At 44.2% G+C, this 57,671-nt stretch carries 44 protein-coding genes (2 of these 44 cut by a window edge); 13 read left to right on the top strand and 31 right to left on the bottom strand.

The window, feature by feature from the left end; all coding sequences use genetic code 11:
• Nucleotides 1-849: the 3' portion of a universal stress protein gene (locus tag LX99_RS08325; RefSeq protein WP_109607429.1), read on the top strand. 27 nt of this gene lie to the left of the window's left edge; the window shows 849 of its 876 coding nt (coding positions 28-876); its start codon lies beyond the left edge, outside the window; the stop codon is at nucleotides 847-849.
• A gap of 60 nt (nucleotides 850-909) precedes the next feature.
• On the opposite strand, the gene mgtA is transcribed toward LX99_RS08325, so the two are convergent.
• Nucleotides 910-3,447, bottom strand: a complete 2,538-nt coding sequence (gene mgtA, locus LX99_RS08320) for a magnesium-translocating P-type ATPase (RefSeq protein WP_109607428.1) — start codon at nucleotides 3,445-3,447, stop codon at nucleotides 910-912.
• Between the two features lie 161 nt (nucleotides 3,448-3,608).
• Entirely contained in the window at nucleotides 3,609-4,367 is a 759-nt protein-coding gene (locus tag LX99_RS08315) for a hypothetical protein (protein ID WP_109607427.1), read from the bottom strand.
• A gap of 154 nt (nucleotides 4,368-4,521) precedes the next feature.
• Between LX99_RS08315 and LX99_RS08310 the strand changes: the two genes are divergently transcribed.
• A complete protein-coding gene (locus tag LX99_RS08310; RefSeq protein WP_109607426.1) occupies nucleotides 4,522-6,510 on the top strand; it encodes an HRDC domain-containing protein in 1,989 nt (662 codons plus the stop codon).
• A gap of 6 nt (nucleotides 6,511-6,516) precedes the next feature.
• Here LX99_RS08310 and LX99_RS08305 read toward each other — a convergent pair whose 3' ends face one another.
• Nucleotides 6,517-7,176 (bottom strand): YceH family protein, encoded by a 660-nt coding sequence (locus LX99_RS08305; RefSeq protein ID WP_109607425.1) that lies wholly within the window; start codon nucleotides 7,174-7,176, stop codon nucleotides 6,517-6,519.
• A 99-nt stretch (nucleotides 7,177-7,275) separates the two neighbouring features.
• Here LX99_RS08305 and LX99_RS08300 point away from each other — a divergent pair, with 99 nt between their 5' ends.
• Complete coding sequence (locus tag LX99_RS08300; RefSeq protein WP_109607424.1) at nucleotides 7,276-8,085, top strand: MBL fold metallo-hydrolase; 810 nt, start codon at nucleotides 7,276-7,278, stop codon at nucleotides 8,083-8,085.
• 18 nt (nucleotides 8,086-8,103) lie between these two features.
• Here the strand turns inward: LX99_RS08300 and LX99_RS08295 are convergent, their stop codons facing one another.
• Nucleotides 8,104-8,877 (bottom strand): M90 family metallopeptidase, encoded by a 774-nt coding sequence (locus tag LX99_RS08295; protein WP_109607423.1) that lies wholly within the window; start codon nucleotides 8,875-8,877, stop codon nucleotides 8,104-8,106.
• 4 nt (nucleotides 8,878-8,881) lie between these two features.
• Nucleotides 8,882-9,589 carry a DUF92 domain-containing protein gene (locus LX99_RS08290; protein ID WP_022833014.1) on the bottom strand — a complete coding sequence of 236 codons (708 nt, stop codon included), beginning with the start codon at nucleotides 9,587-9,589 and terminating at the stop codon, nucleotides 8,882-8,884.
• Nucleotides 9,590-9,783: 194 nt separating this feature from the next.
• Here LX99_RS08290 and LX99_RS08285 point away from each other — a divergent pair, with 194 nt between their 5' ends.
• The 4 genes from LX99_RS08285 (at nucleotide 9,784) to LX99_RS08265 (ending at nucleotide 15,661) form a co-directional block, all read left to right on the top strand.
• Nucleotides 9,784-10,476 (top strand): class I SAM-dependent methyltransferase, encoded by a 693-nt coding sequence (locus LX99_RS08285; RefSeq protein ID WP_109607422.1) that lies wholly within the window; start codon nucleotides 9,784-9,786, stop codon nucleotides 10,474-10,476.
• 69 nt (nucleotides 10,477-10,545) lie between these two features.
• Complete coding sequence (locus LX99_RS08280) at nucleotides 10,546-11,400, top strand: pirin family protein (RefSeq protein WP_109607421.1); 855 nt, start codon at nucleotides 10,546-10,548, stop codon at nucleotides 11,398-11,400.
• Nucleotides 11,401-11,495: 95 nt separating this feature from the next.
• Nucleotides 11,496-12,467 carry a YeiH family protein gene (locus LX99_RS08275; protein ID WP_109607420.1) on the top strand — a complete coding sequence of 324 codons (972 nt, stop codon included), beginning with the start codon at nucleotides 11,496-11,498 and terminating at the stop codon, nucleotides 12,465-12,467.
• Nucleotides 12,468-12,748: 281 nt separating this feature from the next.
• Complete coding sequence (locus tag LX99_RS08265) at nucleotides 12,749-15,661, top strand: ligand-binding sensor domain-containing protein (protein WP_109607418.1); 2,913 nt, start codon at nucleotides 12,749-12,751, stop codon at nucleotides 15,659-15,661.
• Between the two features lie 11 nt (nucleotides 15,662-15,672).
• Here the strand turns inward: LX99_RS08265 and LX99_RS08260 are convergent, their stop codons facing one another.
• From LX99_RS08260 to ppk1, 9 genes are all read right to left on the bottom strand, one after another.
• Nucleotides 15,673-18,321 carry a glycoside hydrolase family 78 protein gene (locus LX99_RS08260; protein WP_109607417.1) on the bottom strand — a complete coding sequence of 883 codons (2,649 nt, stop codon included), beginning with the start codon at nucleotides 18,319-18,321 and terminating at the stop codon, nucleotides 15,673-15,675.
• A 104-nt stretch (nucleotides 18,322-18,425) separates the two neighbouring features.
• Nucleotides 18,426-19,271, bottom strand: coding sequence for an N-acyl homoserine lactonase family protein (locus LX99_RS08255; RefSeq protein WP_109607416.1), 846 nt, complete (start codon nucleotides 19,269-19,271; stop codon nucleotides 18,426-18,428).
• Nucleotides 19,272-19,384: 113 nt separating this feature from the next.
• On the bottom strand, nucleotides 19,385-21,592 hold the full coding sequence (locus LX99_RS08250) for a bifunctional alpha,alpha-trehalose-phosphate synthase (UDP-forming)/trehalose-phosphatase (protein ID WP_109607415.1): 2,208 nt from the start codon (nucleotides 21,590-21,592) through the stop codon (nucleotides 19,385-19,387).
• A gap of 155 nt (nucleotides 21,593-21,747) precedes the next feature.
• Nucleotides 21,748-22,224 carry a hypothetical protein gene (locus LX99_RS08245; protein ID WP_022833004.1) on the bottom strand — a complete coding sequence of 159 codons (477 nt, stop codon included), beginning with the start codon at nucleotides 22,222-22,224 and terminating at the stop codon, nucleotides 21,748-21,750.
• A gap of 224 nt (nucleotides 22,225-22,448) precedes the next feature.
• Complete coding sequence (locus LX99_RS08240) at nucleotides 22,449-23,261, bottom strand: SDR family oxidoreductase (protein ID WP_109607414.1); 813 nt, start codon at nucleotides 23,259-23,261, stop codon at nucleotides 22,449-22,451.
• 114 nt (nucleotides 23,262-23,375) lie between these two features.
• Nucleotides 23,376-23,873 (bottom strand): DUF6265 family protein, encoded by a 498-nt coding sequence (locus tag LX99_RS08235; protein WP_022833002.1) that lies wholly within the window; start codon nucleotides 23,871-23,873, stop codon nucleotides 23,376-23,378.
• A gap of 25 nt (nucleotides 23,874-23,898) precedes the next feature.
• A complete protein-coding gene (locus LX99_RS08230; RefSeq protein ID WP_109607413.1) occupies nucleotides 23,899-24,462 on the bottom strand; it encodes a UbiX family flavin prenyltransferase in 564 nt (187 codons plus the stop codon).
• Nucleotides 24,463-24,636: 174 nt separating this feature from the next.
• On the bottom strand, nucleotides 24,637-25,515 hold the full coding sequence (locus LX99_RS08225) for a Ppx/GppA phosphatase family protein (RefSeq protein WP_109607412.1): 879 nt from the start codon (nucleotides 25,513-25,515) through the stop codon (nucleotides 24,637-24,639).
• Nucleotides 25,516-25,517: 2 nt separating this feature from the next.
• The gene (gene ppk1 / locus LX99_RS08220; RefSeq protein WP_109607611.1) at nucleotides 25,518-27,563 is read right to left on the bottom strand and encodes a polyphosphate kinase 1; all 2,046 of its coding nucleotides are present in this window, start codon (nucleotides 27,561-27,563) and stop codon (nucleotides 25,518-25,520) included.
• 192 nt (nucleotides 27,564-27,755) lie between these two features.
• On the opposite strand from ppk1, the gene LX99_RS08215 reads away from it, so the two are divergent.
• Both LX99_RS08215 and LX99_RS08210 read left to right on the top strand, forming a co-directional pair.
• Nucleotides 27,756-28,247, top strand: a complete 492-nt coding sequence (locus tag LX99_RS08215; RefSeq protein ID WP_022832998.1) for a YajQ family cyclic di-GMP-binding protein — start codon at nucleotides 27,756-27,758, stop codon at nucleotides 28,245-28,247.
• A gap of 177 nt (nucleotides 28,248-28,424) precedes the next feature.
• On the top strand, nucleotides 28,425-29,201 hold the full coding sequence (locus tag LX99_RS08210; protein ID WP_109607411.1) for a hypothetical protein: 777 nt from the start codon (nucleotides 28,425-28,427) through the stop codon (nucleotides 29,199-29,201).
• Between the two features lie 74 nt (nucleotides 29,202-29,275).
• On the opposite strand, the gene LX99_RS08205 is transcribed toward LX99_RS08210, so the two are convergent.
• The 15 genes from LX99_RS08205 to LX99_RS08135 all read right to left on the bottom strand — a co-directional run bounded on the left by LX99_RS08205 (nucleotide 29,276) and on the right by LX99_RS08135 (nucleotide 47,494).
• Nucleotides 29,276-30,037, bottom strand: coding sequence for a LytR/AlgR family response regulator transcription factor (locus LX99_RS08205; RefSeq protein WP_109607410.1), 762 nt, complete (start codon nucleotides 30,035-30,037; stop codon nucleotides 29,276-29,278).
• The gene (locus LX99_RS08200; protein ID WP_109607409.1) at nucleotides 30,034-31,038 is read right to left on the bottom strand and encodes a sensor histidine kinase; all 1,005 of its coding nucleotides are present in this window, start codon (nucleotides 31,036-31,038) and stop codon (nucleotides 30,034-30,036) included. The genes LX99_RS08205 and LX99_RS08200 overlap by 4 nt, the downstream gene beginning before the upstream one ends.
• An 18-nt stretch (nucleotides 31,039-31,056) precedes the next feature.
• Entirely contained in the window at nucleotides 31,057-31,737 is a 681-nt protein-coding gene (locus tag LX99_RS08195; protein ID WP_109607408.1) for an ABC transporter ATP-binding protein, read from the bottom strand.
• Between the two features lie 2 nt (nucleotides 31,738-31,739).
• Nucleotides 31,740-32,981, bottom strand: coding sequence for an ABC transporter permease (locus LX99_RS08190; protein WP_109607407.1), 1,242 nt, complete (start codon nucleotides 32,979-32,981; stop codon nucleotides 31,740-31,742).
• Nucleotides 32,982-32,983: 2 nt separating this feature from the next.
• Nucleotides 32,984-34,069 (bottom strand): efflux RND transporter periplasmic adaptor subunit, encoded by a 1,086-nt coding sequence (locus tag LX99_RS08185; RefSeq protein ID WP_109607406.1) that lies wholly within the window; start codon nucleotides 34,067-34,069, stop codon nucleotides 32,984-32,986.
• Complete coding sequence (locus tag LX99_RS08180; protein ID WP_109607405.1) at nucleotides 34,066-35,388, bottom strand: TolC family protein; 1,323 nt, start codon at nucleotides 35,386-35,388, stop codon at nucleotides 34,066-34,068. Before LX99_RS08180 ends, LX99_RS08185 begins: the two co-directional genes overlap by 4 nt.
• 42 nt (nucleotides 35,389-35,430) lie before the next feature.
• Complete coding sequence (locus LX99_RS08175; protein WP_109607404.1) at nucleotides 35,431-35,832, bottom strand: DUF2147 domain-containing protein; 402 nt, start codon at nucleotides 35,830-35,832, stop codon at nucleotides 35,431-35,433.
• A gap of 335 nt (nucleotides 35,833-36,167) precedes the next feature.
• Nucleotides 36,168-39,311, bottom strand: a complete 3,144-nt coding sequence (locus LX99_RS08170; protein ID WP_109607403.1) for an efflux RND transporter permease subunit — start codon at nucleotides 39,309-39,311, stop codon at nucleotides 36,168-36,170.
• Nucleotides 39,312-39,330: 19 nt separating this feature from the next.
• Nucleotides 39,331-40,434, bottom strand: a complete 1,104-nt coding sequence (locus LX99_RS08165; protein WP_109607402.1) for an efflux RND transporter periplasmic adaptor subunit — start codon at nucleotides 40,432-40,434, stop codon at nucleotides 39,331-39,333.
• 1 nt (nucleotide 40,435) lies between these two features.
• On the bottom strand, nucleotides 40,436-41,716 hold the full coding sequence (locus LX99_RS08160; RefSeq protein ID WP_109607401.1) for a TolC family protein: 1,281 nt from the start codon (nucleotides 41,714-41,716) through the stop codon (nucleotides 40,436-40,438).
• 68 nt (nucleotides 41,717-41,784) lie between these two features.
• The gene (locus tag LX99_RS08155) at nucleotides 41,785-43,146 is read right to left on the bottom strand and encodes a sensor histidine kinase (RefSeq protein ID WP_109607400.1); all 1,362 of its coding nucleotides are present in this window, start codon (nucleotides 43,144-43,146) and stop codon (nucleotides 41,785-41,787) included.
• A complete protein-coding gene (locus LX99_RS08150; protein WP_109607399.1) occupies nucleotides 43,146-43,835 on the bottom strand; it encodes a response regulator transcription factor in 690 nt (229 codons plus the stop codon). Before LX99_RS08150 ends, LX99_RS08155 begins: the two co-directional genes overlap by 1 nt.
• 343 nt (nucleotides 43,836-44,178) lie before the next feature.
• Nucleotides 44,179-45,552 (bottom strand): aspartate aminotransferase family protein, encoded by a 1,374-nt coding sequence (locus tag LX99_RS08145; RefSeq protein ID WP_109607610.1) that lies wholly within the window; start codon nucleotides 45,550-45,552, stop codon nucleotides 44,179-44,181.
• A gap of 200 nt (nucleotides 45,553-45,752) precedes the next feature.
• Nucleotides 45,753-46,673 (bottom strand): helix-turn-helix domain-containing protein, encoded by a 921-nt coding sequence (locus LX99_RS08140; protein ID WP_109607398.1) that lies wholly within the window; start codon nucleotides 46,671-46,673, stop codon nucleotides 45,753-45,755.
• 128 nt (nucleotides 46,674-46,801) lie between these two features.
• On the bottom strand, nucleotides 46,802-47,494 hold the full coding sequence (locus tag LX99_RS08135) for an SDR family NAD(P)-dependent oxidoreductase (protein ID WP_109607397.1): 693 nt from the start codon (nucleotides 47,492-47,494) through the stop codon (nucleotides 46,802-46,804).
• Between the two features lie 294 nt (nucleotides 47,495-47,788).
• On the opposite strand from LX99_RS08135, the gene LX99_RS08130 reads away from it, so the two are divergent.
• Genes LX99_RS08130 through LX99_RS08115 form a run of 4 tightly spaced genes read left to right on the top strand, consistent with a single transcriptional unit; the run spans nucleotide 47,789 to nucleotide 54,341 of the window.
• Complete coding sequence (locus LX99_RS08130) at nucleotides 47,789-49,012, top strand: efflux RND transporter periplasmic adaptor subunit (RefSeq protein ID WP_211318976.1); 1,224 nt, start codon at nucleotides 47,789-47,791, stop codon at nucleotides 49,010-49,012.
• Nucleotides 49,013-49,053: 41 nt separating this feature from the next.
• Nucleotides 49,054-52,215: an efflux RND transporter permease subunit gene (locus LX99_RS08125; protein WP_109607396.1), complete on the top strand. Its 3,162-nt coding sequence runs from the start codon at nucleotides 49,054-49,056 to the stop codon at nucleotides 52,213-52,215.
• 28 nt (nucleotides 52,216-52,243) lie between these two features.
• Nucleotides 52,244-53,647: an efflux transporter outer membrane subunit gene (locus LX99_RS08120; RefSeq protein ID WP_245927872.1), complete on the top strand. Its 1,404-nt coding sequence runs from the start codon at nucleotides 52,244-52,246 to the stop codon at nucleotides 53,645-53,647.
• 49 nt (nucleotides 53,648-53,696) lie between these two features.
• Nucleotides 53,697-54,341, top strand: a complete 645-nt coding sequence (locus tag LX99_RS08115; RefSeq protein WP_109607395.1) for a TetR/AcrR family transcriptional regulator — start codon at nucleotides 53,697-53,699, stop codon at nucleotides 54,339-54,341.
• A gap of 227 nt (nucleotides 54,342-54,568) precedes the next feature.
• Here the strand turns inward: LX99_RS08115 and LX99_RS08110 are convergent, their stop codons facing one another.
• Together LX99_RS08110 and LX99_RS08105 are read right to left on the bottom strand one after the other, a co-directional pair.
• Nucleotides 54,569-55,570, bottom strand: coding sequence for a hypothetical protein (locus tag LX99_RS08110; RefSeq protein ID WP_022831769.1), 1,002 nt, complete (start codon nucleotides 55,568-55,570; stop codon nucleotides 54,569-54,571).
• A 137-nt stretch (nucleotides 55,571-55,707) separates the two neighbouring features.
• On the bottom strand, nucleotides 55,708-57,671 hold the 3' portion of the coding sequence (locus LX99_RS08105) for an ATP-binding protein (protein WP_109607394.1). The gene runs 985 nt beyond the window's last position; only the last 1,964 of its 2,949 coding nucleotides appear in the window; its start codon lies off the right edge, out of view — the gene reads right to left on this strand; its stop codon occupies nucleotides 55,708-55,710.

Genomic DNA, 57,671 nt, shown 5'->3' with positions numbered 1-57,671 from the left:
TTCTCGCCAAACGCAACGCACGCCGCACACTTTGCACTAAAACTTGCCATGAGCTTAAAGGCAGATTTGCTATTGTGCAACGCTTATATTATGCCTGCCGAAATACCAAGCCCGTACACCATTGCCTGGCCGTTTGAAGAATATGAAATGCTGAACGAGGAAAGCACCGCCATGCTCACACTTTTGAAAAGCCAATTGGAAACCTGGCAGGAAACTTTAAATACCCACGACGGATTTGATACCCGGATTACTGTTAACAGCTCTTTCGGAGACTTGTGCAGCGTTATAAAATTACTGTCATCTGCAAATGATGTTGCTGTGGTTGTAGCGGGCATGCACGATAAAGACGGATTAACCACGGTTTTGCAAGGCAACCAGATAAAGCGCATGATTGATAACATTAACCTGCCGTTATTACTGATCCCTCCGGCCGCGGTTTTCGATCATATCAAACGGATAGCTTTTGCAACCGACCTGACTTCTGTAAAAGATGACATTGAGGCGCTGTCACTGTTAAATAAACTGATCCGGCCACTTGATGCCGAGATCCTGCTCACAACCATTGACAATAAGGATAATTACCATGTTATTAATGAGCAGTTTATGCAGGAAATACTAAACACCATGGCATTGAAAAACCATAATAACATGCTCAATACAAGGATTTTAAGATGCAAACAAATTGAAGACGGACTTACAAGGCTTTGCGCCGAAGAGCGCCTGGATATGCTGGTGATGGTGCACCACCATTTCGGGTTTATTAAACGCTTATTTAAAGGCAGCCACACCCATCAAATGAGTAAAAACATCAATATCCCCTTATTAATATTTAACACCCATACAAGTTAACCAAAAACTTTGGCTAATAAACTTGTGTGCCGCTCGGAACGGGCCTGTTTGATGATTAATTCATTTTAAAAACCGCTTATAAAACCAATGTTTAACAACTTCTGCTGATAAGATATAAGCGATAACTGTTCCGAGCATTAACAAGTAGTACCTCCACGATAAAGTTGTAAAACCGAAGGTACCGGCAAAAGGCGTGAGTGGAACAGCCAACACAAGCAGCAGGATAATGATAGTTACCAACGACAGGTATTTACCAGGCAGGCTTTTAAAAAATGACAGGCGTGTACGAACTACCAAAACTATTAAAACAGCCGAAATAACCGATTCGGTAAACCAACCTGTTTGAAAAACCTGCTCGTTGGCATGCAATACAAAAATAAGCACCGCGAAAGTGAGATAGTCAAAAACAGAACTCAGTAAACCGAACACGATCATGAAGCGCTGAATAAAGCGGAGGTTCCATCGTTGCGGGGTTTTAAGATTGATGTCATCTACTTTATCTGAGGAAATAGTCATTTCCGGGAAGTCGGTTAGCAGGTTGGTGAGTAATATTTGCTTAGGTAATAAGGGCAAAAACGGCAGAAACAACGATGCACCCGCCATACTGAACATATTGCCGAAATTTGCGCTGGTAGCCATGAAAATATATTTCATGGTATTGGTAAAAGTTTTACGTCCTTCAATAACGCCGTTGATCAAAACATTGAAATCCTGGTTTAACAGTACGATATCGGCAGCCTCCTTGGCCACATCTACGGCCGAGTTCACCGAAATACCCACGTCTGCGGCGTGCAGGGCAGGCGCGTCATTAATGCCGTCGCCCATAAAACCAACAACATTGCCCGCCTTTTTCAAAACGCTGATGATGCGCTCCTTTTGATTGGGTTCAACCTCCGCGAAGATATCCGTAAGCGGAGCGCTATGCCTGAGCGCGGCATTACTCATATTTCGAATTTGCTGCCCCGTAAGGATCCGGGCAGATTGAAAGCAGATTTGCTGCGCAAGGTTCCTGGCTACAGGCGCATTATCCCCGGTGATTATTTTCAACTTGATACCCAGGTTCTTCAGCCTTTCAATTGTTTGCGGCATACCCGCCCGGGGCGGATCAAACAGGGTTACAAATCCAATAAATACCATATTATTTTCGCTATCCCTCGTAAAAGCACGATCATCAGCCACTTCCTTATAGGCAACCCCGAGCGTTCTAAGCCCCGAATCGCTTAATTGGTGATAAATATCTAAAATAGCCTGCTTACGGTTGCCGATATCTTCAACAACACCTTCAGATACCTCAACCCGGTTACAGATATCAATAATTACGCTTAAGGCGCCTTTGGTTATTGCCAGATTGGACGCAGGGGTTTTAAGCAGTACAGTTAGCCGCTTGCGGATAAAATCATACGGAATCTCTTTAATTACAGAAAATGCTTCCGCCTCTTCCTGCCGGTTGGCGGCCGCGCAGATCGCAACATCTATAGGATTGGCAAAGCCCTGCTGCGATCTGGCATTAAGCCAGGCATATGTAAAAACCTTATCGTTGCTCTCGCCCTTAAAATCAAGGGTATCTTTTAAATTAACTTTGCCCTCGGTAATGGTACCTGTTTTATCAGAGCATAGTATGTTCATGCTGCCAAAATTTTCTATGGCGCTGAGGCGCTTTACAATTACCTGTTGTTTAGCCATCCTCCGCGCACCAGACGAGAGGTTAACCGTTATAATTGCAGGTAAAAGTTGCGGGGTAAGCCCAACAGCCAGGGCGAGCGAAAACAAAAACGAATCGAGCACGGGTTTATGCAGCAAAACATTTATCGCGAAAATAACCAATACCAATACAAGCGTAATTTCCATTAATAAATACCCAAACTTCCTGATCCCCTTTTCAAAGTCAGTTTCGGGAGCCTTCAATAACAGGTCGTTTGATATTTTGCCGAATTCGGTGTTTTTTCCGGTTTGTGTAACAAGCGCCTTCCCGATACCGCTTACAATACTCGACCCCATAAAAAGACAATTGCTGCGCTTTGCCAGGGAAGTGGATGCGGGCACAACACCGGTATTTTTTTCAACAGGATAAGTTTCACCGGTAAAAGCGGCTTCGTCAACAAACAGGGATTCTGATTCGATGAGCAGGCAATCGGCAGGAACGATATCCCCGGCCGACAGACAAATAATATCCCCCGGAACCACTTTGGTTACCTCAAGCTCCGCTTTTGTACCATCCCGCAACACGGTGCAATGCAATTGAACTATTTTCAATAGTTCGTTAACTGCGCCTGCCGCTCCCTTCTCCTGCCAAAAACCCAGCACACTGCTAATCAAAACTATGCCTATGATGATTAGTGTATCTGCGGTATCGCCTAAACCGGCCGATAATAGTGCAGCCGCGATCAGCAACAAAGTAACCGGGCTTTTAAATTGAGAAAGCAATAAAAGCAGATTATTGAATCTGCCCGCTTTTTTTAGCGTATTGGCACCATATTGTTTAAGCCTTTCATCAGCTTGTGCCGAACTGAGCCCTGTAGCTTCCGTTTGAAGCAAGTTCAGGGCATCACTTACCGTAAGCCGCCAGAAGTTATCTAATTGATTATTTTTTTGTTCCATTTTTTTGGGCCGAAGAGGGATTTGCGAAGTACCCTTCAAATTAAGCCTATATTGCCGGGTATTTTATTGCTCTGTATCAATACAGTAAATGATCTGCATCATTATTTTGGGTTTTAAGCAGATAAAGTTACAGGGATAATGATTTGAAATATAATGATTTGCTAAAACCTGCGACCTACTATGATCTTAACAATAGCCCTGTCGGCATTAGAGGTAAAACCATACCCCAGTCCACCATTAAACTCCCATTCAGGGTCAACGTTCAAATCAGTGGCAACAAACAGTTGGTGGTCCTGCTGCTTGAAGGGGTCATAATGAAAGAAAGGGCCCGTACTGCCATAATATTCCAGGCCAAGCGCAACGGCTTTGGTTAAATCATAGCTGCCCTTTACGTTTGGTGAAAAGGTGAAGCCACGGTTCTGATCTGGCCCTTTAAAACTTTTTTCGAGCGTTGGGTTAACGGATAAATAAAGTTTGTTCCATTTTTTATCAACGATCGGCCTGATTTCCAGAGTGGACGTGTTGGCAGAAAATGCGGCTTTTTGAAAACCAAACTCGGTAGAAATGCTTACGCCTACCGGCCAGTTCCAGCTTTGGGGCACTGCAACCCTCGGCCTGATGTGAGAGCCTACATAGGCGGTGCGGCCAAAACTACCTATTGAATTAAAAAAGTAAAAGCCGGTTTCAAACCAGCTTGTCCAGCCATGGGTAATCTCAACCGTTTCGTGTTCAACATGGTTGGTGGGTAACACGCCGTTATTTTCTGTTTTGCTTCCGTTTATGGTATAGTTACTGTGAAGCTCAAACATGGTTTTCTGTTTTTCAACCGTTTCTGAGCCATAAACCTGAATTTCGTAATTATCCTGTGCTTTAACCTGCAGAACGCTGAAGGTAAGGATCAGCATGTATACATATTTCATCGATATTGAGCTTTAAAACATTGCAAATTTTATCCGCGCTAAACTATTGTACCAATCTGGAGCAAAATTGTAGTTGATCCCGGCTTATAAAAAATGTGACGAGGCAACAACTTAAGGCAAACTTTAAACCGATACTTGTATTATTGCAGGTAAGATGAGTGAACTAAATCCAGCCATGAAACTGGCTTCCGATTATCTGGAACATACCAACACAGTAGTTTTCCTGACGGGTAAGGCAGGTACAGGTAAAACAACCTTTTTGCAAAATTTGAGGCAAACCTCTAAAAAAAAGCTGGCTGTTGTAGCTCCCACCGGTGTGGCGGCAATTAACGCGGGCGGTATGACCATCCACTCACTCTTCCAGATCCCTTTCGGTCCGGTGGTTCCCGGCGGCAGCACTCACCCCGAGGCAAGTTATAATGATGAGAAAAAGGAGCTTCTTACGGCCTTAGAACTCCTGATCATCGACGAGATCAGTATGGTGCGTCCCGATGTGCTGGATCAGCTTGATCTCATCCTGCGTAATTTAAAAAAGTCGCCCTACGCCTTTGGCGGTACGCAGCTTTTATTAATCGGCGATCTTTCACAGCTAAGCCCCATTGTGCGGGATGATGAATGGGGCATATTAAGGCCTTATTACGCCACACCATATTTTTTCAGCAGCCATGTGCTGCAAAAAACCGCCTTTGTGCGTATTGAGCTTGACCATGTTTACAGGCAAAAAGAACAGGCCTTTGTAGATATATTGAATGAGGTGCGTAACCAAAATATAAGCCAGGCAAGTTTGGATTTGTTGAATGCCCGTTACCTGCCCGGTTTTAAGCCGACAGTTGATGACCCGTACATTACCCTTACTACACACAACAACATAGCCCAGCAAATAAATACCGAATACCTGGACGCGTTGCCCGGCGCCGAATTTGAATTTGCAGCCACCATCAGGGGCGAATTTCCAAAAGAAGCCTACCCAACCGAAACCAGTTTGAAACTTAAAATTGGCGCGCAGGTGATGTTTGTAAAAAATGACGGCTCGGCCAAAAAGTTATATTACAACGGCAAAATCGGCTCGGTAAGCCGTATAGAAGGCAATACCGTATTTGTAACTACCGGCAGCGAACGGGAACTGGCCGTTGAACCGGTAGAATGGACCAACATCAAGTACCAGATGAGCGAAGGCGAAATGAGCGAAACCAACGCAGGTAGTTTCGCACAGCATCCGCTTAAGCTGGCCTGGGCAATCACCATTCATAAAAGTCAGGGCCTAACATTTGATAAAGCTATTATTGATGTAAGCGAAGCCTTTACCCATGGCCAGGCGTACGTGGCCTTAAGCCGTTGCCGAAGTTTATCGGGTTTGGTTTTACGCAACCCCATCGGCGCGCATAACATCATTGGCGATCCGGCGGTGGCACGCTTTAATGAACAGTCCGCAGCTATCAAACCAGACAATCAAACCCTTGAGCGGGATAAGGAGTTATACCGGATATTTTTACTGAGCAGCTTATTCAACTTTAACCAGTTACGTGTAAGCTCCAAAGGATTTGAAAGTATCATCCCCAACCTGGAAAACGATATTATAGATGTTGGCGAAAAGTTTAACCGGCAATTAAAAGCCGAACGCAGCCAGCAGGCAGCAGCTTATTTCCTTGATAAACTTAAATCAGCAACCGAAAACCTGCACCGCCACTTACCCGGTATCATTGGCGAATCGAAAGAAAAAGCAGGGAAGGCAGATAAGCTTATCAACTGGCTGATGCACCGCATTAACCTGCTGGAATATTTCGCGCAACATCCTTTCTCTACAGATAGTTACCTTGAACTATCAAGAAACAAGCCCGGCACCAATGCGTCCTCTTGTCTTAAGGCGCTGAACGCCAAAGCTAACGAAGAGTTATATGAACAGATGCTGACCTGGCGGGAGCAAACAGCCACCAAACAAAAAATTATGCCCAACATGGTACTGTCGGAAAAAACGCTGGAGACTATAGCCGCAAAACTGCCCGACACGCTGAGAAACCTCGGCGGTGTTAAAGGCGTAGGCCCGCAAAAGGCCGCCTTATACGGCGCAGAACTTATTGGCATGATCAGGGCTTATAAGCAGGCACAGCAGGGTGGCGGCGCTGACCAGGTGAGTTTGTTTTAAAGTTGGCTACTCCACCCCTAACTCGCTCATCAACCTGGCCACGGTTTCTTTTAAACCGGCCAACTCCTGTTCAACAGCGGCAAGCCTGGCTTCAAGCGCCGTTGATGAGCGGCCTGATGAAACTTCTACTTCCGGTTCGTCCTCGTTAAACTCGGGTGTGCCGCCAAGTAAGTGCGCGTAACGTACTTCTTTCTGGCCCGGGCGTTTGGGTAACTGCACCACATACGGTACTTCTCCGGCCGCCAGTTTATCCAGTACTTCCTGAACCTCCTCTATCGATTCAAATTCGTACATACGGCCGCTATTGGTATTCAACTCTCCCGGAGTTTGCGGACCGCGTAATATCAGCAGGCAAATAATGGCCACTTCCGATGGGATCACCGGGTAAACAATGGCGAAGTTGTGTTTGTATTTTACCGCCCGGATAGAGCCGCCGGTAGCTGTAGAGATCAATCCGCGTTTTTTTAGAGAGTTAAGGGCATTGATCACGGTATCATCATCATAATTAACCACCGGCTTACGCGATGTTTTCTGGTTACAGGCAGCCACAAGGCTGTTGAGAGTCATGGGATAGTAATCGGGCGTGGTTTTGGCCTTTTCCATCAGGGTGCCAAGCACACGCAGTTCTTCGGCGTCGAGTACGGGTAAAGTTTGCGGTGAATCCATGGCTAAATATAAGCAGGTTTTTATAGGGTCAAAAAAAATCAGCGTTTTTTAAATGCTAAAACCTTTAGGATTTCAAATATTTGCTTACTTTGTATCTTCATGGGTTTATTCATTACATCATTAAATTCGGGAAGTAACGGCAACTGCTATTATGTAGGGAACGATCAGGAGGCAGTATTGATTGATGTGGGCATATCCTGCCGCGAAACCGAGAAACGCATGGCCCGCCTGGGCTTATCCATGCAAAAGGTGAAGGCCATTTTTGTATCGCACGAGCATTCAGATCATATCCGCGGTATTCCGGTATTGGCTAAAAAGTACAATCTGCCGGTGTATATCACGCCAGGTACGCTAATGTATTTAAGCGGTACCAACTATTTCAAAGTGCATCACCTCAGCCCTTTTCAAATTATTCAGATCGGGGCACTGGAAGTAACCTCCTTCCCAAAAATGCATGATGCTGCTGAGCCGCATAGCTTCATGGTTCAGCAGGGTGATGTAAAAGTAGGCGTATTTACTGATTTAGGTGTGGTGTGCGACCAGCTGATCCGATATTTCAGCCAGTGTCACGCGGCTTTCCTGGAAGCTAATTATGATGACGATATGCTGGATAACGGAGGCTACCCCTACCACTTAAAACGCCGTATCCGCGGCGGTAAAGGGCATTTATCAAACAAACAGGCCTTAAGCCTGTTCACAACGCACCGCCCGGCCCACATGACACACCTGCTGCTTTCCCACCTTTCTAAAAACAATAACGACCCTAAACTGGTGGAAGAACTGTTTAAAACCTGCGCAGACGGCGTTGATATTATTATAGCCTCCCGGTACGAGGAAACGCCGGTTTACCACATCAGCGCCGCTGTAGTTCAGCACGAACCCTTGGGGCAGCTTGGGTTTGATTTTTAACTTTGATCGGTCTGGAAATTATTGCGCCGCGGGATCCTGCGCGAAAATACGGCTCAGCATCTCGTATAATTCAGGATGTTTGTGTTTAAGCTGACCGGGCTTCTGAAAAAAGTATTCGGAAACCACGGCTAAAAACTCGGCTTCGTTGGTAATAGCATAAGGGTTGATATCTGATTTTCCTTGCTCAATCTTGTTGATCTCCTGGTGAATCATCTTTACCCAGGGCAACACGTATTGATGCGCCAGCAGGTTTTCGGGCACACCATCGGTAGCGCCGTCCGATTTATCAAGCAGGTGTACAAATTCGTGAATGGCGGTATTCTCCATCCCTGCCGATTTGCCAAAGCCCTTCAACAAAGCAGCCCGCGACAGGATCATCTGCCCGTTCATATAGCCGCTACCCACCATGCCTAAAATGCTCCTGTTTTCCCCCTCAAACTGAAAATCACCATCAAAGGTATCCGGGTATAAAATTACATTGGTAAGGTTACGGTACTCCCAATCATTAAAACCAAATATCGGGATCACCGCGCTTGAGGCTATCATTACCTTATCGATGTCATCGACAGCCGTACCCACGCCTTCAATAGTGATTCCGGTCAGAAACTTCTTAACTTTTTGCTCAAATAAGGTTTTATTTTCTTCGTCAAGATTTTGATAATAAGCGATGTGGGTACTTAAAAGCTGTTTAAGATCAATAGGTTGTGATGATCCGGCATCCGCTCCCTTTTTCTTTTTCAGAGAATAAAAAGCAATGATCAACAACAAAATAACAAGAACTACTGGAATCATCTTTTTAAAAAATCAAGTAAAACAACAACATGAATATCGCGGCGGCAAAGGTGTTTAAAAAGTTAACCATATTGTTGCCGATGAAACCTTTACGCTCCAGAACCGCCCCCAAAACCGAATCAGTGATATTGCCAAACGTACCCGCCAAGACAATTCCCAACAGGAAAAAGCCTAATCCATGCCCAAAGGCGTAAACAAGTGCTATGATCATAGCGCCGCCAATGCCTATCAAAGTACCCTCAGCACTGATCACACCATCAAGTCCACGCGCATCGGCCTTAAAGGTAATAATATTAAAAAACCGGCGACCGTAAACCATCCCCAGCTCTGATGAAAGGGTATCGGCTGCTGCCGATGCCAGGCTCGCGGCCATCATCAGCTGAAACAAAACTGCCTGCGAAGGGATCATCAAAACCATCAGTCCGCAAAAACCCGCTGTACCAGCATTGGCTAAAACCTGCCCTGCCGTACGCCTGCCCTTTTCTTCGGCATTAAATTGCTGTTTGCTTTTAAGCTGCCACGATGTAGCAGCCGAGCCCAAAATAAAAAAAATGGTCATCATGGCTAATCCGGTAAAACCGCCCCCTGCAAAAACCATACAGGCAACCAAAGCACCGGTAAAGGCCGCTGTTACGGTTAGCTTACGTGCGGCTATACTGTAGCTTATGCCTGCCAGTAAAACCATTGCCAATATCAGGTAGCTTAACCACATATTATTTTTTTAAGTCGGGAGACTTAAGTCTTAAGTCTCAAGTCAGTAGTTTTAAGTCGGTAGTTCGAAGTCAGAGCAAACGTCCTTGCGATTTTCGACTTCGTACTCAAGACTTAGGACTTAAGACTTATGACTTGAGACTTACGACTTAACAACGCTGCTAAATTAAACTTTCAATTCATACTTTTGGACACATGAAAGATATACTTGGCCAGGCTATACATGATCGTTACCATAAATTGGGCAACCACAAATTGTGGATCAACAATCAATACGGCCCTAAGGAAGAGATGCCCGTTGAAATTTATTTCAGGGATGAAGACGATATGCCGGATTTGGAGTGGCTGGCCATGAACGAATGCCGGGGCACAGTGCTTGACATCGGCGCCGGAGCAGGCAGCCATGCGCTGGTATTGCAGGAAAGGGGCTTTGATGTTACCGCCCTCGATATCTCGCCCATGGCCTGCGATGTGATGACTGCCCGCGGCGTTCAGAAGGTAATTAAAGCAGATATTTATACTTATAGCGCGCAAAAGTTTGATACGCTGTTATTATTGATGAATGGCATCGGCTTAACCGGTTCGCTCGAAAACCTGGAGGTATTTTTACAACATATCAAATCGCTGCTTAATCCCGGCAGCCAGATCCTGTTTGATTCATCGGATATCGCTTATTTATATGAAGAAAGCGGCCTGCCTGAAAAAGGTTACTACGGAGAGCTTTTATACCGGTACGAATACAACCGGCAAAAAACCGACTGGTTTAACTGGCTTTATGTTGATGAGAAAACGCTTGAAACGATAGTTAACCGCGCCGGATTTGATATGGAAGTTTTGCTGGAAGATGAATTTAAACAATACCTGGTAAGATTAACGTTTAACAAATAATAACTTTGTTTTACCCAAGGATAAAAATCCTTAAATGTTTTTACAAATACGGATTAACCAATTTAGCTGATGAAAAAAGCAATCACCCATATACTTGCCGGTCGTGAAAAAAAGATTACAGCCGAAGAAACTGTCCGTCAGCCGCTGCCGCATAAAGATTTCAGGTTTGCTAACCCATTAATTGTGCTACACCATATGGGCCCGCAGGTAATTGAGCCGGGGCAGGCGCTTCGCATCCACCCTCACCCGCACCGCGGTTTCAGCCCATATACCATTATGCTGCAGGGCGAGGGTTACCATAAGGATAATGCCGGGAACGATGAAGTGATAAAAGCAGGCGGGGTACAGTGGATGTTTGCAGGCAAAGGGATTATGCACAGCGAAGGGCCGACGGAACAGCTTTTAAAAGATGGCGGCGTGATGGAACTGATCCAGCTTTGGATTAATGCACCGGCAGACAAAAAATGGGATAAGCCATTTTACCAGGCTGCCGCTGCACATGAATTGCCTGTAGTTTTGGAAGGAGACGGGCTTGCTTTTAAACTGGCCAGCGGCGATTATGAGAGTCAAACAGGTCCGATAAAAAACTTTACACCGGTTATTTCTATTGTTGGCACGATGGCCAGCGGTAAACAGGTTAACTTTACAGCCCAGGCGGGCTATTGGACATTACTTTATATTATCAGCGGAAGCATTACTGTTAACGATGAACCCGTATCGCGCTACAACCTCATAGTGTTTGATAAAGAAAACGGGGACATTAACATAACCGCCAATGAAGATTCACAAATACTTTATCTGTCGGCCGAACCTATTGAAGAGCCGGTTGCAGCAAAAGATAACTTTGTAATGAATACGCCAGCCGAGGTAGATCAGGCCATTGAAGATTACCATAAGGGTGTATTCGGCACGTTAAACTACTAATCCGTCTCATTACTTTTGGTTATTGGCGATTGCGTTTTATGATAAAAACACAATCGCAATTTCATTCACTTTTGTGCCATTAAAACAAAAGAAAAATGAATACACAACCAATAACCAATACCGGCGGATTACTGTTAAACCTTAGTCAAAACGCTCGTAAAATCATCTTCGCCATAGGTATAGTGCTTTGCCTGATGCCCTTTATGAGCCCGGCGATCGCGTTACTATCCGGATTAATTGTGGCGCAGCTTTCAGGGCACCCTTATTTGCATCTTAACCATAAAGCCACCCACATACTATTGCAGGTTTCGGTTGTAGGGTTGGGTTTCGGCATGAACGTGAACAGTGCTTTACAAGCCGGAAAAGAAGGTATTTTGTTTACCATCGCCTCTATAACCGTTACACTCTTGTTCGGCACGCTGATGGGGCGGTTACTAAAAATCGAAAAGAAAACATCTTATCTTATCTCCGCGGGTACAGCCATCTGCGGCGGCAGCGCCATCGCGGCTATATCACCCGTTATTGAGGCCGAAGAAGAGCAGATTTCAGTGGCGCTGGGCTGCGTATTTATACTTAACTCAATCGCGCTGTTTATCTTCCCGCTTATTGGTCACCACCTTAATTTATCGCAAACACAATTTGGCCTGTGGTGTGCAATCGCTATACATGATACCAGTTCGGTAGTTGGCGCGGCAAGCAAATACGGCCCCCACGCCCTGGAAGTTGCAACCACCGTTAAACTGGCCAGGGCTTTATGGATCATACCCGTGGCATTTATATCGACATTTGCTTTTAAAAACCGGTCGCGTATAGTTAGCATCCCTTATTTTATAGGTTTATTTGTGCTGGCCATGGTTGCAAACACCTACCTGCCCGTTGTAAAACTGATCAGTCCGTATGTGGTTAACATAGCTAAAACCGGTTTAACACTTACGTTATTCCTCATTGGTGCGGGGCTATCGCGCAAGGTGCTCACATCGGTGGGGTTAAAGCCATTGTTTGAGGGTGTCGCGCTTTGGGTGGCTATTTCAGCGGCGGCATTGTATTCTGTAATACACCTGGTTTAAAAAAGCATTTGCGGCAGGGAGCTTAATAACCTTTTAAATGAGCAAAAAGCATAGCTTTTGCCCATTTAAAAGGTTATTTTCTAACACTACAATACCACTACAGCAATCGGTTGCCGGTTTAAAAAGAGGCAAATACAGCGGACAAACAACATTTTCGGCCTGTTTATGATTTAGTTTATGTAAAATGTTGATTAATTTACGGCTCGCAACCGGGTTGGTGTTAATTAAACCTGCCTGCATTATAAACTGAGTTATTGCTTAACCGCCACAGCAATTTGTTAATGAAGAAGTGCATTCTTTTTATCCTTGTTCTACGTGCTTTTATTTGCACTTCCACCGCACAAAACACGCTCGGTACGCCTACCATAAAAAACTACACACACAATGAATATAATGGAGGCAGCGAGATTTGGGATATCAAACAAGGCAAAAACGGCTTGCTTTATCTGGCTAACGAGGAAGGTTTGCTCAGTTTTGATGGCAGCTACTGGAAAACCTATCCCCTGCCCAACCGCAGTGCCATCAAGTCGGTAGCTATTGACTCCGCTGGCCGTATTTATGTTGGCGGGCAGGACGAGGTGGGCTATTTTTTCCCCAACCAGGCCGGAATCCTGAAATATCATTCGCTCAAACAATTACTCCCGCAAAAGGCACGGCAGTTTGCCGATATCTGGGATATCGTTATCCATCATGATGAGGTTTTTTTCAGGACAATTGAATGCATTTTCGAACTCAAAAACAACGTGATGCGCACCTTCGACGCCCCGGGGGGATGGATGATGTTACACCGGGCTGGAGGGCGCTTGTTTGCGCACGATCAAGAGTTAGGGTTGGTTGAGTTTAAGGATACACGCTGGCAAGCCTGCATTGAGCAGCCAACCGCCAACATCAGAGTTACCGGCATTACTGAATTTAACCGCGACAGCCTGCTTGTTACTACCAGAAAACATGGTTTGTTCTTTTTAACAGGAACAAAACTTTACAAAGCCCCCACAGCTATTGATGCAGCGCTGCGTACCGACCTGGTGAACCTGTGCGAAAAAATAAGTAACAACCGTTATGCTATAGGTACAGCGGCAAAGGGTTTATTCATTATTGACAATAAGGGTAACCTTATCGAACAGTTTTCGAACAAGCAGGGCTTACAAAACAATAATATACACAGCTTGCTGCTTGATAGCGACCATAACCTTTGGATAGGGCTTGAAAACGGACTTGATTTTGTAAACTACAATACATCCGTTAAGCACATTTACCCCAACCGCGAAAACGAGGTAAAGAGCAACGCGGTCAGTATTTTTAATAATAAACTTTATATAGGTACCTCCAACGGTTTGTATGTAGCATCAGTAAATCCTCAACAAAAGGATATCAGTATGGTAACCGGAGCCTTTGCTGAGGTGGAAAACACCAGGGGCCAGGTTATGAGCCTTACACAGATCGGGGGGCACTTATTGGCGGGCCACCAGGATGGTGTATTACAGGTTAATAACAACGTTGCAAAAGCAATCACCCCGGGGCCGGGCGCGTGGATGTTAAAGGCATTTCCGGCATCGCCGGATATTGTGGCCGGTACTTATACAGGTTTCCAGCTGTTGAAGTATAATAACGCAAATTTCAGCTTTGAAGGTAAAATAGATGGCATTTATGAATCCTTAGGCAACCTCGCACTCGATAACAGCAATCAGATCTGGGCTACGCATCCCTATAGGGGCATCTTCAAAGTGCAGTTATCGGCAAACAAAAAGAAAGTAAGCGCTTTTACCCGGTATAGCGAAAAAAACGGGCTCCCTTCTGCGCTTAATAACCACGTATATTTTATTAAAGGTAGAATAATAGCCGCTACAGAAAAAGGAGTGTATGAATACGATGCCAATAAGGATACCTTCGGCAAATCGCCGTTTTATAAACCAATTTTTGCAGATGCAAGAGTAGAATACTTAACCGAAGATGACAAAGGCAATGTCTGGTTTATCAGTAATCAGCGCGTAGGGGTTATTGATTTCAGCAAAAAACCGGCAGGTAAACCTTACACGGTAATCTACTTCCCGGAACTTGCCGGACAGACGGTTAAAGGTGCAGAATATATTTACCCGCACGATCAGAAGAACATTTTCATCGGTTCGAATAACGGCGTATTTCACTTAAACTATCGCCAGTACGTATCATCAGAAAACAAACTGAACGTTTTACTGACCTCGGTAAAAGCCATTGCCGAAAAGGACAGTGTTATTTTTGGCGGGTATTTTGTTAAAGGGAACCAGATTACATCGGCCCAAAGCGCTGAACAAATGGTAAGCCTTTCCAACCAATGGAGTTCATTTCATTTTGAATATACCTCTACGCTTTATGCCCAAAAAAGCAACGTAGAGTTCACTTATAAACTGATAGGCTTTGATCAGGAATGGTCTAAATGGTCTGTTAAAACCGAAAAAGATTACACCAACCTGCCTTATGGAACCTACACGTTTTCGGTAAGGGCACGAAACAATTTAGGCGCGGCATCGGCGCCTGTTAATTATGCGTTTATTGTTGAACCGGCATGGTATCAAACCATATGGGCCTACATTGCCTATTTTGCGATTTTTGCCTGCATGGTTTATATCGGTATAAAATATCAGCAAAAACGTTTCGAGTTGCAGCGGCAAAAGCATGAGGAAGAACAAAAACGCCTAAGCTACCTGCATAGCCTGGAACTTGACAGGAATGATAAAGAGATTATGGCCTTGAAAAACGATAAGCTGGAGGCCGAACTCAACTATAAAAATAAAGAACTCGCTACGTTGACGATGCAGATGGTTGATCGCGGCAAGCTGATGCTCAATATCAAAGATGAGTTGATGGTACTGATCAAAAAACTAAATATCCCCGATGCCTCGTACCAATTCAGGAGCGTATTTAAATTACTGAGCGATACCGAAAAGAATGAAGGTGATTGGGATAATTTCGCACTGTATTTCGACCAGGTTCACAATAACTTTTTAAGCACCATGAAGGCTAAATTCCCTGGCCTGAGTTCAACCGACCTGAAGCTGTGCGCTTATCTACGGCTAAACCTGTCATCCAAAGAGATAGCGCAACTGCTCAATATTTCGTTAAAAGGTGTCGAGATCAGCCGTTACCGGGTACGAAAAAAGCTACAGCTATCCACCGAAACCAACCTGTACGATTTCCTGATAGAGGTTACCAAATAGCGGTAACGTTATTACTGCCTGCTGTAATGATGCACCCCGCTTTGCACCGAATACTTTTGATAGGTTTTCCCCCGCGCGTCGGGCACAAATATATCGGCAGTGGTGTTTGGCGGTATAGTAACAACGAGGTCGAGTTTACCTGCCTCTATCTTCCATTTGCTGCTGATACGGCCGTAAGGGCAATCGTAACCGGCTTCGGCCCAGGTAAGGTTGCCGCCTATAAGCGGTTTAATGATGATCTTTTTATAACCTGCTTCCGCCGCTTGTATACCCGCTATATTTTGATACATCCAGTCGCCGATAGCGCCATAAGCATAATGATTATAAGAGTTCATGGATGCTTCCTCAAAGCTACCATCAGTCCGGATACCATCCCACCTTTCCCAGATAGTGGTGGCACCGGCTTTGATAGGATACAGCCACGACGGATAGGTATCCTGCAACAATAGTTTATAGGCAACGTCAGCATGATTAAATTTACTTAATACATCACATAAATACGGTGTACCTAAAAAGCCTGTAGTAAGGTGATAATTATACAACTTAATGTTTTTAACCAGCCTGTCTGCAGCTTGTTGCCGCAGGTTTGCGGGCAGCATATCAAACTCAAGCGCAATCACATAGGCGGTTTGGGTATCCGACGAAATCAGTCCGTTAGGGGTAACATATTCGCGCAGATATGCGTTTTTAATTTTTTGCAACAGTTGGGTGTAAAATTGTTCGTCGGCTTTTTTATTTAAAAGCCTGGCGCTATTGAGTAAAATTTGAGTTGAGCGCGCGTAAAAGCACTGTGCTATCAGGTATTTACTGGTAATGGCCGATATGCCGTCCCTGTCGTCGTTTACACTGTAAAACAGCCAATCGCCAAAGTGATTGCCGGTAGCCCACAAGTTATTGCGGCTTTGCCTGGTGATAAAATCAACCCAGGCTTTCATGCTTTGGTATTGGGTTTCCAGTACCTGCTTATCGCCATAAGCTGTATAAACCGTCCAGGGTAAAATGGTGGCTACATCTCCCCAGCCGGCGCTTCCGCCAACCTCGTTGGTGCCCGTTTTAAAAATATCCGGAACAACATATGGCACACTGCCGCTCGGGTACTGATCGGCAGCCACATCTTTAAGCCATTTGGTAAAAAAGTTATGCACGTTCATATTAAAGGCTGCCGTGCGCGAAAAAACCTGGGCATCTCCTGTCCAACCCAAACGTTCATCACGTTGGGGGCAATCGGTAGGCACATCTAAAAAGTTGCCCTTTTGCCCCCACTGTATGTTATGCTGCAGCTGGTTAAGCATCGGATTTGAGCAAGAGAAACTGCCGGTAACCTTCATATCTGAGTATAAGGCAATGGCCGTAAAATCATCAGGGTTTAAATCACCTTTAATTCCCTCCACTTTAATGTACCTGAAGCCCTGCCAGGTAAACTGCGGTTCGAAGGTATGCTTTTCTCCGTCGTTTAAAATGTAAATATTCTGAGCTTTGGCCGAGCGCAGGTTTTCAGTATAAAAGTTACCGGGCTTATCCAGCACCTCGGCGTGTGATATCCGGATCGAATCGCCCGCCTGGCCTTTTACAGTTACCCGTACCCACCCCACCAGGTTCTGGCCGAAATCAATTATCTTTTCACCCCTGGGCGTGGTGCTGATTTTAAGCGGTTTAAAAGTTTCATGCTGCCGCACAGGCTCGTTAACGGTAGCTACAAGGTTATTGTTGCTGTAAGATTGTACTTTTACACTTTTCCATTCGCGGTCGTCAAAACCTGCCTTATCCCATCCTTTTTGCTCAAGCCGGGTATCAATAATACAGCCATTATAAATTTCGGCAAAGCGTACCGCGCCTGTCGATGATTTCCAGCTTTCATCAGAAACAATCAGCCTCTCTGTACCATCGGCATACACCACTTTTATCTGCAGCAAAAGCGCCAGTTCTTTTCCATAAAAATCGGCCCGGGGTGCAACCGGCCCCAGCGGACTCCTATACCAGCCATTTCCTAAAGTTACGCCAACCGCGTTTTCACCTTGCTTTAGCAAATCCTTAACATCATAAGCCTGGTATTGGAGGCGTTTAGTGTAACTGGTCCACCCCGGGGTAAGGTAAGCGTCGCCAACCTTTTTTCCGTTGATCCTCGCCTCGTAAAACCCGTATGAGGTGATATAGGCAGTAGCCTCCTTTATTTCCTTGTTTAATGAAACCGTGGCGCGTAACAATGGTACAGGGCCGTTAGATGACGGACTGATCCATTTGGCTTTCCAATCCGCGGATGATAAAAGACCCATTTTCCAGGAAGCAAATCCGCTCCATGGTGAAGGGTTTCCTTTTTCATCCCAAACCCGTACTTTCCAAAAATAGGAACGGCCGGATTTCAGCTGCTTTCCGCCGTATGGAATATATAATGATTGCCCGGATGTTACCTTACCGCCCGACCAGAGTTTAACATAGCCACCATTGTTCGTGCTGATGGTATCAACCTCAATTTCATAAGCAGACTGAAAGCCTGTTTTGCCTTGTTCCGGGACTATTTGCCAGCTAAAACGGGGACGGGCAGCGTCAACACTAATGGGATCTTTTTGCGCTTCGGTTAACAGGTTAGTAACGTTTAACTGTGCTAAACCGTTTTTGCGAAACAGCAGGAAAAAACAGGCAATAATGGCGGCAGGCTTCATATCTTAATTTTGTAAGGCGATGATATAATTGGTTTGCCTAAACTAAAGTAATGAGGTAAGTAAACTGTCCTCCTCTGTCTGACTACTCTGTAAAGCGCCCGCTCCTACCTGATCTCTACAATATCCTCAGCAACCTTCGGGAAAATCTCCATTTGTCTGTCATCGTGACCAGGGATAATAAATTTAGGGTTGCCAACAAGTGTTTTCATGCGTTCCATTGCTTTTACATATCCCGCCGGGTCGAGGGTGCCGCCTGCTGAAGACGGGACAAGGTGTTGCAGGCTGTAATAAACCCAGATGTTATCTGATGCGAGGATTACTTTGTTGCTACCTGTATTAACCAGCACATATTGCGAATTATAGGTATGCCTCGATCCCGTATACACCCGCATTCCTTTAATTATTTCTTTATCATCGCCATCAACCAGTTTAAGCCTGCCGGCCAGGTTTAAATTGACAGCATTTATCACGTCGCGTTTTGCAAAGCCTCCCGCTTCGCCCGGCTTTTGCCAGGCTGCCCCTGTAAAAAACTCATAATCCTGTTTTTGCATCCATACTGTTGCATTGGGGAAAAGCCCCAGGCCGTCGATGTGGTCCCAATGCGGATGGCTTAAAATAATATCGGTTATATCACCGGGTTTTACACCCAGTTTTAGCAGCGCCGAGTCGGGGCGCCGGTAGGTTTTAAGCTGAAAATCTTTAGCATCTTCAATATCACCCAGAAAGCCGGCATCAACTAATATGTTTTTACCATTGCTCCCTCTGATCAGCCAAACCATAAAATCAATTTTAACAGGTTCGTTAGATCCGTTCAGCGCCCAATCCGACACTTTAAAAGGATAACCCGATTCCGCGAATTTTACACTATAAACTTTATAAGTTGGGGTTTGAGCATATGCGGCAAGTGTAACTAATGTTGATGCAAGTACAAGCAGGCAGACTTTCTTCATAATCAGGTTATATTATTACAGGCCGAATATAAAAAATGCCCGCGGCTAAACCGTGGGCATCATTAATTATTGTGTAACTGACAATGAAACTTTAGTTGATACGAAAACCAAATCTATTTTTCTAATTCCACTTCGGCCGGGGTATGCCTGGCAAAACTGGTGAGCAGTTTTCTAACCTCGGCCGGGTTACGCAGGTAAAATTTCGCTGCGGATAAGTTACTGCCTACCTTAATAGTTATAGCGCTTTCGGGCAGGGCCTTAAATATATCTTCATCTGTATAATCGTCGCCAAAGGCAATAACAAAATCATAGTCTTTCCCTTCAGTTAGTGTTAAAGCTGCTTTACCTTTGTTGATATCCATATTCTTCACTTCCAGTACTTTATCACCCGCCAGCAGTTGTAAGCCTTTATCACTTGCAAGATACTTAAGATTGTTCATCAACTCGTTGGCTCTCAGTTCGCCAAGACCTGCCTGGGCCTTACGGTAATGCCAAACCAGCGAATATGTTTTTTCTTCGATGAATGAGCCGGGTGTACGGTCAACGTATGTTTCCAGTATCGGGTAGATGTCCTGCTTCCACTGGTCGCTCAGGCCACCTATTTTATGCCATGATGTACCTTGCTGCTTAAACCACGAGCCATGTTCGGCAATAAGGTAAATATCATTGTCCTTAAACCAGTCATCAAGATTTTCATGCTTTCTGCCGCTTATTAAAACCAACTGATTGGCAGGATCTTCTGCCAGTTTATTAATAATTTGATACAACTCCTTGTCGGGGCTTGCCTGCTCTATATTCGATTTGAAGTTTACCAGCGTACCATCATAATCTAAAAATATGATACGCTTTTTAGTTTTAATATAACGGTTAATAATGCTTTGCTCGGTAGTGTTGCTTACATGGCGCGCCTGGAGCGACCGCTGCATCAGTTTCACCTCCTTCAATCTATCCATAAAAATTTTAACCCAATGTGATGTATTGAATTTAGCTACCAGCTGCCTCATCGGAACCATGCGGCGGCGCTGTTCTTCAGGTTTCATATTGATGGCCTGCAATATAGCGCGGCACACCTCGCCGGTATTGTTAGGGTTTACTATAATAGCATCTATCAACTCTTTAGATGATCCTGCCATTTCGCTCATAATCAATACACCATCATTATTAATCCTGCTGGCTACGTACTCTTTGCTTACCAGGTTCATACCATCGCGCATGGGGGTAACCAGGCAAACATCCGCCGAGTAGTACAATGCCGATAGTGTTTCAATGGGGAATGAGCGGTAATAGTAATGTACAGGGCTCCAGTCGATAGTACGGTAAAGGGCATTTATTTTACCTACCTTTTTGTCGATCTCATCACGGAGGTGCGCATATTGAGGTACGGTATCGCGCGATGGCACAACAATCATATACAAGGTGATGTGTTCCTTGCACTCGGGGCACATTTTAAGAAATAGCTCAAAGGCCTCCAGACGTTGCAGGATGCCCTTACTATAGTCCAGCCTATCAATTGAAAGGATGAGTTTTTTACCTTTAAAACTCTCCTTAACAAGATCAATCTGCTGCTTCACTTCCTCCTGAAGGGGCAGCGAGGCATATTTTTGCTCATCAATTCCCATCGGGAACGATTCAACAACAACCGACCGTTCGCCATTGCTGATGATATTGGCATTTGACGTTACCGGGAGCAGACGTGTTGCCGAGCCAAGGAAATGGCGAACATCATCAAAAGTATGAAAGCCTATCAGATCGGCCCCCAACATCCCCTGCAACAATTCGGCACGCCAGGGGATCAGCCTGAACATCTCATTGGATGGAAATGGAATATGAAGGAAAAAGCCAATGGAAACATCGGGCATTTCACTGCGTACCAATTCAGGCAGCAATAACAATTGATAATCATGAATCCAGATTACATCGCCGGGCTGGGCAACGCTGAGGATCATGTCTCTGAATTTTTTATTTACTGCCTGGTAATAATCCCAGTTTGATTGTTTATAGGCCGCATAGGTTGAGGCGTAATAATGAAAAACAGGCCAAAGCACCTCGTTGCTAAAACCCTCATAATATTGATTGATCTCTTCCTGATCTAAAAAAACAGGGATAAGGCTTAAATCCCTTAATTCGGCTGTAATCTGATCGCGGTCCTCCGGGGCGCTGATCTCAACCCCTGGCCACCCTATCCATACGTTATCGCCCTGTTTATATATTGAACCTAAACCTGTTGCAAGTCCGCCCTCGCTTGGAGATGAGTGATAAACATCGTCAACCTTTGAGATTTTAACCGGCAATCGGTTTGATACAATTATTGTTTTAGGCATATCATATAAATGTTGATTAATAGTTAATTAAAGGCTAAAAAGCCCGTTTTGTTTTAACAAACGGCCTATTACGTTGATAAAAGTTTGATTTTTAAGCATAAAAAAAGCCGTTCCCGGTATCGGAACGGCTTTTTTTATGCTCGTTACTGAACGAATTATTTTACTTGTTGGAAAAACTCAATGTTAGCTTGCTGAGTGATCCTTACCAACACTTCGTGGTTATCGCTTTTCAGGTCAACAAAGTATGAAGTTGGCTCAATGCTGTCGTTGATCTCGGTGTTAGCCTGGTAAACAATTACTTCACCCACGTTGTAACCTTTGTACTCTTTGTTAATTTGAGCAAGGGCTTTTGCAGGGATAGCTTTGTTGTCAACACGTTGAGTTGTACCTAAAAACTCACCTTGCAGGTTGTAGAAAGCGGTTTTCTGAACGCCGTCAACAGTGAAAGTAGCTTTTTGAGTGTTTTTGGTTACAGTCCAGGTAACGTCTGTAGCGTCAGCGAAATCAGCGGTAAAGCCATGAAGCGCGATGTAAGAAACGTTAGTACCGCCGTCTGATTTTTTGCCGCCATCGGCGAAAGCGTTAACAGTAAATAAAGCTGCAGTTGCAATTGTTAAAAATATCTTTTTCATGTTCGTTTAAATTTTAAATCCGCAACAAATATACGCCTGATTTATCAATATCTAAAATTTTGATTAATTTTTATGAATTTTTAATAATTACAGGCTTTTATTGGTTAAAAATTTAAAATTTCACAACCACCTTAGTGTATATTTTACAATATCTAAAACAAAAAACGCCAATTAAATGGCGTTTTCGTTTTGCTAAACCGATTTCTCAGTCATAAAAATGTCATTTAGCCGTTATCTGCAAAGCCGGGATATAAGGTCATGCCCCCATCAGAGAAAATAGTTGTACCGGTGATATAATCCGACTCGTCTGAAGCCAGCCAGACTGCGAGTTTACCAATGTCGTCCGGCTGCCCTATCCGGTTGTAAGGGATGAGCGTGAGCAGTTTATCCAGGGCTTCGGGCGTATCCCAGGCTGCTTTGTTAATGGGCGTTTGAATGGCGCCCGGCCCGATGCTGTTCACCCTTATTTTATGGGGTGCCAGTTCCTGCGCTATGCTTTTCATAAACATCATGATACCGCCTTTGCTTGCCGCGTAGTTCACATGGCCGGCCCAGGGTATTACTTCATGTACGCTGCTCATGCAAATAATCTTGCCCGCGGCTTTGCTTGTTTCTTCTACAATACCGCGCCTGATAAACTCGCGGGCGGCCTCGCGGGCGCATAAAAACTGGCCTGTAAGGTTGATGTCTATTACCTTTTTCCAATCGTCCAGTTCCATATCCACAAAACTTGAGTCTTTTTGCAAACCCGCGTTGTTCACCAAAATATCAATAGTTTGATATTTAGCGAACATAGCGGCAAACATTTGCTTAACCTCCTCTTCATGGCTTACATCAGCCTGAAAGGCAAAAGCTTCGCCGCCTGCATCCTGTATTTGTTTTACCACATCTTCGGCAGATTCATGATTGTGGGCATAGTTGATAAGCAAATTTGCACCCGCGGCTGCTAAAGCGAGCGCCACGCCCTTGCCTATACCACTATCGGCACCGGTAACCAGCGCTGCCTGCCCTTTTAATAATTGTGTATTGTTGCTCATAGCTAAACATTTTGTGTTTAATATAAGCAATACAAACAGCGGGGCTTTGGTTTTAATTATTTTGTGACGATTGCGGGAGATAACCCACTATTTCAATGACCGCTAAAATTCAGGTTATTTTTTACGGGAGTAATTAAATACATCTTTTTTCCAACCACCAGTTTTATCCTTTTCGTTGAGGATGACATCCATCTTATCAGGTGCCGCAAGTTGATAAGTTAACTTTACTGATTTATTTTTGAGCTCAAATTCAGCTTTGTTTTTTTCAATATTTACAAGGTAAAATAAAAGTGGCTTATTTTTATCCTCCCAGGCAATGCTCCCCCTGTTAAAGTGCCGCATTTTCAGCACCGGCGAGCCATTGGCTTCTTCAATCACTACAAACTCGTAAAATTCAACTTTACCATCTTTAACTACCCTAAAACTACTGATCATGCTATCGCCCATAGGTTGGCCCCAAAATTCTTCCATATCACCCCATTGGTGCTTTTGCACCCAGGTCCCGGCCATAAAACCTAATTGTTTCAGGTCAGCCTTAACCGTCTGGGCCCGACAGTGGTTTTTAAAAAAGAGGAAAACAACTATCGCAGAGATGATAAGCTTTAATTTCATAACAGCAAGTTATGAAAATTATCCCCTATATCCCCTTCCACTCATAACTTTCATTTTGTAACCCGGCTAAATCAATAACCCGGTTAACAACGGTCATGGCCAGTTCTTCGATGGTTTGCGGTTTACTATAATATGATGGAATGGCCGGGCAGATAATGCCGCCGGCCTCGGTAACGGTGGCCATGTTACGGATGTGGATGAGGTTAATCGGCGTATCGCGCGCTACAAGAATCAATTTGCGGCGCTCTTTCAGTACCACATCCGCGGCGCGGGTTATCAGATCGTCAGAGATCCCTCCGGCAATGCGGCCGAGGGTACCCATAGAGCATGGTACTACAATCATGGTATCAAACTTTGCCGATCCGGAAGCGAATGGCGCCATGAAATCATTTTTGGCATAAAATTTAAATGGGAGTTTGGTATAGTCATCATTATCCAGTTCAAAACGCCAAACGTCTTTAGCATTATCAGACATTACTACGCCCACTTCGGCTATCTGGTTTTGCAACTGAACGAGTTTTTTTAACAGCAGACTGGCATAAATCGCCCCGCTTGCCCCGGTAACGGCTACAACTATTTTTCTCTTCATGGATTTTCCTTCAGCAACTTCACTAACGCACAAAATTTAGGGTATAAAAAAGGGTCGAATAACTTGTACCCGACCCTACATCTACCTATGAAAAACATGCCCTTGAGAGGGCACTACAAATGTACAAACAGTTTTTAAATTAATAAACAATTTATTAAAATAATTTTAACCTGCTTATTGTAAGTTTTTCTCTATCAAAATTTGAATAATACCATCAACCATACCTACCCTTGGCACGTAAATATTTTTGATATTGGCATTTTTCATTACGGTAAGGTAAATTTCACAGGCCGGGATAATCACGTCGGCCCTGTCGTGGTTAAGGCCCAGTACATTGATCCGATCTTTTAATGAAAACGAACTGAGGTAGGTATAAAGCTGGCGTAACCTGGCGAAAGAAAGCGGCAAACCGTCTTTTTCGTCAGATAAACGGAAAAGCTTATTAATATTACCGCCCGTACCGATGCCTGATAATTGTTTAAAATTACGGGTATTATCGCGGATAAAGTCGCGCATGTCGTTCCAGGTTTCTTCGGTATCCTGGTTATCAAGAATGCGGATGGTACCGATGTTGAAAGAGCGCGAAACTATCATTTCGCCTGCCGAGAACAGCGAAAGTTCGGTACTGCCGCCGCCAACATCAATATAAAGATAATTTTTGCTTTTATCGATGTTCTGATCAATATGGCTGGCATAAATTACACTGGCTTCCTTCGATCCGTGTACAATTTCCAGATCGATATTGGCCTGTTCTTTAATAATTTTTACCAGTTCGTCGCCATTGTCTGCCTCGCGCATAGCTGATGTGGCGTAGGCCAGGTAATCGGTAACTTTATAAACGTCCATGAGGTTGCGGAATGCCTGCATCGCTTTCAGCAGTTCGGCGGCTTTTTTATCAGATATATGTTTCTGGATAAAAGCATCGTCGCCAAGACGAAGCGGAACACGGATCAAAGTATTTTTCTTAAACGAGAACGAACCCGTATTTTCAATTATATCAGCAATTAACAGCCTCACGGCGTTCGAACCTATGTCGATGGCAGCGTATCTCAATGTTATTTGTTTTTACTTTTTAGATAATTATATATTTCTATTTGCGCCCGGTGGCTTTCAGGCGAATCTGTTTTATGGTATTTATTGGTATTCTGGCTATTGATTTCCCTTGACTTGGTATTATCAGCCAACTGGATGTCAATAATATCCCTTATTTCCTTCTGCAGTTTCGGGTCGTACACCGGGAAGCCAACCTCAACCCGGTTATCAATATTGCGGGTCATAAAATCGGCAGAGGTAAGATAGATCAATTCATTACCACCATTGCAATAAATGTGTACCCGGGCATGCTCCAGGTATTTATCAACTATACTCACCACCTCTATATTTTCACTATACCCCTTTACCCCGGCTATTAAGCAGCACATCCCGCGGATGATCATCTTAATTTTCACCCCGGCATTGCTGGCCTGGTAAAGCTTGTTGATCATGTCTTCATCGGCCAGGCTGTTCATTTTCAATATCATGTAAGCCTGCTTGCCTGCTTTGGCATTCCTGATCTCGTTATCAATCAGCTTGTAAATGGCCGGGCGAGAATCAATAGGTGATACAATAAGGCTCTTGAGGCCTTTGGGCAGTAACCCGCGGTTAACGGCTTTAAATACATTCACCAAATCGGCAGTGATTTTTTTATTGGCAGTAAGCAGGGTATGATCGGCGTAAATGCGGGCCGTTTTCTCGTTAAAGTTACCTGTTGAAAGGCAGGCGTAGTAAGCCGGTTTCCCTTTTTCGGTGCGGGTTACGAGGCAAATTTTAGAGTGTACCTTGTAGCCGGGAATACCGTAAAGTACAGTTACCCCCTCCTCTTCCAGGCGGTTACTCCAGTGGATATTGTTCTGCTCATCAAAACGGGCCCTGAGCTCTACCAGGCAGTTTACCTTTTTGCCGTTTTTCGCGGCATTGATCAGCGCGTGGATCACCCTCGAATCTTCGGCCAAGCGGTAAACCGCTATGCTGATCTCTTTTACTTTGGGGTCGATAGCTGCCTCCCGTAAAAAATGGATCACATAATCGTACGATTGATAGGGAGTACTAACCAGGTAATCTTTTTTAGCGATAAGCTCGATCAGGCTTTTTCCGAACGAGAGGTCGGCTACCGGCAGCGCCGGATACTTACTGTATTCCAGTTCGGGCCCGCCAACGTTTGGAAACGAAATAAAATTTTTGAAGTTATGGTACCTGTTACCCGGAATCAGGCTTTCGCCATGCAGGCCCATTTTATTAACGAGGTACTTCAGCATATCCATCGGCATATCCGAATCGTACAACAGGCGCATCGGCTTGCCCTTTTTACGTTTTTGAAGGCTTTTCGCAAGCGCGTCTACAAACTTCTCGCTTACTTCCTTATCCAGGTCAAGCTCGGCATCGCGGGTAAGCTGTATCGAGTAAGCTTCGATACTGTCATGCTCAAAAATGAAAAATATATCCTCCAAACTGTACCTGATGATATCATCCAGCAGGATAATAAACTTAAGGTTGTTGGTATCAGGCAGTTTAATAAAGCGTGAAAGGTTGTCAGGAAACTCAATCAGCGCGTAACGCACCTTTTTATTGGTGGTAAGTTTTACGAAAAAATAAACCGCCCTGTCACGTAACTCGGGCAAAGGCAGCGAATCATTCAGCATGATGGGCACCAGCGTAGCCAGCAGCTTTTCCCTGAAATAATCCTTTACGAAGGCACCGCGGGTTACGTTTAGCTGCTTATCGTTCAGGATAAAGATCTTCTCTTCGGCAAGCTGCTTTACAATGATATTCTCGTACAGGTTGTTAAACTTACGCTCCTGCCTTACTACTATATTTTTAATCTGGTTGAGGAGCTTTTTAGGGTTATAACCTAAAATCTCCTTCGACTTTTCGTTCAAAGCCGCCAGACGGCTTAAGGTAGCTACCCTTACACGGTAAAATTCATCGAGGTTAGACGAGAATATGGCCAAAAACCGCACCCTTTCTATCAGGGGCACCGTTGGATCGGCAGCTTCCTGCAAAACACGGTCGTTAAAATAAAGCCAACTAATTTCTCTGTTAATTAAGGGAGCCTGTTTATCCATAGTATTGTTGCCACGCGGCCACATATTTACAAAACTGCTTATTTATTTGTTAACTTAATATTAAGTCATTTGCAATTCGGTAGTTTTTATTCATTGTAATTTATTGCAGAAGTTAAACAAATTGTTGCAATATTGCGCTGTATTTAACAATAGCTTAGCTTTGCCAATCAATTTATAAACAATAAACTGCTTATGCCAACTTTTGATATAGTAAGTAAGATAGACGGACAAACCCTGGATAACGCTATCAATACAGCAAAAAAAGAGATCCTGAACCGTTATGATTTTAACGATTCGAAAAGTACGGTTGATCTGGATAAAAAGACAAACACCATTACCGTAGTTACAGAAAACGATATGCGCCTTAAGGCAATCCAGGACAGCATTATCAGCCGTATGGTAAAACAACACCTCGACCCCAAAGCGCTTGATTTTGGCAAAGAACAATACGCGTCGGGCAGCATGATCCGTAAGGAAATTAAAATAAAAGAAGGCATCGACAAAGAAGCTGCAAAAAAAATAGTTAAAAAGATAAAAGACAGCGGCCTTAAAGTACAGGCCTCCATCATGGACGACCAGGTACGTGTACAGGGAAAAAAGATTGATGACCTGCAGGCCGTGATCAGTTTGTGCCGTGCTGATGATTTTGGGCAACCTTTACAATATATCAATATGCGCGATTAAAGCCATTCGCTTAACCGCTTAAAAGGACGCACGTAACACTGCGTCCTTTTTTTATAAAAAATATTTTACTATTAATCAGCATACTATTACATAGCTGGTCAAGGCTGTTAAACTTTGCGCAGGTTTCTGCATCATATAGCTATGACCGGGTAAACGGCTCATTAAATTTCAATACTCATGCTATCTAAACCTTTGTTAATCATCGCAATTATTTTAAGCTTTTGTACAACAGGCAAAGCGCAGGTTAATTCAACTGACGGCACCCTGCTCAGCAACAGAGACAGGCGGTCACGGCGCGGCGAAATTACCAATAATGATATTATCCTATACCTTTTCATCAAAGGCAAAATTCCGCTGACAGGCGGCGATGGCAGGATAACATACCGTTCGCAATACGATGGTTTTGACAACATCGGGCGGATAAAATCTATCGGTAATACGCAGATCACTTACTACGACAGGTTTGATATGGATAACCAGGGAAAAATAAAAACCGTGGGCGATACGAGGTTTACCTATTACGACAGGTTTGACATGGACAACCAAGGCAAGCTAAAATCTGTTGGAGACATAGCCATAAAATGGTACGACAGGTTCGACGCGCAGGAATTGCAAGGAAAACTTAAATCGGTGGGTGATTTATCCGTGGTTTGGTACGACCGGTTTGATGGCCCGGAACTGACCGGTAAAATAAAAGCCATTGGCGATACCCGGTTTACTTACTATACGCATTACGATGGAATGGATAACGCTGGCCGCCTAAGATCGGTGGGTGGTATCCGCATTCGCTGGTATGACAGGTTTGATGACCTTGGCGAAAACATAGGCAAGGTTAAATCAATTGGCGGCGCCCGCTTTATTTATTTTGACAGTTATGGCATTGATGGAAGAAGGGGCGAATTGAAAGCCGTTAAAGGTGATTTGATTCCAGAACAGACCGATAATGATGAATGACATAATTTGCGGAGCATCGGGCGGGTAATTTTACACCGTGCGGACCCGGTTGTAACCTGACAGTCCCCAGTATATTATAGTCCTTCCAGCCAATGCAGAAACTCCGGGGCTTTAGTTTTACTCACTAATATGCGTTCCGGGGTTTCTACTGTAAGCTTTACAGCGAGTTTCCTGGTGAAGAACTTTTCTACATTCCCGATTGCGTTCCTGTTGATCAGGAATTGCCGGTTTGCACGAAAAAAAAGTTCGGGATCGAGCATCTTTTCCAATTCATCCATGCTGCTTGTCATGAAATATTGCTGATTTTGGAAGGTGCCCATCCGTATCAGCGTAGTGTCGAGACACACATAAGCGATATCTTTAACCTGCACCGGTATGATCTTCTCCCGGTGGCTCACAAGCAATGTGGTTTTGTAATTTTTTTTCAGGCTTGCTAATAATCTCTCGATCCGGAAATCAGACTCCTCTTTTTTAACAGTTCCAAGCAATGTATTCAATTTAAGAAACGCCTTTTGAACCTTGGCTTCGTTAATGGGCTTTAACAGATAGCTGATGGCATTGGTATCAAACGCGTTCATTAAGTATTCGTCAAACGCGGTGCAAAAAATGATAGGGCAAGTGATCCTGACCGACTCATAAATCTCAAAGCTTAAGCCATCGGCAAGTTGAATATCAGAAAATATAAGGTCGGGCTGGGGGTTTGATGCCAGCCAGTTCAGGCTTTGTTCTACCGATTCTAAAACCCCAATGATTTTAACGGCGGGATTAACGGCTGTTATCACGGCCTGCAATTCCCGGGCTGAACGGGCCTCATCTTCAATTATCAATACATTCATGGTATAAGCGGTAGCTGTACTTTAAACATCATTTCGTTCTTGTCGATAACAATATCCCTGTTAAACAATAACCGGTAGCGCTGGATGATATTGTTCAGCCCGATACCCGACGAGGCTTCGAGGGTCTTTTTAAACTGGTAATTATTTTTGACAACCAGGTACCCTGCTTCCGTGTAGATATCGATCTTTAATGGCTTTTGCTCGGCCACCACATTGTGCTTGGTGGCGTTTTCAATCAGCAATTGCATGGTTACCGGCGGGATCTTGTAATTCATAAACTCCTGATCGATATTGATGGAGATCTCGATAGCCTTTTCCAGTCTTATTTTAATAATATACAGGTACGATCCGATAAAATGAAGTTCTTCCTTAATAGTAACCCAATCCTTTTGCTTGTGGCTTAAAAGATACCTGTAAACATTTGCAAGTTCTTCCACATAATCTTTTACAGGTTGGTCATTAGTTAATGAAGTTAGGGTATTGAGGGTGTTAAATAAAAAGTGGGGACTTAACTGTTCCTTTAAAGACGACAGGTTAGCCTGGAGATTAGCTTGTTTTAACTGTTCCAGTTCCAACTTATCCCGCTCGTTTTCTTTCATCCTGATCAATTGATAAACAATAAATCCAATTAAGCAATTAAGCAGTGTTCCGCGGAAGAGGATCAACTCGATCCTTCTGTCGCCCGGCAGATCACCCGACAATAAAAACTCTCCAAATAATTTTGAAATAATTTTATCAAAAATCACAGTGAGTATACAACCGCAAAGGAGGGTTACCAATGTAAACCGAAGGCGATTATGAATCCCCCTCTTAACAAAATCGGCTTTCAGCAGCAAATGGTTGCCAACCCAGCAAAGCAGCGAAAAGCAGAAAAAATACACCAAAAGTGTCAGATAGTGCCGCAGGTCTGCGGTTTCCAGCCTGATTAGCCTCAATAGTATCGCCACTACCGAGATCATAACAGAAAACGGGATCCCTACCTTAAGATTGAATTTTTTCACGTTGTAAAGTTAGGGCATTTATTGAACGATCTTTCCGTCGCTCAGGTCTATCACCCGGTCACTGTTCCGGGCAAAATCATCATCGTGTGTTACAGCGATAATGGTTTGTCCCTTTTCCCGGGTAAGCTGTTTAAAAATATCAAAAACATTCCTGGTATTTTTTGAGTCCAGGTTTCCGGTAGGTTCATCACCCATAATGATCGACGGGTCATTAATCAGCGCCCGGGCAATAGCTACGCGTTGCTGTTGCCCCCCGGATAATTTATTCGCCATTTTTAACGCCTGGTTTTCCAATCCAAGCAACTTAAGGTTTTCATAAGCTTTATGCTCAATCTCTTCCTTGCTTTTTTTATTGAGCTTGAGGGCGGGAAGCATCACGTTATCCAGCACGGTAAAATCAAGCAGCAGGTAATGAAACTGAAAAACAAACCCAATATGCTCATTCCGGAACGCGGCAAGCTGATTTTGGCTTCGGCCGGTCAGCAACTCGTTATTGATAACCAGCGAGCCTTCGTAGCTGGTATCCATCGTCGACAGGATGTAAAGCAATGTGGATTTACCCGAGCCTGATTTACCGGTCAGGGTTAAAAATTCGCCGGTTTTTACTTCAAAGCCAATGTCTTTCAGCACCTGGAATTTTTCAGGTTCATAAAAGTATTTAACGATATGGTCTGCTTTTAAAGCTATTTTATTTTTCATACTTAACCTCGTATAATTTCTACCGGATCAATCCTTGATGCTTTCCTGGCCGGTAAATAGCCCGCAACTAACGTAGTGACCAGACCGAATAAAAAAGACATGATATAATCCTTAACATGATAGGTCATTGGCAAAGTTGACATGCCGGCAATGTGGAATGGCACATGATTAACAATCCGCGCCACCGCGTACCCAAACAATAACCCAACCAAGCCTCCCAGCAGGCCAATAACCATTGCCTGTGTCAAAAATATCTGCGTTATATCACTGCCCGAATAGCCCATCGCTTTCAGGATGGCGATCTCCCTGATTTTTTCGTTGATGGTCATATTCATAATATTATAGATACCGAACCCGGCAACCATCAGGATCACTAATGAAACAGCTATGGCAATGATATTACGCAGTTGCGCGCCTGCTTCCAGTTGCTGGTTAGCCGTTTGCCAGCTTTCAACTTTATAAGGAACTACGGGAGCAACCCTGCTGACAAGCGGTTCGGTAACTTCGTAATTCTGAACGTTGATCTGCATATCGGTTACATATTCCTGGTTCTCTGAAAGCAGCTGCCTTGCTGCCGCGATATTGATGTAAGTTTTTGATTGGTCGATCTGCTTGACATTGGTACGAAAAAGACCTATCAGTTTATAATTATGACTGACACCATCCGAGGTTAAAATGTTAACATTATCGTCGATGTTAACGCCGAGGTCTTTCGCAAGGTCTTCGCCCAAAATAATCCCGTCGGGCCTGAATTGCAGGTTATCCCAGGTCCCGGCGGTAATATAATTTGCGATGTGATAAACTTTGTTTTCGTTCGTTACGTCAACGCCGGCAAGGGTTCCGTTCAGCTTGTTTCCGCCATTGCGGAAAAATACATTGATGTTCACTTGCGGAGTAACCGCCACTACCTCCGGCTGTTGTTGCAGCAGCGACAAGATGGCTGCGGTATTCTTAATACCGGTAGTGTATTGAATAACTTTGGCATTGCTTATCCGCACTTTTGTATGCTCAGGAACTATAGCCCTGATCAAATTGGTATGGTCTGAGGGCCCGTCGTTGTATATCCGCACATGCGCCAATGAAGTGAACGCGAGTTTTGTTTGCGCATCATTAACGCCCCCCATAAACCCGTTCATAAAAATGTACATGGATATACCGAAGGTTACGCCCAATAAAGCCACCAGCGTTTGTCTTAAATTGGATGTTAAATGCGTATGCGCAATTTTGTAATTGGTGCTAAACATGGCTATTGGGGAAAAGTTATAACGTCGTGTTCATTTAACCCGCCGGTTATTTCTGTCCACTCCATGGTGCGGATCCCTACAGTTACCCGCTTTTTCTCGTTACTGCCTTTCAGCATCACAAAATGATCGTTAAGCAAACAATAAGACGGAATAACCAATGCCTGCTTTTTGGTTTGCACGATCAGGTTTGCCTGTAACTGTGTACCGTTAAGCATGTTTTTAACATTATTTTTAAAGGTTGCTTCCACAATGAACGACTGATCTGTGGTATTGAAGGATGGATAAATTTTAGTAATTGTGGCTTCATAACGTTCATCGGGGCGGCTGTTTAATGATATTATTGTACGCTGCCCCAGCTTAACGCGGTCTATATCGCCTTCCGCTATATCCAGCTTTGCAATTGGCTGCCCTGTGCCCAGTATAGCTATAGCATCCCCTTTTTTTACATAATCGCCTGCCTTTTTATTCACATTCATCACTACGCCACTTGCCTGGCTAATGATCATTTGGTAGCTATTGTTGGTTTTTTGTATATCGAGGTTAGCGCGGGCATTCGCCACGTTCAGGTTGAGTGTATGTTTTAAATCTGAAAGGTTTTTTTGCAGCACCTTCAGGCTGGTACCTGAATTCTGATAATTTAGCCTCGCGTTGTCATAATCCGCTATAGATACGGCCTGCGTTTTTACCAGGCGGGAATAACGGGCGTAGTTGGCTGAATCTACCTGTGTTTTTTGCCGGGCCTGGGCTATCTGCGCCTCCAGCTGAGTAATTTGAGGAGAGTTTTGCGCGGCATTGTTTAGGGCGAAATCCAAGTTCTGGGCTGCATTATTCACCTGTGTTTGCTGAACACGGTTATCCAGTTGAAACAGGCGCTGCCCCGATGTGACAGTATCCCCCTCTATAACAAATGCCGACTTAACAAATCCTTCTGTATTGGCCATAACGGTATATTGATCCTTGTTTTCAATATGACCGCTGCCAAACACCGCATCCACGATATCCCGGCGCTCCGGACTAAGCTCAGGCTGATGGCTGCAACCGTACAGATAAGCTGAGAAAAAGATTAAAAGCAATTTGTGATATTTCATTTTCTTGATACAAGGGTTGATTGGGTAGATAACAGCAGTGAAAGGTTGTTGAGGTATACATTTTCGGCAGCAAGGTAATCCTGAAACACTTTTTGGTAAACGTCCAGGCTAATCACTCCCTCTTTGTATTTCTGGTCATTAAGCTTTAGGTTTTCCCCGTAAAGCTTAAAACTTGCATAGGATGCTGTTACCATTTGGCGGTAATCGCTATAATTTTTAAGCAGCAAACGATCGTTGATAAGGCTTTGCTGTTGAGCGTTATCAAATTCAAGCCGCGCTACCTGCTGTTGCGCCTTTTGGCTTTTATATTTATTGGTGTTACTAAAGCCGGTAAAAATTGGCACGGTGATACCAAGACCAATGTAGCTGTATGACTTCCAGCTATCCTGGCTGAATGACAGGCCAAAATCATTCCTGAACTGCTGATTACCGAAGAAAGCTGAAGCTGAAATTTTGGGGAATGCCGCTGATTGTTGTGACTTGCTTTGCAGCGCGGCAATATCAGCCTTTTGCCGGTAAACCTCTAAAGAACGGTCTGCACCAACCGCCGTTACATCAGCACTTACCAATGAATCCATATTCAGTGTGTCGAGCATAATAACTTCAGCAGCGGGGGCTTTTCCCAAAAGGATCTTCAGGTTTTCTATGCTTTGATCGTAAAGTTGCTGGCTTTGCCATTTGTTTTGCAGGATACTATTGGCGTTGATCTGCGCCTGGTTCAATGCGATACGGTCTGCCGAACCTGCCTGAAGCCGCTGGCCGGTCAACAACACAACGCTGCTGCCAAGCTTTTCATCAAGGGCATTAATAGCCAGGGCGGTTTTAGCTATCAACGCGGTGTAATAATACCGGGCTACCTCCTCTTTTAATGTTTGAACATAAGCCTCCTGCTGCAATTCGGCCAGGCGGATCCGATCCCTGGCTATTTTAGCCTGCATTACTGATGTCCAGTCAAAAATGCTTTGACTGAGCGTAACACCAGTGTTATAAACGTAATGTTTTCCAAACTTAACATCGATGGTTTTGCCCGGTTGCCCAAATAATTCGCCAGGTACAGGTGTAACAGCAAGGCTCATATTATCGGTGCCGTTAAAATTTGCCGACGCCTGGGGATAATAAAAACCACCTGAAGCTTTATGATCAAACCTTGCCTGCTTAATTTGTTCAAGATAAACCGCCTGGGTAGGATTACTCGTTACTGCAGCATCAATGACAGCATCAAGGGAACTGATCTTCAGCGTATCGGGCCGTGTTTGGGCACTGGCATGCAAGGTAAAACCACACATCAGCGGTAATAGGCCCATTTTTAATATTCTCATGTTTATTTAATAAAAGGATGAGGCTGTATTGTGCGCAACTGCTTACTGTATTCTTGACCAGGTCTTGCTCCTGGACATCATCCCCAGCTTCACCCTGATCACCAGCGAATTATTACCATCAAGGGCCAGCGTTGCATCAAAGTCCGTATGCTTTGCAGGTACGAATACTTTTCCCTCCCACTTCCCTTTCCTGAATACAAAATTTTTAAGAACTACGGTTCCTGCTTTTATGCCCTCCTTGTTTTCTGAAACAGCGGTCAGCTTTCCAAAATACTGCCCGTTATTTTTATAAATTTCCATTGTCCTGTCACCGTCCGGTCCCTTGAAATTTCCAATTACGGCATCAGGGTTGCTGCTTGTCTGGGCCAGCAAACGGCCTGTTATCACCATTACAAACAGGATGACCAATGTAAATTTTTTTCGATTTTGTATTGTGCTTTTCATCTCTAATATTTAACCAGTCAAAATTACTTCGACCATAATTCGCGAATGATGAAAAGCTTGTTGAAGCGGACATAAAACCCCTGGAAGCGGCCAGGTAAGGATTCAAGGCGGAGGGATTAAGCGCTATTTATTATGCAAAAGCCGCGGCACGGCTTTTTAACACATGATTTACATATCTAAAAAAACTCACCCCAACCCTTCCATAGCGAACGGAGCTTTACTGTTTAAAGTCCTGTTATTTAGAGAGGATTGGGGTGAGGCAATTATGAACTATTAAAACCGGTTGAAGGCGACCAGTAATCACAATTCATCGCCGGTCGTGTTTTTGGCATCAATTACCTGTTTAATTTTCGATAAGCCCAGCCGAAAATTAATGGGAAAACCCATAAGCTAAACAGCATAGCGCACAAGATGCCGCCAATAACAACGCGGGCCAACGGCCGGGAGCTTTCAGAACCAATGCCATGCGATATAGCCGCGGGAAACAAACCTATGGCGGCCATCAACGCGGTCATCATTACCGGCCTGATCCTGGAATTTACACCAAGTTTGATAGCGGTATACAAATCGGTTTGCGTTTTACCCTTCAGGTTTTCCAGGTTATGTTTAAATATACTGATCAGCAATACACCATCCTGAATACAAATCCCAAACAATGCAATAAAACCGATGCCTGCCGAAATACTGAAATTAGTACCCGTTAAAAACAAGGCTATAATTCCGCCAACAATGGCAAATGGTACATTAAGAAACACCAGGACCGCATCCTTCACATTGCCAAACATGATGAACAATAAACCGAAGATCAGTATTAAACTTACGGGCACTACCTGGGTTAACCGCTTTTGGGCACGTTGCTGGTTCTCAAAATCGCCCTGCCAGGCCATATGATAGCCGCGCGCCAATTTCACCTGCGCATCAACCTTGCGCCGGGCTTCGGCAATAGTACTACCCATGTCGCGCCCGCGCACCGAAAATTTAAGGGTGGCGTAGCGCTCGTTTTCGTCGCGGAAAATGAGGCAGGGCCCGGTTTTCTGTGTAATATCTGCAATTTGCTTAATGGCCACCTTTGCCCCGCTTTGCGTGGGCACCAGCAGGTTGCCAATATCGGCCGGTGTACTCCTGAAATTTTCCGGAAAACGAACCCGGATATCAAAAATCCTTACACCTTCGTATAAGTTTGAAGCCGCCTGGCCGCCAATAGCCATGGCAATGACCGAATTAGCGTCGGCTGTTGCAACGCCGTACTGCGCCATTTTCTGTTGATTGAGCTGTATATCCAATTCAGGTAAACCAACACTTTTAAGTACGCCCAAATCTTCAATACCTTTTACATCCTTCAATATGCGGTAAACTTCGTTTACCTTGGTTTCCATATAATTGAGCGAGTCGCCATAAACTTTTACAACTATCGATCCCTTTACACCCGATACCGCCTCTTCCACGTTATCACTGATTGGCTGCGAAAAGTTCAGATCAACACCCGGCAGCTTTGATAATCGTGCGTTCATCTGCTTAATCAGTTCCTCCTTTGTAATCTTAGGCTTCCAGTCTTCTTCGGGATACATCAACACATCAAATTCATTGTTGTAAAAACCGGCTACATCGGTTCCGTTATCCGGTCGCCCTGTTTGCGAAACGGCATACTGAACCTGCGGAAATTCCATCAATATTTTGCGTACCTGCCGGGCCGTTTCAACCGACTGATCAAGAGATACGCTGTAAGGCAATTGTACCCTCAGCCATATCGCGCCTTCATCCAGCTCGGGCAAAAATTCGCTGCCTAAAAACCTGAATGAGAACAGGCCAACCACCATAGCGATCAAAGATAAGGTCACTACAATTTCCTTAAACCTGAATGATTTAACGAAACCACCTAACATAAATGCCGTAAGCCTATGCACAAAGGGGTTATGCTTTTCATGAACATTTTTGCGCAATAACAAACTGATCAATACCGGCACTAATGTTAACGTGGTGATCAAAGCGCCCAATAACGCGAAACCAAGCGTATAGGCCAGCGGAGAAAACAGCTTTCCTTCAACTTTTTGAAAGGCAAATACCGGTAATAAGCCAGTTATGATAATCAATTTGGCAAAAAAGATGGCTTTACCCAACGTTGCGCCGTTGTTTTTGATCAGGCCCAGCTTGGCGATCTTGTTAAAACGGTGCATCCCCAGTTCAACAGCCTTGTGATCAAGAATTACAAACATCCCCTCTACCATTACCACAGCTCCATCAATGATGATACCGAAGTCAACGGCGCCCAGCGATAGTAAATTGGCCGACATCCCCATGAGGTGCAGGCAAATAAAAGCAAACAGCAAGGCCAACGGAATGATTACAGATACGATAAGCGTGGTACGCCAGTTGAACATAAACAGCGACACCAGCAAGGTTACCAGTAAAATCCCCTCAATAAGGTTGTGCAACACCGTATGCGTAGCGTAACCGATGAGGTTGGTGCGGTCGTAATAGGGTACTATTTTGGTATCTGCAGGAAGTATATCGTTGTTCAGTTTATCAACTTCGGCTTTAAGCGCGTTAACCACCTGTGTCGGGTTTTCGCCTTTGCGCATCACAATAATCGCCTCAACGGCATCAGCATCATCGGTTACGGTACGTTTACCGTTTTTAATAACGGCGTCGCTTCGGCCTACCCATCCCAATCTCGGTAAATTTGAAATTTCAACATGTGCAACATCCTTCACCAGCACCGGAACACCATTATTGTTGCTTACGATAATATTGCGGATCTCGTTGATATCATTAAGTAACCCCAACCCCCTTACGGCAAAGGCCTGGTTGTTTTGAATAATCATATCGCCGCCAACGTTGATATTGGTTTTCTGAACGGCAGTAAAAACATCTAAAGGCGTAATATTCAGCGTAGCCAGCTTTTCCGGGTCGACGGTAATTTCATAAGTCTTGGTTTTTCCGCCAAAACTGTTAATATCACCAATACCGGGGATAGATCGTAGCCGCCTGTCAATCAGCCAATCCTGGATTGTTTTAAGTTCCCTTACATCACGAACCGAACTCCGGAGCGTATACCTGAAAATCTCGCCGGTTGGCCCTACCGGCGGCTGCACAGAAGGTGTTATCCCCGCGGGTAAGTTAGCATTATTAAGCAGGTACATCACCTGTTGCCTTGCTTCCGGATCTTTGATACCATCATCAAAAATCACCTTCACGTAGCTTAATCCAAAAATGGAAGTTGAGCGCAGGCTTACTTTTTTCTGCACCGGGTTCAGTGCTATCTCAATGGGGATGGTTACCAGTTTTTCCACTTCCTCGGCACTCTGTCCGGGCCATTGTGTAATAATGTCTATTTCGGTATTGGTAACATCAGGAAATGCCTCAATAGGCATTTGAACAAAGGTGATAATGCCTGCAACAACAAGTACAAGAGCAAGAAATAATATGAGAATCCTGTTTTTTAACGAGAACCCTATGATCCGTTTAAGGAGCTTAGTCATTTTAGGAAATAATTGGTAGTTAACTGTTTAATGATCCGTACACCAGTATTGCCTTCGAGGCAATTACCCTTTCGCCAACATTAACACCGCTTTTGATGAATGCCGTTTTTCCGTTGGTGCTGATAACCTCAACCTGGCGCAGCTCCACATTTTTATCTCCTTTTAAAACAACAACATAATATTGGCTATGATCAAAGATGAGCGCGCTGCTGGCCACCGAAATTGCCTTGTCATTTTCGGTATTGTTAATAGTTACCGTAGCAAACATCTGCGGTTTTAGCATAAAGTCGGGGTTATCAATAATCACCCTCATCTTCATTACTTTGGTATTGGGATCAATCACGTTCATCAGCCTGTTCACCTTCCCCTTAAAAATCTTATCAGGATACGATATCGTCGAGATATCGGCATCGTCGCCTTCATGAACTTTGCTTACATTTTCCTCATATACGTTAGCTTCAACCCATACATTTTTAAGATTTGATACCGTAAACATAGGAGCCGAGTTATCGGGACGGATAGCCATACCGTTGGTTACGTTTTTCTGTACCAGGAAACCGTCAATGGGCGATTTGATAAAATAATCACCACTGGTATTATTACCGTTAACCATCAGCACGCGCTGCGCGGCCGTTTTTGCGGCTACGGCCTGTTCATAATTAACCTCGGCAGTGGTAATATCTAATTTGGATGCCATACCGCTTTTGTAGAGGTCCTGCTGCTGCTCCAATTGTTTTTTAGCCAGGCGTACAGCGGCCTCTGATGAACTTAGCGAAGAAGAATAGTTGGCCATTTCGCTGCTTTTTACCATGCCAAGCACTTCACCGGCTTTAACAAAATCGCCCGGCATAGCATGGATATTTTGTACTACGCCGCTTACCAGCGGGAAGATGTTGGATACCTTATCGGTATTAAAATCAACAACCCCGTTAAACTTTATGGCATAACTGATATTGCGGATTTTGACGGTATCGATAACCAATGTACGCTTTAGCGAATCAGACAGTGTATAGGGCTGCCTTGCCTGTTCGGAATGATCATCAGAGTTGCATGAGTTTAAACTGATCAACAATAATGCGGCTGCCATGCATCCCAGGCCATGTTTTTTTAATAAATAGTTCATCTTAATGCTGGTTAAAGAAAGGAGTGCCCGTAACGTAATTTAATTGCTCGAGTGATGTGACCCGGTTAAGCTGGATGTTATTGAACTGAACGGTATTGGTTTTGAAGGAATCATAAAAATCTATAAACTCCAGCAGGCCGATATTGCGCAGCAAATAGTTTTTATATACCTCGCTGATGAGGTGGGTAAAATCTGATTTAAAGCCAGGGTCGAAACTGTTATACAGATCTTCATAACGTAAGGCCTCCTTGTAAGATGTGGCCAAATCCATCGCTACCTGGTTTTGCTGATTTTCCAGCTGCACCTTACTTTGGTCTATCGCTATACGGGCCTGTTTAATACCGCCCTGGTTACGGTTAAAGAAGGGCAGGTTAAAATCAATCCCCCCGCCTACGTAGTTGTTATTGAATGAACCGTATTTATCATATCCCAGCGAAAAGGTAATATCGGGGACTGCGGTGGCCTTTTGCAGGGCGAGATTGATTTTATTATAATCAACAGTTATCTGCGCGTTTTTAAGGTCGTAACGGTTTACATAGGCCGAGTCGAGCAATTTACTGTATGGAATTGAAGTAGCCGACGTGGTATTGGCAAAGCCAGGGTCTACAAGCGGCACGATGTAACTTTGAGGCGGGGCTTTGATAAGCATTTTCAACTCAGCTTCAGTTGCATCTATACCAGTTACCAGGCTATTGTATTCGGCCTGCAAAGAATAAAGCTGCGATTGGATACGTAACACCTCTTTTTGAGCGATGTTACCTTTGGCAAACTGCTCTTTGAACGACGACAAGGTTTTCCTTAACGAGCCGATTTCAAGGTCGTAAACCATAGCCGACTGCTGGTTGTAGTAAATTGTATAAAAATCGGTACGGATGGTAAACCTGAGCGTACGCAGCAAATCAAAAAACTGGTACCTAGCCTGAGCTACCCCAATTTGAGCCAGGCGTATGTTTTTATTCCGTTTACCCGCTGTAGTAAATAATTGCGAAATACCTGCCGACTGATTTTTATACGCGTTATGCGTATCATTAAGAATGCCGTTCTGAAAATTAAAATCGGGGTTGGCAAAAAGTTTAGCGGTTGTAACCTGGGCCTCGGCATTATCTATATTATACTTTTCGGCAATAAGCGTGAGGTTGTTTTTTAAAAACTGTTCTTCAATTTGCTTGATATTTACCTTTAGCGTATCACTGTTGGGTGCCTGCGCCTGAGCGCGGGCACCTGGAACAGCCATACACCATAGTTGAATTGAAGAAAGAACGATAACAAATTTTCGGTGCATAGTTTATTTGTTTATCCAAAACTATACAGGCCAGATTAGAGAAGAATTAAAACCGGATTAGAACGGGATTAGAATACAGGCTGCGGAAAAGTTAATAAAAAAACGCTTCCGGGTTGTGCCGGTGTAACCGTGATGGTACCGCCAAAAAGCTGGACAATTTTCCTGGTTATATACAAACCAATGCCGCTGCCCTTAAAGCTTCGCCCGTTGGGGCTGCGGTAAAACGAGTTGAATATTTTATCGATATCTTCCGCAGGAATGCCAATTCCCCCATCCCTGATAGCTATTTTAATCAATTTATCGTCGACATTTAATGTACAAACCACCGGCTTACCGCCCGAAAACTTAAAGGCATTCCCGATAATATTATTTAAAGCAATGATCAGTAAAGGCTTACTAACCATCATTACCAAATGGTTCGCATCTTCGGGCATGTGCTGCATTTCAACAATAAGCTTTCCTTTTTCCTTTTTGGTATTCCAGTAGTGATGTATTTCCCATATCAGTTCATCTATCATAACCGGGGTTAATTTGGCGCGGGTATACTCCAGGTCAGACTGGGCCAGCTCCATCAAACTGCTGATGGTATCGTTCAGGTTTTCGGCATCGTTGAGTACAGAGGCCAGTAACTGCTGATACTCCGCGGCAGATCTTTCTCTTTTGAGCCCCACTTCAATCTCACCTATAATACTGGTAACCGGCGTACGCAACTCATGCGAGGCGTTTGTTACAAACGTTTGCTGAAGTTCAAAGGCATTATATAAATGTTCAAGCAGCCTGTTAAAATTACGCGCCAGCTCGGTGATCTCGTCCTTCCCCTCTCCTTCTCTCACCCTGACGTGCAGGTCATTTACGGTGATCTGCTGCATTTGACTAATCAAATCATTTATCGGAGACAATGACCGTTGCGCAAACCGGCGGCCTATAAAAAATACAGCGCCGTTGATAACGATAAAAGCCACCAGCATAATACGGGCGATATCAACTAACTGGTCATTATGATCAGCATCAACAGCTGATACCAGGATCACGAAGTTGCCCTGGTTGTCGCGGTAATAAACGCCTACGGTTTGCCGGTTGCCTTCTGCAAACTGCAAATATTCCTTTTTACGAACCCGATCAATAACCTTATCCGTCCAGTACGAATTTTTGTGAGCCAGGAACGACTCGTTTCGTTCATTATAAATACCAATACGCTCCTGTGGTAATTTGGCCAGGTATTGCTCCCTCACATGCCCCAGCGAGTCTGAAGAAATTTCGTCGGCTTCGAGGTATAACTGCGCGGCCACTTTTGCCCTGTCGTTCAGGTGTTCGTAAAAATCAGCCCTGACAAACGAATAAAACGCTAAAAAAATGGCCAATAAAATAAGCAGTAGTATACCCGCCGTTATGAGCGAGAAATTGAGCGCCAACTTATTTTTGATCTTCATCAGCAGGCCCGTTCTTTAAGAATATAGCCCATGCCGATATTTGTATGGATCAATTTACCTTCGAAACCTTTCTCTATTTTTTTCCGGAGATAATTCACATACACATCAATAAAATTGGTTTTGGTATCAAAGTCAATCCCCCAAACTCTTTCGGCGATATAATCCCTCGAGAGCGTTTTGTTGGGGTGCTGCATAAAAAGCTCCAGCAAGGCGTATTCCTTGGCGGTCAGTATAATTTCGGTACCTGCACGTTCGGCAACCTTGCTCCCGGTATTCAATTTCAGATCAGCAAATGTGAGTACCCCCGGTTGGGGTTGGGTTTGCATCCTTGCTGTTCTGCGCAGCAATGCTTCAATCCGTGCCAGTAACTCGTTAAAGTGAAAAGGTTTAACAAGATAATCATCCGCCCCAGCCTGTAAACCGGTAACTTTATTATCAATGCTGTTTAAGGCGGTGAGCATTAGTATCGGCGTGAATAAGTCCTGCTTGCGGATATACCGGCACAGGTCCATTCCATTACCGTCGGGAAGTAAAACATCAATAATAATGACGTTATAATCGTCTGCCTGAAGGGCTTGTTTAGCAGCAAAAACATCAACAGCCAAACTAGCATGGTATTGCGATTCCCTAAGGCCTTTCAGCAAAAACGAGGCAACCTTTGGTTCATCTTCTACTACTAATATGTGCATTAGCGGATATTAACAAGAATATAAGCAATTGCTGACATAGCCAAAGCTCATCAGCGTGTGTAAGTATTTTAACGAGGGCGAAATTCGTACCTGATAATGAAGTTTTTATGAAACCTCCCGGTCGCCGGCGATGTGATCGTTTTTATGCTTTCTACTATGAACGTTTTCAAAACGCAATAAAAAAAGCTTCCGGAAATCAATCTGAAAGCTTTTTGTTTTTTAACAGTTTAACGTGTAATCAGGAGAGTTGTAGATGTGCTGTTATTATTTCAATCCGAAATGTTTGTTGCAGGTTGCATAGAACCAAGCAAAGTGCCTTTAACAAGTGTGATTGACTTCCTTATTATTCATTATCAACTACATACAATAACGCTTGTGATAATATATCCATAGCTTCCTCAAGCTCGTTAATTGTGCTGGTTAACGGCGGATAAAGGCATATTACACTACCATCGGATATTTTGAGGCTTAAGCCCAGTTCCAGGCATTTATAAAGTACCTGATCTGCAGAGCGGGTATCTTTTTCTTTGGTCGATCTGTCTTTTACCAGTTCAACTCCCCATAAAAGCCCTTTACCACGCACATCGCCGATAATGCTGATACGCTCTTTCATTTCAAGCAGTCGTTTTAGCATAAAAGATTCGGCTTCGGCAACATGCTGAAGGGTATGATTAGCTTCCATATAATCGAATGCGGCAAGGGCGGCAGCGGCGCCTAAAGGGCTTTTTTCGTGGGTAAAATGCCCCAGCGATACCTGCGCGGCAACGTTCAGTTTGTCTTTACAAACTATGGCGGCCATCGGTACTATACCGGCACCCAGCCCCTTACCCAACACCAGGATATCAGGAACAATATCATAGTGCTGATAAGCAAACATAGAACCAGTACGGCCCATACCAATTGGGATTTCATCAAATACCAGTAACACGCCATGCTTGTCGCAAATCTCCCGTACCCGTTTCCAATAAGCCTTAGATGGTACATGAACCGTTGTACTTCTGATAGTTTCGGCAACCAGGATACCCACATCGCCCTCTTTTTCAATTACGTACTCCAGGTAATCGGCATAAGCCAAATCGCCGCCGTTTTCATTATCGCGGTTAAACCACATACCCCGGTAAGTGTCTATCGGCGGAACGTGGATGCTTCCGGCCATTAACGGCCCTAAACCCTGCTGAAAAACATATTCGCCTCCCAGGGAGATACTATCCATCGATGCGCCGTGAAAAGAATCGTACATGGCTATGGTTTTAAACTTGCCGGTATAAATACGGGCCAGTTTCATGGCCATGGCTATGGCCGAAGTACCGCCGGGGGCAAACAACACACGCGACAAGGCATGATCTGTTAAAGCGCTCAGGCGTTCAGCGAGCGTTATAGACGGGATATTGGTGTACCTGCGCGGAGAAAACGCCAGTTTGTCCAGCTGTTCTTTTACCCGTTCAATGATAAACCTGTTGTGATAACCAAGCTGGTGCACATTATTACCATGAAAATCGATATATGATTTCCCCGCGAGGTTTTTGATCCTTATTCCTTCGGCCGAATCGATGACATCCAAACAAGGTGTAGAGAGGGCCTGATGCAAAAAATGATCTGCATCAGCCTTCAAAGCTTGCTGCGTAGCGGCATCTGTATGTTGCCGGTTCCATTCCCGGCGGCTTTCGCTCAAATTCAGATCGCCTTCGGTGTGCAAATATCCTTCGTGCTTAATCATAGAGAAATAATTTTTTTGACTCACCGGCAACATCCTTCTGTCGCCCGGCGGCTAATAGTTAAGCAATACTAAACAATGTTTATTAAAACTACATCTATGATTAAGTTAAGAAATTGTGAAGATTGGGTTAGTGCAGTGGTATTATGTTATAAGATCACTAAATGATTGGACGTAGGGATTAGGCCCAAGCCGGGACCGCGTTATAGGGTATTTTGGTATTTCATCGCGCCTTTATACTTACTTGGATTAATGCCGGTATGTTTTTTAAAAAACTTACTAAAGAAAAACTGATCACTAAACTGTAATTGCTGGGCAACGCTCGAAACCGGCAGGCCCAGGTCATCCAGCATTATTTTAGCCTCAATGATTACAAGTTCGTCAATCATCTCACCACATGTTTTGTTGGTTAGCTCTTTCACCATTTTTGTGAGGTGCTTGGGTGTTAAATAAAGCTCATCCGCATAGAATTGTACTCCCCGCTCCTCTTTAAAATGCTGGAAGAGTAATTTTATAAACGATGATAAGATCTCTTCTTTCCTGGTTAATCGTACCTGTTCGTCGGGCCGGTATTTTTTAAACAAAGCGGCAACCTCAAACATAAAAATATTAAAGCTATGATGAATGATCTCGGTTTTAAAGGGATGCAGATATTCCGGGTCATCCGCCTTGTGCAACATTTTCATCACTTCATGTAATGCATGTGCATCCTGATCGTCCAGCATCAGGTAAGGGTTGTTCTGCGTGGAGAAAAATCCAAAGGAAGGTATATGCTTTTCGCTAAAGCGCGCCTGAGCCAAAAAATCATGCGAAAAGTTAACCACCATTACAATAAATCCATCGTCAACTTTCTGAAGCTGGTGGATAACATTAAAGGGGATAACAATAAGACTGTTCTTTTTTATATGGTAATTAATCAGATTAATCTGGAAATGTCCTTCTCCTTCAATAACCAACCCGATTGAAAAATGAGCAGAACGCCATGGCTTACCCATTCTTTCTGCGCTGGGTTTCAATTCATCATTCCTGAACGTTAAAAAATCTTTGGCAAGCTGCTTTCGGCCGGCATCAATACTCACATCACTTATCGTATAATGATGAATGGACGGGGCATCTGCTTTCATAAACTTCACAAGGTAATTAACTCAATAAAAAAACCAAATTAACTAATTAACGCGGTTTCTTCGTAATATCTTCTTATCACATCAGTGTCAAAGTATAATAACAGATTCCCTTATAAAGGTTAAATGGCTTATTTATCATGCATCCATTCAAACAGCGCCTGGGTACCGGTTATATTTCCTTTATACAGATCCACAATCAATGCTCCCAACTCGTCCGGATGTATATAGTTATCTTCTACCTTATTATTTCTCTTCCCGGCATCTACATACAAATGATAGTATTTTATATTGGTGCCTTTAACTTCTTCACAAAACATTTTGGCCATTTCCCTTTGCATACATTGCGATAAGCGGGCAAGCTTAACGTCGGTGCCCTTTATGGTTTGAGCGGTGAAATCGATACTTATAAACATACCATGCCGCGATGTTTTCATGCTGCTGAAAGAAAGCCTGGCGGCAACAAAAAAAGCGGTTATGTTTTGTTCCATCGTGTGTTCCCAATCTGTAATTTCTACCTGGCTAAGCGGCCGGGCGACAGCGGAACCTTCAAAACAGGCAATACTCAAATCAATTTTGCCAAAACGTTCAATAATGTCATCGGCAATTTCTTTAGCCCTGTAAAAATCTGGGTAATTGGCCAATAGGGTAATGATGGTGCCCTTACCAGCAACATCTTCAATTTGTTTGATCCATAACAAATCCCTTGCACTTTTTGCAGGTACTACAACAATTGCACCTTCCTTCAGCAGCATTTGAGCAATGTTTATAGCTGTAGCGCCGGTGCTTCCCGTTAAAACCGCGACCTTATTTTTTAATGACATTTTATAAAGATTAACAGTCGGTAAAACCGAGGCAAATATTGGTATCCGGATGGCATTTAACCATGTCTGTAAGTGGCAACAATATGTCTAAAAGGCTCATTTTCATACCAACAAACAATTGATTGCCAGCCAAATGTAATAAACGCATCAATCGCCCATTTTTGGCTCAAATGCGACATATACACATGCTTTCACTCCTTACAGACATTTTTTAACGATAGTTTATGCTTCAACTTTGTGCCGTTCATTAAAAGAAAACACTTTAAATAATCACAATAATCAACGCTCATCGATATGAAAATGTCAATAAAAACAGATATCAAGCTATTAATTTTTCAATTCTCATTAGGATTGATAGCACTTAGTTCCTGCGGGGGCAATCCCGCTGCCGGTGGCCCGGGCGCAGGAGGCCCCGGCTTACCCACAGGCCCCACGCCTTATAAAGCCGCTACGGTTTATGCAGGCCCGGCAACTATTTTCTACAGCTTCCCTGCCTCCATCGAAGGCCAGCAGAATGTTGAAATACGTCCTAAAGTAGATGGCTTTGTCCAGAAAATATTTGTGGATGAAGGCGCGACCGTGCATAAAGGCCAGCCCCTGTTTGAATTAAGAAACCCGCAATACGAGGCCGCTTTAAGAAGTGCCCTTGCGGCTGTTAAGATTGCAGAAGCTGATGTTCAGACCGCCGAAATGGACGTAGAAGAGGTTAGGCCGCTGGTTGAAAAAAAGATTATAAGCGATTATGAGCTAAAATCAAAGCAGTACACCTTAAATTCTAAAAAAGCTTCCCTGGCTTCGGCGCAGGCAGACCTGGTTAACGCTAAAGTGAATGTAAGCTATACTTATTTAACAAGCCCCTCCAATGGCGTTATTGGAACTATCCCCTATAAAGTTGGCAGCCTGGTAAGCAGCACCTCGGCAAACCCCTTAACCACGGTTTACAACACCGATAATATTTACGTATACTTTTCTTTCAACGAAAAGCAACTGCTTGAGTTTTCAAAAACGGTAAAAGGCGCAACCATCAAAGAAAAGCTGGCCACCCTGGCCGATGTATCTCTGATACTGGCCGATGGTACAACGTATCCGGCAAAAGGCAGAATTGTTACCGCAGGCGGTTTGATCAGTACCGAAACGGGGTCGGTAAGTTTACGTGCTAATTTCCCCAATACGCTTGGGTTGATCCGCAGCGGCAGCAGCGCTACCATCAAAATACCCATCCATATAGAAAACGCCCTGCTCATTCCTCAAAATGCAACTTATGATTTGCAGGGGCAAAAATTTGTGTATACACTAAGTGATAAAGACAGTACCGTAAATACCGGGATCCGTGTATCCGCAAATACGATAGGGAATTTGTACGTGGTGGAAAGCGGCCTGAAAAAGGGTGATAAACTGGTGATAGAGGGCGTAGGTAACTTAAAGCCAGGTACTGCCATTAAACCCATGCCTGTGAACACCGACAGCCTGTATGCCGCCGCCGGAAAAACAACACCTGCAAACACTAACCATCAATAGGCCGGTTTACCGTCATGGTTCACTCAAAATTTTAAATAATCATGCTTAAAATATTCATTAAAAGACCGGTTTTATCTACCGTTATATCGGTAATGATAGTTATACTGGGCGTATTGGCCTATTTAGGTTTGCCGGTTACCCAATACCCCGAAATTGCCCCGCCCACTGTTAAAGTATCCGCTACCTATACCGGCGCCGGTGCAGATGTAATTCAAAGAAACGTTATCATACCGTTGGAAGAGCAGATCAATGGCGTAGAGGGCATGACCTACATGACATCTACAGCCACCAATGATGGTGATGCTACTATAACCGTGTACTTTAAATTAGGTACAAACCCGGATATCAACGCTGTAAATGTGCAGAACAGGGTTCAGCGGGCAACAAATTTACTACCTGCCGAAGTTACCAAAGCAGGAGTTACAGTAGATAAACAACAAAGCAGCAACCTGCTGATCTTCGCGCTTAAAAGTGATAACCCGGTGTACGACCAAACATTTTTGAGCAATTATGCCAATATCAACCTCATCCCCGAAATTAAACGGATAACCGGTGTTGGCAGCGTGGTTTCATTTGGTTCTAAAGATTATGCGATGCGTGTTTGGCTTAAGCCAGATGTAATGGCAACCTATGGTTTAACCCCGGCTGATGTGAATAACGCCCTTGCCGAACAAAACTTTGATGCCGCGCCGGGTAAATTCGGCGAGAACAGCAACCAGGTTTTTCAATATACTATTAAATATACAGGCCGCTTGCTGGATACGGCGCAGTTTGGCAATATCATTATGCGGGCTAAAACCAACGGCCAGTTGTTACGCTTAAGGGACATTGCAAGGCTGGAAATGGGCTCCCTCACCTATTCATCAACCATGAATACCGACGGACAACCGGCAACCGTTATTGCTATCAGCCAAACCGCGGGCTCTAACGCGCAGACTATTATTAAGGATGCCATTGCCACGCTGGATAAAGCTTCAGCGTCCTTTCCAAAAGGAGTGAGTTATGTATCATTGCTTAACGCAAATGATTTTTTAAGCGCATCGATAGAAAAAGTGGTGCATACCTTAATAGAAGCCTACATTTTAGTTTTCATTGTTGTTTTTATATTCCTCCAGGATTTTCGATCAACACTGATACCCGGTATATCGGTATTGGTATCCATCATCGGTACGTTTGCATGCCTGAGCCTGTTTGGCTTTACCATTAACCTGCTCACGCTGTTTGCCCTGGTGCTGGCCATTGGTATAGTAGTAGATGATGCCATTGTTATTGTTGAAGCAGTACACGCTAAACTTGATGAAGGTTATCAATCATCATACGAAGCCTCAGTAGACGCCATGAGCGAATTAGGTGGAACAATTGTAGCTATTACGCTGGTGATGGCGGCTGTGTTTGTACCGGTTTCTTTTATCAGTGGTAGTTCGGGCGTGTTTTTTAAACAGTTTGGTTTAACACTCGCTTCGGCGATTGTAATTTCGGCAGTAAATGCCTTAACGCTGAGCCCTGCGCTTTGTTCGCTGTTTTTAAAGCCTCATGAAGAGCATGACGGAACCAGGAAAAGCCTGCTGCAAAGATTTTATATCGCTTTTAATACAAGCTTTGATACGCTGAAAGGTAAATATCAAAAGTCGATAGGTTTTTTAAGCCGTAAAAAATGGATCGTCCCCTCGGCGGTAGTATTATTTACGGTATTACTCGTTTTCTTCATGAAAACATCGCCCGGGGGCTTTGTACCCAATGAAGATCAGGGCACCATTTTCGCCGATATCAGCCTGCCGCCCGGTACATCTCTTGAAAAAACCATCCAGGTTGCCGATATGGTTGATAATATTGCCAAAAAAATACCGGTAGTTGCCAACCGGGCAAAAATAACCGGGCAAAGCATCATTAACGGCACAGGCAGTAATTTTGGCCTGCTGGTGTTTAAGCTAAAGCCATGGGATGAAAGAAAGGGCACAAAAGTGGACGATGTTATCGGCCAGCTATTTGGCATGACAGTCGGGATAAAAGATGCCAAGATAATTTTCTTTGCACCGCCTACGGTGCCGGGCTTTGGTAATTCAAGCGGCTTTACTATCGAATTGCAGGATAAAACAGGGGGCAGTATAGAAAACTTCAGCAAAGTGGCCGGGGGCTTCCTGGGTGCATTAAACCAACGGCCCGAAATTTTGTACGGAGCTACCGGGTTCAATCCCAACTATCCGCAATATTTGATGAATATCGATGTAGCCAAAACAAAAGAAGCCGGCATTTTACCCAGCGACCTGATGGCAACTATGCAGGGATATTACGGCGGTATCTATGCATCTAACTTTAATCAGTTTGGCAAACAATACCGGGTTATGGTACAGGCCGATGCTAAATACAGGAGCGATTCGCAGGGCCTGAATAATATTTATGTAAAAAATGGCTCGGGTAACATGGCGCCGGTATCAGAATTTGTTACCCTCACCTCGGTTAACGGGCCGCAAAGCTTATCAAGGTTTAACCTGTATAATAACATATCGGTAATTGGCAGCCCGAAACCGGGTTTCAGCAGTGGCGATGCACTTGCCGCTGTGCGGGAAACGGCAGCTAAAACGTTGCCGGCGGGTTACAGCTTTGATTACTCCGGCCTGTCGCGTGAGGAGGTGAGTGCCGGCGGGCAAACGGTTTTCATCTATATCCTTTGCGTTGTATTTGTGTTCTTCTTGCTTAGCGCGCTTTACGAAAGTTATATTATACCGTTTGCTGTACTATTCTCGCTGCCGGTGGGCTTATTTGGCACTTACCTCTTCGCTAAAATCATGGGCATAGACAATAATATATATATGCAGATATCCGTAATCATGCTGATTGGTCTGCTTGCCAAAAACGCCATCCTGATTGTAGAGTATGCCGTTGCGAGACGTGAAAAAGGGATGACCATCACCGCCGCCGCCATTGAGGCGGCAACAGCCCGTTTACGCCCAATATTGATGACCTCGCTTGCCTTTATTGCCGGCTTATTGCCGCTGATGCTTTCATCTGGTGTTGGCGCTGCCGGTAACCGCTCCATCGGTACCGGTGCTGTAGGCGGGATGCTTACCGGAACCGTATTCGGCGTATTCATTATACCGGTTCTTTATATCATTTTTCAAACACTACAGGAAAAATTAGCAAAGAAAAAGAAACCCGGCCAAACGCCCGAAAGTCACCACCCGGCAACCCCGGCCCTGAATTAACCATTATCGTTTTATTTAAACATACACCATGTTTATGAACTTAAAATATTTTATCCGTACAGCTGCTGTAATAGCAGCGGCTGTACTGTTGATGCCTGCCTGTAAGTTAAGGCAGCCCTATACAAGGCCCGACGCTAAAACAGATAGCGCCTACCGCGGCGGCACTACGAATGATACTACCACCATAGCCAGTTTGTCATGGAAAAAAATGTTTAAGGATGCCAAACTGCAGGATTTGATACAGGAAGGTATAACCAACAACTACGATTTAAAAGTAGCTATTGCCCGTATTAAACAAGCCGATGCCAACCTACGCCAGGCCAAAGCGGCATTTTTTCCAACTTTAAGTGTAGCGCCGCAATATACCAAACAAAAAGTTGCCGCTACACAAGGCGGGAACCTGGGTTTTATGCCGCAAAATGTTTACGCCGTAACAGGCGATGCCAGTTGGGAAATAGACATTTGGGGTAAACTAAGCAGCGCCAAAAAAGGTTCGCTCGCGCTGCTTTTACAAAGCTACGCCTACCAACGGGCGGTGCAAACCAAGCTTGTTGCTGATATAGCTACCGATTATTATAACCTTTTAGCTTACGACAAACAGCTGGCTATAACCCAGCAAACCGTAGCAAACCGTAAAGAGGATGTAGAAACAAATAAAGCATTAAAAATAGCTAACCGGGTAAATGAAGCATCGGTAGCGCAAAGTGAAGCCAACCGGTACGCCGCCGAGGTTACCATACCCGACCTGCAAAATAATATTCATCAAACTGAAAACGCCTTGTGTGTTTTGTTAGGGAGACACCCGGGCCCGGTAGAAAGAAATGCACTTGATGCCCAGCAAACAGATACCACATTACAAACCGGGGTACCGGCGCAATTGCTTAGCAATCGCCCTGATGTACAGCAGGCAGAGTACAATGTAAGGTACTACTTTGAGCAGATTAATGTGGCCCGGGCTTACTTTTATCCTTCATTGAGTATAACCGCGCAGGGAGGCTGGCAGTCATCAACCGTTGGCGACCTTTTTAAAAGCGCTACTATTTTTGGCAACGTTGTAGGTAACTTAACACAGCCCATATTTAACAAAGGCCTTAACAAACAGCGGCTACAGCTTGCCAAAGCGCAATACGAAGAAAATGTAGCAACGTTTCAGCAAACCGTGCTTGATGCCGGCAGAGAAGTTTCTGATGCCTTATACAGCTATAAAACAGTTGAAGATAAAGCCTTAACCCGCAAGCTGCAACTTGATGCCTGGCTTCGGTCGGTAAACTATAACCGCGACCTGCTTAAACACGGCTACGTAACTTATACCGATGTACTAACATCTGAGCAGAACTATTTAGCGGCACAGTTAAGCAGCGTGAACGACAGGTTGCAACAACTTACTGCGGTGGTAACCCTGTACAAAAGCCTGGGCGGGGGCTGGAAGTAAGCAGGGAAGGATTTGCGGCTAAAGAGCAATAAACACACCTGAAATTACGATGATGGATATAGCACAAAAAATTGCCGATAAAGCACACGACCTTTTTATCAGGTATGGTATCCGCAGTATTAGCATGGACAAAATTGCAGGCAGCTTAGGTATCAGCAAAAAAACTGTCTATCAATTTTTCAGCAGTAAAGATGACCTGGTGACAACGTTTGTAGAAAACGAAATTACCGTGAATATTGCCCGTTGCGAATCTTTAAAGGCAAAAAACAGCGATGCCATATTGGAGTTGTTTTTCATCCTGACCTATGCGAAGGACTTTTATAAAACGCTTTATCCGGCTTTAATGCATGACCTCGAAAACAATCACCCTGATGCCTTCAAAAAACTCCATGAGCACAGGCAAGGCTATCTGGCCGAACTCATGAAGGCCAATATGACCTGCGGTGTTAGAAACGATCTGTACCAGGACGATTTAAACTTTGAGGTGATTACCGAATTTTTGTTGGAAAGTTTAACAATTATCCTGAATCCGGATCTTCCGCATATCAATAACCAGTGGGAGCTTTTGTTTGGATATCTCATCAGAGGCTTGCTTACCGCCAAAGGATTAGCACTTTTCAATCATTATAAACATCAGCAGGAAGGGCCATTGTTAAATGGCAAATACTTCATGCGTTCATTTTGGGACGGCTAACAAGTTTAGGAGCAAAGGACACTCAACCCGTAAGATTGATGGTATTTTCTAAACAGCTACCAAATCTGCGGATAAAATCAGCCACTTTCCTGAGCGGCATACCGCTCAATTCCGGAAAGTGGCTGTACTATATTATAGTTTCAACAATACCTCACCTATCGATCACGATAACGCTGCTAAAAACTATAGAAGATGTTATAAGTTCAAACACTGCGCTTTAGGATAAATTATTTACACTTGTAAGTGAAAGCATTGGTTTCGGAGCCGTTAATGGCCATGCTCACCGGGAAATTCTTCTCATTGTATTGATAGGTCAGGGTTGCGTTAATGTCAGTGAGCGGAGAACCAAAAGCGTTCCGGAGTTTCCCGGTGATCTTAACCGGGTTATTTTTGCTCATCACGGCGCAACGTCCTATCCAAAACTGAAGCTTATCCAGGTTATAGGAGCTAAAACCGCTGAAATCTTCACCTATAAATTTCCAATATTTAGAAATAGCCGTATACGGCGAAGGTTTATCATCATACACAACGTTCAACGTTTCGTCGGTTTTTTGCAGATAATCGATCCTGCCTTCACCGCCAGGATAAACAACCGTCTTCCTCATAAAATCATAAACAATTTTTGCCTGACTTACATTATCGTTGTTATCATAAGCAAATACAAGTTCTGTTCTGAAAAGCAGGAAACCGTCGGCATCCACACTACCATTGCCCGGTAAATACACTGTGGTTAAATGTTTTTTGGCATCATCATATTTAAATGTGTACAGGGAGTCTCTTTTATAACTATTTGGCGGGTTAGTGGCAACAAACAAATCATGTAAAAATTCGGGGTTGCCATCGTAAATATTCCCGCTGCCCCCGCTGTACTTATAAGTGATTTCGATAGTACCATAGTAATGGTTACCGTTACCGTCTACCGAGGCGCTTGGATAGGAATCCACAGCTTTACCTGGATCGATAGTTCTGACAAAAGCTCCGTAATAGAAGTTCGGCGCGGTCATTTTTACTAACAGCCCCTTATCATCATATTCAAAGTTGCGTACGCCAAGTACCTGGTCTTTATCACTTGCGATGGCGCAACCGGCACTACTTACCGGATCAGGTTTGGGTTTATCATCGTTTTTGCCGCAGCCGTACATGGCTAATAAGCTCAGTGAAGTTAATACGGCAATTGTCAATTTTTTCCGGGGGCTTTGTGCCGGGATTAGGTTTTGAAGTGTTCTCATTACGGGTAGTTATTAATGTTATACCGCAAATAAACACCTCCTGTTTAAAACACACTTTCGCGTTTGTTGCAAAAACTTTCGATTTTGTAACGTTTTTATCGGCACACAACAATTTTCTTAAAACGATAAGGTAATGATTAAGATCCGGATACCGCAACCTTGCTGGGGGCAAACCCGAAATGGCGCGAGAAGCTGGCCGAAAAGCTGGCAGGGCTGCCGAAGCCAACCATGTAAGCAACCTCAGATACCGTTGCCGCACGGCGTTCTAAAAGGTTATACGCGTATTGAAGGCGAACCACACGAATCAACTCACCGGGGGCCTGCCCAAGCACATCCTTAAGCTTCCGGTGCAACTGGGTACGGCTTAACCCCATATCCACAGCCAGCTGATCCGCGCTATAACCTTCTTCGTTAAGGTGGCTTTCCACAGCATGGCGTATCCTTGCTATAAAATCCTGTTCGATGGAGGGCAGCTCGCTGGTGTTTTTCAACCATAGGTCACTATTTTTATAGTGGATGCGCAATTGCTCGCGCACGCTGATCAGGTTTTCAATCTGTGCAATTAATTCTCGCTGTTCAAAGGGTTTGGTCAAATAGGCATCTGCACCTGTTTCTATCCCTTGTATACGGTTATCTATACCCGCTTTAGCGGTAAGTATGATAACAGGGATGTGACTGGTTCGTTCATCCTTTTTTAATGTTTCGGTTACCTGGTAACCGGTTAGCCCGGGCATCATCAGGTCTGTAATTACCAGGTCGGGAATGTGCTGTATGCCCATAGCCACGCCTTCCGGGCCATCTGCGGCGGTAATTAAGCGATACCTGCCGGCCAAAGATTTCCGGATAAATTCTCTTAATTCCTGATGGTCCTCAATCAGCAGGATCAGCGGGCAGCTTTTATCAGCGGCAAGCACGTCTTCTTCACAGGTTACCGGTATAAACTCCTCCACTGTTACGGGTCCCGCACTGTTTTCAGGAGGAGCCGCGGCTGGCTGATAAGGCATAACTATTTTAACCTGTGTAAAGGAGCCTTCAACACTTTCGGCGCTGATCTGCCCTCCCATCAGTTCTACCAATTCTTTGGTAAGCGACAACCCGATGCCGGTGCCTCCGGTGTTACGGGTGTCTGAGGGGTCGGCCTGGTAAAAGCGGGTAAATATATACGGCAGCTTGTTTGCCGGGATGCCTGTGCCGGTATCTTTAACGATTAAGCTGAAACTGTTTCCCGCCGCTTCAGGGTGATTGCATAATGCAACTTCAACGCTGCCATTATCCGTAAACTTCAAAGCATTGGAAAGCAGGTTATGGATGATCTTCTCCATTTTATCACGATCAATAAGCATCCAAAGTGTCTCCTGCTCAGTTGTAAAATGTAAGGCTATTCCCTTTTGCAGGGCGAGTGATTGATATGACAGTACATGTAATTTCAACAACGCTACCAGATCAACCAACGCGGGGTTTACTTCCATCAGGCCGCTTTCCACCTTACTCAAATCCAGCAGCTGGTTAATCAGTTGCATTAAACGTTCGGCGTTCCTGATGATGAGCTTTAAATAGTCCTTATCACCCGCCGGGGTATTTAACAACTCTTTAGCCGGGTTGAGGATCAGCGTAAGCGGGGTTTTAAATTCATGGGTAATATTGGTAAAAAAGCGCGATTTTATCGCATCCATCTCGCGCAACTCTTCAGTTTGGGCTTTCAGCTCGGCGGTGCGTTGCTGCACAATCTGCTCCAGCCGCCTGGCTTCGGTAGCTATCAATGCCGTTTTTTCGGCCTCCTGCGCAAGGGAACGTGCCGACAGGATTTCGACCTCACGCAGCTTGGCCGCCAGTTTTTGATTGGTTCGGGCAAAATCAAGCGCCAGGTAAAGCGACAGGCAAAGTGGTAATATTAACGACCCCGCCCCCATCACAAACAAACGCATGGAGTTTAGGGCATATGGCCAAACCAGGAAGGTATCCTCCCAGGCAAAAATATAAACCAATATAACCGCGCTTACTCCGGCGCCAATAAGCCAGGCATTTTTTTGTCCCCTTTTAATCACCTGCACCGCCGACCATAAGCCATCGGCCATACAAATTACATAAACAACCGAAAAAT

The organism is Mucilaginibacter oryzae (assembly GCF_003148845.1).
Lineage (GTDB): Bacteria > Bacteroidota > Bacteroidia > Sphingobacteriales > Sphingobacteriaceae > Mucilaginibacter > Mucilaginibacter oryzae.
The sequence above is the reverse complement of the archived record's forward strand: the minus strand, read 5'-3'. Positions and strand labels throughout refer to the sequence as shown.

Bases quoted from the DNA above. Each gene is read 5' to 3' on its own strand.
- LX99_RS08215 (WP_022832998.1), top strand. From the start codon at position 27,756: ATGCCAACTTTTGATATAGTAAGTAAGATAGACGGACAAACCCTGGAT.
- LX99_RS08190 (WP_109607407.1), bottom strand. From the start codon at position 32,981: ATGTTTAGCACCAATTACAAAATTGCGCATACGCATTTAACATCCAAT.
- LX99_RS08295 (WP_109607423.1), bottom strand. From the start codon at position 8,877: ATGATTCCAGTAGTTCTTGTTATTTTGTTGTTGATCATTGCTTTTTAT.
- LX99_RS08125 (WP_109607396.1), top strand. From the start codon at position 49,054: ATGCTTAAAATATTCATTAAAAGACCGGTTTTATCTACCGTTATATCG.
- LX99_RS08265 (WP_109607418.1), top strand. From the start codon at position 12,749: ATGAAGAAGTGCATTCTTTTTATCCTTGTTCTACGTGCTTTTATTTGC.
- LX99_RS08195 (WP_109607408.1), bottom strand. From the start codon at position 31,737: ATGAAAAATAAAATAGCTTTAAAAGCAGACCATATCGTTAAATACTTT.
- LX99_RS08280 (WP_109607421.1), top strand. From the start codon at position 10,546: ATGAAAAAAGCAATCACCCATATACTTGCCGGTCGTGAAAAAAAGATT.
- LX99_RS08290 (WP_022833014.1), bottom strand. From the start codon at position 9,589: ATGTGGTTAAGCTACCTGATATTGGCAATGGTTTTACTGGCAGGCATA.
- LX99_RS08150 (WP_109607399.1), bottom strand. From the start codon at position 43,835: ATGCACATATTAGTAGTAGAAGATGAACCAAAGGTTGCCTCGTTTTTG.
- LX99_RS08310 (WP_109607426.1), top strand. From the start codon at position 4,522: ATGAGTGAACTAAATCCAGCCATGAAACTGGCTTCCGATTATCTGGAA.
- LX99_RS08115 (WP_109607395.1), top strand. From the start codon at position 53,697: ATGATGGATATAGCACAAAAAATTGCCGATAAAGCACACGACCTTTTT.
- LX99_RS08250 (WP_109607415.1), bottom strand. From the start codon at position 21,592: ATGCCTAAAACAATAATTGTATCAAACCGATTGCCGGTTAAAATCTCA.
- LX99_RS08255 (WP_109607416.1), bottom strand. From the start codon at position 19,271: ATGAAGAAAGTCTGCCTGCTTGTACTTGCATCAACATTAGTTACACTT.
- LX99_RS08155 (WP_109607400.1), bottom strand. From the start codon at position 43,146: ATGAAGATCAAAAATAAGTTGGCGCTCAATTTCTCGCTCATAACGGCG.
- LX99_RS08240 (WP_109607414.1), bottom strand. From the start codon at position 23,261: ATGAGCAACAATACACAATTATTAAAAGGGCAGGCAGCGCTGGTTACC.
- LX99_RS08170 (WP_109607403.1), bottom strand. From the start codon at position 39,311: ATGACTAAGCTCCTTAAACGGATCATAGGGTTCTCGTTAAAAAACAGG.
- LX99_RS08140 (WP_109607398.1), bottom strand. From the start codon at position 46,673: ATGAAAGCAGATGCCCCGTCCATTCATCATTATACGATAAGTGATGTG.
- LX99_RS08180 (WP_109607405.1), bottom strand. From the start codon at position 35,388: ATGAGAATATTAAAAATGGGCCTATTACCGCTGATGTGTGGTTTTACC.
- LX99_RS08235 (WP_022833002.1), bottom strand. From the start codon at position 23,873: ATGAAATTAAAGCTTATCATCTCTGCGATAGTTGTTTTCCTCTTTTTT.
- LX99_RS08165 (WP_109607402.1), bottom strand. From the start codon at position 40,434: ATGAACTATTTATTAAAAAAACATGGCCTGGGATGCATGGCAGCCGCA.
- LX99_RS08315 (WP_109607427.1), bottom strand. From the start codon at position 4,367: ATGAAATATGTATACATGCTGATCCTTACCTTCAGCGTTCTGCAGGTT.
- LX99_RS08230 (WP_109607413.1), bottom strand. From the start codon at position 24,462: ATGAAGAGAAAAATAGTTGTAGCCGTTACCGGGGCAAGCGGGGCGATT.
- LX99_RS08135 (WP_109607397.1), bottom strand. From the start codon at position 47,494: ATGTCATTAAAAAATAAGGTCGCGGTTTTAACGGGAAGCACCGGCGCT.
- LX99_RS08305 (WP_109607425.1), bottom strand. From the start codon at position 7,176: ATGGATTCACCGCAAACTTTACCCGTACTCGACGCCGAAGAACTGCGT.
- mgtA (WP_109607428.1), bottom strand. From the start codon at position 3,447: ATGGAACAAAAAAATAATCAATTAGATAACTTCTGGCGGCTTACGGTA.
- LX99_RS08185 (WP_109607406.1), bottom strand. From the start codon at position 34,069: ATGAAATATCACAAATTGCTTTTAATCTTTTTCTCAGCTTATCTGTAC.
- LX99_RS08285 (WP_109607422.1), top strand. From the start codon at position 9,784: ATGAAAGATATACTTGGCCAGGCTATACATGATCGTTACCATAAATTG.
- LX99_RS08245 (WP_022833004.1), bottom strand. From the start codon at position 22,224: ATGAAAAAGATATTTTTAACAATTGCAACTGCAGCTTTATTTACTGTT.
- LX99_RS08110 (WP_022831769.1), bottom strand. From the start codon at position 55,570: ATGAGAACACTTCAAAACCTAATCCCGGCACAAAGCCCCCGGAAAAAA.
- LX99_RS08120 (WP_245927872.1), top strand. From the start codon at position 52,244: ATGTTTATGAACTTAAAATATTTTATCCGTACAGCTGCTGTAATAGCA.
- LX99_RS08145 (WP_109607610.1), bottom strand. From the start codon at position 45,552: ATGATTAAGCACGAAGGATATTTGCACACCGAAGGCGATCTGAATTTG.
- LX99_RS08210 (WP_109607411.1), top strand. From the start codon at position 28,425: ATGCTATCTAAACCTTTGTTAATCATCGCAATTATTTTAAGCTTTTGT.
- ppk1 (WP_109607611.1), bottom strand. From the start codon at position 27,563: ATGGATAAACAGGCTCCCTTAATTAACAGAGAAATTAGTTGGCTTTAT.
- LX99_RS08205 (WP_109607410.1), bottom strand. From the start codon at position 30,037: ATGAATGTATTGATAATTGAAGATGAGGCCCGTTCAGCCCGGGAATTG.
- LX99_RS08275 (WP_109607420.1), top strand. From the start codon at position 11,496: ATGAATACACAACCAATAACCAATACCGGCGGATTACTGTTAAACCTT.
- LX99_RS08260 (WP_109607417.1), bottom strand. From the start codon at position 18,321: ATGAAGCCTGCCGCCATTATTGCCTGTTTTTTCCTGCTGTTTCGCAAA.
- LX99_RS08300 (WP_109607424.1), top strand. From the start codon at position 7,276: ATGGGTTTATTCATTACATCATTAAATTCGGGAAGTAACGGCAACTGC.
- LX99_RS08175 (WP_109607404.1), bottom strand. From the start codon at position 35,832: ATGAAAAGCACAATACAAAATCGAAAAAAATTTACATTGGTCATCCTG.
- LX99_RS08130 (WP_211318976.1), top strand. From the start codon at position 47,789: ATGAAAATGTCAATAAAAACAGATATCAAGCTATTAATTTTTCAATTC.
- LX99_RS08160 (WP_109607401.1), bottom strand. From the start codon at position 41,716: ATGCACCGAAAATTTGTTATCGTTCTTTCTTCAATTCAACTATGGTGT.